This is a genomic window from Streptomyces sp. NPDC097107 (assembly GCF_044762405.1).
Lineage (GTDB): Bacteria > Actinomycetota > Actinomycetes > Streptomycetales > Streptomycetaceae > Streptomyces > Streptomyces thinghirensis.
The window spans coordinates 349,558-404,938 of the sequence record NZ_JBIWEF010000007.1 but is presented as its reverse complement, the minus strand read 5'-3'; the positions used below and the strand labels follow the sequence as shown (position 1 = coordinate 404,938).

General features: G+C 72.5%; 53 protein-coding genes and 1 riboswitch (2 of these 54 running past the window's edge). Of the genes, 20 read left to right on the top strand and 33 right to left on the bottom strand.

Translation table 11 applies throughout. The features are described from left to right. From ACIQ1J_RS19635 to ACIQ1J_RS19620, 4 genes are all read right to left on the bottom strand, one after another. Positions 1-315, bottom strand: the 5' end (the start) of a protein-coding gene (locus tag ACIQ1J_RS19635; protein ID WP_403558153.1) for a glycosyltransferase. The gene continues 846 nt to the left of window position 1, outside the view; 315 of the gene's 1,161 nt are visible here — the first part of the coding sequence; the start codon lies at positions 313-315; the stop codon falls past the left edge of the window. Beyond that, entirely contained in the window at positions 312-1,439 is a 1,128-nt protein-coding gene (locus ACIQ1J_RS19630) for a glycosyltransferase family 1 protein (protein ID WP_210961397.1), read from the bottom strand. Before ACIQ1J_RS19630 ends, ACIQ1J_RS19635 begins: the two co-directional genes overlap by 4 nt. Positions 1,440-1,831: 392 nt before the next feature. Beyond that, entirely contained in the window at positions 1,832-3,250 is a 1,419-nt protein-coding gene (locus ACIQ1J_RS19625) for a HEAT repeat domain-containing protein (protein WP_210961398.1), read from the bottom strand. A gap of 334 nt (positions 3,251-3,584) precedes the next feature. Then, entirely contained in the window at positions 3,585-3,977 is a 393-nt protein-coding gene (locus tag ACIQ1J_RS19620) for an ankyrin repeat domain-containing protein (RefSeq protein WP_210961399.1), read from the bottom strand. Positions 3,978-4,278: 301 nt separating this feature from the next. On the opposite strand from ACIQ1J_RS19620, the gene ACIQ1J_RS19615 reads away from it, so the two are divergent. Next, a complete protein-coding gene (locus ACIQ1J_RS19615; RefSeq protein ID WP_003977410.1) occupies positions 4,279-4,473 on the top strand; it encodes a hypothetical protein in 195 nt (64 codons plus the stop codon). A gap of 52 nt (positions 4,474-4,525) precedes the next feature. After that, positions 4,526-6,298: a hypothetical protein gene (locus ACIQ1J_RS19610; RefSeq protein ID WP_403558150.1), complete on the top strand. Its 1,773-nt coding sequence runs from the start codon at positions 4,526-4,528 to the stop codon at positions 6,296-6,298. 178 nt (positions 6,299-6,476) lie between these two features. Here the strand turns inward: ACIQ1J_RS19610 and ACIQ1J_RS19605 are convergent, their stop codons facing one another. Then, positions 6,477-7,976 (bottom strand): PLP-dependent aminotransferase family protein, encoded by a 1,500-nt coding sequence (locus tag ACIQ1J_RS19605; RefSeq protein ID WP_403558148.1) that lies wholly within the window; start codon positions 7,974-7,976, stop codon positions 6,477-6,479. A gap of 64 nt (positions 7,977-8,040) precedes the next feature. Between ACIQ1J_RS19605 and ACIQ1J_RS19600 the strand changes: the two genes are divergently transcribed. From ACIQ1J_RS19600 to ACIQ1J_RS19585, 4 genes are all read left to right on the top strand, one after another. Then, entirely contained in the window at positions 8,041-8,742 is a 702-nt protein-coding gene (locus ACIQ1J_RS19600) for a YitT family protein (RefSeq protein ID WP_374196424.1), read from the top strand. Beyond that, positions 8,739-9,515, top strand: a complete 777-nt coding sequence (locus tag ACIQ1J_RS19595) for a glycerophosphodiester phosphodiesterase (protein ID WP_403558146.1) — start codon at positions 8,739-8,741, stop codon at positions 9,513-9,515. Before ACIQ1J_RS19600 ends, ACIQ1J_RS19595 begins: the two co-directional genes overlap by 4 nt. A 75-nt stretch (positions 9,516-9,590) precedes the next feature. Continuing rightward, positions 9,591-10,955: an MFS transporter gene (locus ACIQ1J_RS19590; protein ID WP_403558144.1), complete on the top strand. Its 1,365-nt coding sequence runs from the start codon at positions 9,591-9,593 to the stop codon at positions 10,953-10,955. A 278-nt stretch (positions 10,956-11,233) separates the two neighbouring features. Beyond that, on the top strand, positions 11,234-11,608 hold the full coding sequence (locus ACIQ1J_RS19585) for an RNA polymerase-binding protein RbpA (protein ID WP_003977404.1): 375 nt from the start codon (positions 11,234-11,236) through the stop codon (positions 11,606-11,608). Positions 11,609-11,728: 120 nt separating this feature from the next. Here ACIQ1J_RS19585 and fxsA read toward each other — a convergent pair whose 3' ends face one another. The 4 genes from fxsA to ACIQ1J_RS19565 form a co-directional block, all read right to left on the bottom strand. Further along, entirely contained in the window at positions 11,729-12,301 is a 573-nt protein-coding gene (fxsA, locus tag ACIQ1J_RS19580; protein WP_210961405.1) for an FxsA family membrane protein, read from the bottom strand. Positions 12,302-12,347: 46 nt separating this feature from the next. Next, entirely contained in the window at positions 12,348-13,295 is a 948-nt protein-coding gene (locus ACIQ1J_RS19575) for a polyprenol monophosphomannose synthase (protein WP_210961406.1), read from the bottom strand. 525 nt (positions 13,296-13,820) lie between these two features. After that, complete coding sequence (locus ACIQ1J_RS19570) at positions 13,821-15,425, bottom strand: amidohydrolase (protein ID WP_403558141.1); 1,605 nt, start codon at positions 15,423-15,425, stop codon at positions 13,821-13,823. Between the two features lie 112 nt (positions 15,426-15,537). Beyond that, complete coding sequence (locus ACIQ1J_RS19565; protein ID WP_121745856.1) at positions 15,538-15,978, bottom strand: Lrp/AsnC family transcriptional regulator; 441 nt, start codon at positions 15,976-15,978, stop codon at positions 15,538-15,540. Positions 15,979-16,246: 268 nt separating this feature from the next. Between ACIQ1J_RS19565 and ACIQ1J_RS19560 the strand changes: the two genes are divergently transcribed. Together ACIQ1J_RS19560 and ACIQ1J_RS19555 are read left to right on the top strand one after the other, a co-directional pair. Further along, complete coding sequence (locus tag ACIQ1J_RS19560; protein ID WP_210961408.1) at positions 16,247-16,684, top strand: hypothetical protein; 438 nt, start codon at positions 16,247-16,249, stop codon at positions 16,682-16,684. Positions 16,685-16,907: 223 nt separating this feature from the next. Then, positions 16,908-17,207: a hypothetical protein gene (locus ACIQ1J_RS19555; RefSeq protein WP_403558138.1), complete on the top strand. Its 300-nt coding sequence runs from the start codon at positions 16,908-16,910 to the stop codon at positions 17,205-17,207. Here ACIQ1J_RS19555 and ACIQ1J_RS19550 read toward each other — a convergent pair. Further along, entirely contained in the window at positions 17,170-18,342 is a 1,173-nt protein-coding gene (locus ACIQ1J_RS19550) for an acyl-CoA dehydrogenase family protein (RefSeq protein WP_403558136.1), read from the bottom strand. The genes ACIQ1J_RS19555 and ACIQ1J_RS19550 overlap by 38 nt on opposite strands. Positions 18,343-18,664: 322 nt before the next feature. On the opposite strand from ACIQ1J_RS19550, the gene ACIQ1J_RS19545 reads away from it, so the two are divergent. Continuing rightward, entirely contained in the window at positions 18,665-19,912 is a 1,248-nt protein-coding gene (locus ACIQ1J_RS19545) for a glycoside hydrolase family 18 protein (protein ID WP_403558134.1), read from the top strand. A gap of 62 nt (positions 19,913-19,974) precedes the next feature. Here ACIQ1J_RS19545 and ACIQ1J_RS19540 read toward each other — a convergent pair whose 3' ends face one another. The 3 genes from ACIQ1J_RS19540 to ACIQ1J_RS19530 all read right to left on the bottom strand — a co-directional run bounded on the left by ACIQ1J_RS19540 (position 19,975) and on the right by ACIQ1J_RS19530 (position 22,400). Next, on the bottom strand, positions 19,975-20,634 hold the full coding sequence (locus ACIQ1J_RS19540; RefSeq protein WP_403558132.1) for a TetR/AcrR family transcriptional regulator: 660 nt from the start codon (positions 20,632-20,634) through the stop codon (positions 19,975-19,977). A gap of 82 nt (positions 20,635-20,716) precedes the next feature. After that, positions 20,717-20,857 carry an SCO1431 family membrane protein gene (locus tag ACIQ1J_RS19535; RefSeq protein ID WP_210961413.1) on the bottom strand — a complete coding sequence of 47 codons (141 nt, stop codon included), beginning with the start codon at positions 20,855-20,857 and terminating at the stop codon, positions 20,717-20,719. A 163-nt stretch (positions 20,858-21,020) separates the two neighbouring features. Continuing rightward, on the bottom strand, positions 21,021-22,400 hold the full coding sequence (locus tag ACIQ1J_RS19530) for a peptidase C39 family protein (RefSeq protein ID WP_403558130.1): 1,380 nt from the start codon (positions 22,398-22,400) through the stop codon (positions 21,021-21,023). Between the two features lie 302 nt (positions 22,401-22,702). Here ACIQ1J_RS19530 and ACIQ1J_RS19525 point away from each other — a divergent pair, with 302 nt between their 5' ends. Next, positions 22,703-23,323, top strand: coding sequence for a uridine kinase (locus tag ACIQ1J_RS19525; RefSeq protein WP_403558247.1), 621 nt, complete (start codon positions 22,703-22,705; stop codon positions 23,321-23,323). A 431-nt stretch (positions 23,324-23,754) separates the two neighbouring features. Next, positions 23,755-25,614 carry an AAA family ATPase gene (locus ACIQ1J_RS19520; RefSeq protein WP_403558128.1) on the top strand — a complete coding sequence of 620 codons (1,860 nt, stop codon included), beginning with the start codon at positions 23,755-23,757 and terminating at the stop codon, positions 25,612-25,614. Positions 25,615-25,731: 117 nt separating this feature from the next. Here ACIQ1J_RS19520 and ACIQ1J_RS19515 read toward each other — a convergent pair whose 3' ends face one another. The 9 genes from ACIQ1J_RS19515 to ACIQ1J_RS19475 form a co-directional block, all read right to left on the bottom strand. Then, the gene (locus tag ACIQ1J_RS19515; protein ID WP_403558126.1) at positions 25,732-26,781 is read right to left on the bottom strand and encodes a hemolysin family protein; all 1,050 of its coding nucleotides are present in this window, start codon (positions 26,779-26,781) and stop codon (positions 25,732-25,734) included. Further along, a complete protein-coding gene (locus ACIQ1J_RS19510) occupies positions 26,778-28,112 on the bottom strand; it encodes a hemolysin family protein (RefSeq protein ID WP_403558124.1) in 1,335 nt (444 codons plus the stop codon). The genes ACIQ1J_RS19515 and ACIQ1J_RS19510 overlap by 4 nt, the downstream gene beginning before the upstream one ends. A gap of 204 nt (positions 28,113-28,316) precedes the next feature. Continuing rightward, positions 28,317-28,784 (bottom strand): PH domain-containing protein, encoded by a 468-nt coding sequence (locus ACIQ1J_RS19505; RefSeq protein WP_403558122.1) that lies wholly within the window; start codon positions 28,782-28,784, stop codon positions 28,317-28,319. Positions 28,785-28,804: 20 nt separating this feature from the next. Then, complete coding sequence (gene hisG, locus ACIQ1J_RS19500; protein WP_310874352.1) at positions 28,805-29,662, bottom strand: ATP phosphoribosyltransferase; 858 nt, start codon at positions 29,660-29,662, stop codon at positions 28,805-28,807. A gap of 45 nt (positions 29,663-29,707) precedes the next feature. Further along, complete coding sequence (locus tag ACIQ1J_RS19495; RefSeq protein ID WP_030951748.1) at positions 29,708-29,980, bottom strand: phosphoribosyl-ATP diphosphatase; 273 nt, start codon at positions 29,978-29,980, stop codon at positions 29,708-29,710. A gap of 13 nt (positions 29,981-29,993) precedes the next feature. Next, the gene (ribH, locus tag ACIQ1J_RS19490) at positions 29,994-30,500 is read right to left on the bottom strand and encodes a 6,7-dimethyl-8-ribityllumazine synthase (RefSeq protein ID WP_210961420.1); all 507 of its coding nucleotides are present in this window, start codon (positions 30,498-30,500) and stop codon (positions 29,994-29,996) included. Positions 30,501-30,521: 21 nt separating this feature from the next. Then, entirely contained in the window at positions 30,522-31,811 is a 1,290-nt protein-coding gene (locus ACIQ1J_RS19485; RefSeq protein WP_403558119.1) for a bifunctional 3,4-dihydroxy-2-butanone-4-phosphate synthase/GTP cyclohydrolase II, read from the bottom strand. After that, on the bottom strand, positions 31,808-32,452 hold the full coding sequence (locus ACIQ1J_RS19480) for a nicotinamide riboside transporter PnuC (protein WP_403558117.1): 645 nt from the start codon (positions 32,450-32,452) through the stop codon (positions 31,808-31,810). Before ACIQ1J_RS19480 ends, ACIQ1J_RS19485 begins: the two co-directional genes overlap by 4 nt. Further along, positions 32,449-33,060, bottom strand: coding sequence for a riboflavin synthase (locus ACIQ1J_RS19475; RefSeq protein ID WP_210961423.1), 612 nt, complete (start codon positions 33,058-33,060; stop codon positions 32,449-32,451). Before ACIQ1J_RS19475 ends, ACIQ1J_RS19480 begins: the two co-directional genes overlap by 4 nt. A 151-nt stretch (positions 33,061-33,211) precedes the next feature. Then, positions 33,212-33,342, bottom strand: a riboswitch (FMN riboswitch). A gap of 215 nt (positions 33,343-33,557) precedes the next feature. On the opposite strand from ACIQ1J_RS19475, the gene ACIQ1J_RS19470 reads away from it, so the two are divergent. From ACIQ1J_RS19470 to ACIQ1J_RS19455, 4 genes are all read left to right on the top strand, one after another. Next, positions 33,558-35,939 carry a chitinase C-terminal domain-containing protein gene (locus ACIQ1J_RS19470; RefSeq protein ID WP_403558115.1) on the top strand — a complete coding sequence of 794 codons (2,382 nt, stop codon included), beginning with the start codon at positions 33,558-33,560 and terminating at the stop codon, positions 35,937-35,939. Positions 35,940-36,051: 112 nt separating this feature from the next. Beyond that, positions 36,052-36,939: an RNA polymerase sigma-70 factor gene (locus ACIQ1J_RS19465; RefSeq protein ID WP_403558113.1), complete on the top strand. Its 888-nt coding sequence runs from the start codon at positions 36,052-36,054 to the stop codon at positions 36,937-36,939. Positions 36,940-37,044: 105 nt separating this feature from the next. Next, positions 37,045-37,809, top strand: coding sequence for an SDR family oxidoreductase (locus ACIQ1J_RS19460; protein ID WP_403558245.1), 765 nt, complete (start codon positions 37,045-37,047; stop codon positions 37,807-37,809). A gap of 13 nt (positions 37,810-37,822) precedes the next feature. After that, on the top strand, positions 37,823-38,257 hold the full coding sequence (locus ACIQ1J_RS19455; protein ID WP_403558111.1) for a hypothetical protein: 435 nt from the start codon (positions 37,823-37,825) through the stop codon (positions 38,255-38,257). Positions 38,258-38,343: 86 nt separating this feature from the next. On the opposite strand, the gene ACIQ1J_RS19450 is transcribed toward ACIQ1J_RS19455, so the two are convergent. Beyond that, on the bottom strand, positions 38,344-39,558 hold the full coding sequence (locus ACIQ1J_RS19450; protein ID WP_210961425.1) for an ROK family transcriptional regulator: 1,215 nt from the start codon (positions 39,556-39,558) through the stop codon (positions 38,344-38,346). 143 nt (positions 39,559-39,701) lie between these two features. On the opposite strand from ACIQ1J_RS19450, the gene ACIQ1J_RS19445 reads away from it, so the two are divergent. Then, the gene (locus tag ACIQ1J_RS19445; RefSeq protein ID WP_210961426.1) at positions 39,702-40,913 is read left to right on the top strand and encodes an MFS transporter; all 1,212 of its coding nucleotides are present in this window, start codon (positions 39,702-39,704) and stop codon (positions 40,911-40,913) included. On the opposite strand, the gene ACIQ1J_RS19440 is transcribed toward ACIQ1J_RS19445, so the two are convergent. Further along, positions 40,873-41,331, bottom strand: coding sequence for an acyl-CoA thioesterase (locus ACIQ1J_RS19440; RefSeq protein WP_403558109.1), 459 nt, complete (start codon positions 41,329-41,331; stop codon positions 40,873-40,875). The genes ACIQ1J_RS19445 and ACIQ1J_RS19440 overlap by 41 nt on opposite strands. Before the next feature lie 207 nt (positions 41,332-41,538). Here ACIQ1J_RS19440 and ACIQ1J_RS19435 point away from each other — a divergent pair, with 207 nt between their 5' ends. Next, positions 41,539-42,972 carry a uracil-xanthine permease family protein gene (locus ACIQ1J_RS19435; protein ID WP_403558107.1) on the top strand — a complete coding sequence of 478 codons (1,434 nt, stop codon included), beginning with the start codon at positions 41,539-41,541 and terminating at the stop codon, positions 42,970-42,972. On the opposite strand, the gene ACIQ1J_RS19430 is transcribed toward ACIQ1J_RS19435, so the two are convergent. Next, entirely contained in the window at positions 42,954-44,093 is a 1,140-nt protein-coding gene (locus tag ACIQ1J_RS19430) for a glycoside hydrolase family 6 protein (protein WP_403558243.1), read from the bottom strand. The two genes, ACIQ1J_RS19435 and ACIQ1J_RS19430, sit on opposite strands and share 19 nt — an antisense overlap. A 174-nt stretch (positions 44,094-44,267) precedes the next feature. Between ACIQ1J_RS19430 and ACIQ1J_RS19425 the strand changes: the two genes are divergently transcribed. Then, entirely contained in the window at positions 44,268-44,963 is a 696-nt protein-coding gene (locus tag ACIQ1J_RS19425) for a DUF5995 family protein (protein WP_403558105.1), read from the top strand. Between the two features lie 111 nt (positions 44,964-45,074). Next, a complete protein-coding gene (locus ACIQ1J_RS19420; RefSeq protein WP_403558103.1) occupies positions 45,075-46,004 on the top strand; it encodes an LLM class F420-dependent oxidoreductase in 930 nt (309 codons plus the stop codon). On the opposite strand, the gene ACIQ1J_RS19415 is transcribed toward ACIQ1J_RS19420, so the two are convergent. Further along, on the bottom strand, positions 46,001-47,698 hold the full coding sequence (locus tag ACIQ1J_RS19415; protein ID WP_403558101.1) for a flavin monoamine oxidase family protein: 1,698 nt from the start codon (positions 47,696-47,698) through the stop codon (positions 46,001-46,003). The genes ACIQ1J_RS19420 and ACIQ1J_RS19415 overlap by 4 nt on opposite strands. A 55-nt stretch (positions 47,699-47,753) precedes the next feature. Further along, positions 47,754-48,542, bottom strand: coding sequence for a carbon-nitrogen hydrolase family protein (locus tag ACIQ1J_RS19410; protein WP_403558099.1), 789 nt, complete (start codon positions 48,540-48,542; stop codon positions 47,754-47,756). 604 nt (positions 48,543-49,146) lie between these two features. Between ACIQ1J_RS19410 and ACIQ1J_RS19405 the strand changes: the two genes are divergently transcribed. Then, complete coding sequence (locus ACIQ1J_RS19405) at positions 49,147-49,443, top strand: hypothetical protein (RefSeq protein ID WP_403558097.1); 297 nt, start codon at positions 49,147-49,149, stop codon at positions 49,441-49,443. Here the strand turns inward: ACIQ1J_RS19405 and ACIQ1J_RS19400 are convergent. From ACIQ1J_RS19400 to ACIQ1J_RS19375, 6 genes are all read right to left on the bottom strand, one after another. After that, on the bottom strand, positions 49,391-50,623 hold the full coding sequence (locus ACIQ1J_RS19400) for an MFS transporter (protein WP_403558095.1): 1,233 nt from the start codon (positions 50,621-50,623) through the stop codon (positions 49,391-49,393). The two genes, ACIQ1J_RS19405 and ACIQ1J_RS19400, sit on opposite strands and share 53 nt — an antisense overlap. A 188-nt stretch (positions 50,624-50,811) precedes the next feature. Further along, entirely contained in the window at positions 50,812-51,264 is a 453-nt protein-coding gene (locus ACIQ1J_RS19395; RefSeq protein ID WP_055415902.1) for an Lrp/AsnC family transcriptional regulator, read from the bottom strand. A 36-nt stretch (positions 51,265-51,300) separates the two neighbouring features. Beyond that, positions 51,301-52,788, bottom strand: a complete 1,488-nt coding sequence (locus tag ACIQ1J_RS19390) for an amino acid permease (protein WP_403558092.1) — start codon at positions 52,786-52,788, stop codon at positions 51,301-51,303. A gap of 299 nt (positions 52,789-53,087) precedes the next feature. After that, the gene (locus tag ACIQ1J_RS19385; RefSeq protein ID WP_403558090.1) at positions 53,088-53,483 is read right to left on the bottom strand and encodes a hypothetical protein; all 396 of its coding nucleotides are present in this window, start codon (positions 53,481-53,483) and stop codon (positions 53,088-53,090) included. A 67-nt stretch (positions 53,484-53,550) separates the two neighbouring features. Then, positions 53,551-54,993: a GuaB1 family IMP dehydrogenase-related protein gene (locus ACIQ1J_RS19380; protein ID WP_403558088.1), complete on the bottom strand. Its 1,443-nt coding sequence runs from the start codon at positions 54,991-54,993 to the stop codon at positions 53,551-53,553. A gap of 108 nt (positions 54,994-55,101) precedes the next feature. After that, positions 55,102-55,381, bottom strand: the 3' portion of a protein-coding gene (locus tag ACIQ1J_RS19375; RefSeq protein ID WP_210961437.1) for a barstar family protein. Its footprint extends 74 nt past the window's final position; the window shows 280 of its 354 coding nt (coding positions 75-354); its start codon lies off the right edge, out of view; the stop codon is at positions 55,102-55,104.

The following is a 55,381-nucleotide window of genomic DNA, read 5'->3' as shown; positions in this document are numbered from 1 at the left end:
GCCGGTCCAGCGCAGCGTGGTCCGGTCGGAGACCTCCAGCCGGTCGGGCGCCAGCTCCTCCAGCAGCGCCGCCACACGCCGCCTGCCGGTCAGGACGCGGTAGCCGCCGGTGCCCGGCAGCCGCGGTCCCGGGAGGGTGATCACCCGTCCCTGTTCGGTCTCCCGGTCGTCGGCGTGCTCGCCGGGGACGACGAGGACGGGGTCGTGTCCGGCCGCGCGGAAGCCCTTGCCCAACTCGCGCAGCGCGGTGCGCAGGCCGCCGGACGCGGGCGCGACGAAGTTGGCGAGCCGGACGATTCGCAGTGCGCCGCTCATGCCGCCAGCACCGCCTTCCGGGTGGCGAGTACGTCCGTGTAGTGGCCGATCAGCCGGTCGCCGACGGCTGCCCAGGTGCGCCCCTCGACGGCAGCCCGCCCGGCCGCGCCGTACGCGGCCCGCAGCGCGGGGTCGGCGGTCAGCGACCACACCGCGTCCCGTACGGCTGCCGCGTCGCGCGGCGGCACGAGCAGCCCGGTGCGCCCATGGGTGACGAGGTCCAGCGGTCCGCCCGCGGCGGGCGCGACCACGGGCACGCCGCTCGCCATGGCCTCCTGCACGGTCTGGCAGAACGTCTCGAAGGGGCCGGTGTGCGCGAAGACGTCCAGCGAGGCGAAGAGCCGGGCGAGATCGTCGCCGGTACGGCGGCCGAGGAAGAGCGCGCCCGGCAGCGCCTGTTCCAGGCCGGGCCGGCTGGGCCCGTCGCCGACGACCACGACGCGCACGCCGTCCAGGCCGCAGACGCCGGCGAGCAGCTCCACCTGCTTCTCGGGGGCGAGCCGGCCGACGTAGCCGACGATCAGTTCACCGTTGGGGGCCAGTTCGCGGCGCAGCGCCTCGTCGCGCCGGTCGGGCCGGAAGCGGACGGTGTCCACCCCGCGTGGCCAGAGCGAGACCCGGGGCACACCGTGCGCCTGGAGGTCGCGCAGCGCCGCGCCGGACGGGGCGAGAGTGAGGTCGGCGGCGGAGTGCACGGAGCGGATGCGCCGCCAGGCGGCCGCCTCGCCCGCCCCCATGTACGTACGGGCGTATCCGGCGAGGTCGGTCTGGTAGACGGCCACGGCGGGGACGCCGAGCCGGGCGGCGGCGGCCATGCCCCGGACGCCGAGGACGAAGGGGCTGGCCAGGTGGACGAGGTCGGCGCGGTGCTCGGCGATCGCGGCGGCCACGCGCCGGCTGGGGAGAGCGACGCGTACCTGGGGGTAGCCGGGGAGCGGGAGGGAGGGAATCCGGACGAGGGGGCACGCGGCGGAGGTGTCCGCCTCAGTGCCCGGAGCGGTGGCCGGGGCGACGACGACGCAGTCGTGACCGCGGTCGACGAGGTGCCGGGCGGTCTGGAGCGCGCAGTGGGCGACGCCGTTCACATCGGGGGGAAAGGATTCGGTCACGATGACGACACGCATACCGGTGTTGTCGCCGGACTGGGCGTGCTCGCGTCAACGTCGATCTTTCCGGCCGAGGAACGTCCCATGAGCGTTGCCCTGCTCACCCGGGCAGGCCGGCCCGCGGCCACACCCGACGTACCCGCGGGCCATCCGTCGTTCACACGAAGGGGCTGCCGCCCGGCGGCACGTGGGGGCGACGCCTGGCGGCACGTGACAGCGACGCCCGACCGCACGTGACAGCGACGCCCGACCGCACTTTCCGCGAAGACCGGGTCCCGCGTGCACCAAGCGGTCCCGGAACCCGCTGGGCGGCGCCCGGGGCGGGCGGCGTCAGTGCGGAAGGGCGGCCGCAGGCCCGCGCAGGCTTCTCCGGCCGCTCGCGCCGAACCGCCCCGGGCCGGCCCGCCCGCTCACACGGCCGACGCGTCCGGTCCGAAGCGGCTGCGTACGGCCGTCTGGACCTCGTCCTCCTCGGCTGGATCGGCGGCGAGCCTGCGCAGCCGTTCGACGACGCGGTTGTCTCCGGTCTCGGCGTGGCGGGCGGCGAGTTCGCGGGTGGTCTCCTCGCAGTCCCACAGGCACTCGATGGCGAACCCGGCGGCGAAGGACGGGTCGGTGGCGGCCAGCGCTCGGGCGGCCCGACCGCGCAGGTGGGAGGAGGCGGTCTCGCGGTAGATGTGGCGCAGCACGGGCGCGGCGCAGGCGATGCCGAGCCGTCCGGTGCCGTCGACGAGGGTCCACAGGGTCGGCGCGTCGGGGCCTTCGCCGCGTACCGCCTCACGCAGTGCGGCGAGGACGAGGTCACGGTCCCGGGCTCCGCCCCGGCAGGCGAGTACCCGCCCGGCGGCGGCGCCCAGGGCGTCGGGCCGGTGCACCCAGCGGCGCGCCAGGTCGACGGCGGCGAGGCTGCGCATGCGCTCGAAGGCGGCGACGGCGGCCTCCACGACCGGCGTCGAGCCGGTGGTCACGGCGGTCTCGATCAGGCCGAGGGCGTCCGGATCGTTGCCGTCGGCGAGATAGCGCAGGGCGGTGCAGCGGGCGCCCTCGTCGCCGGACCGCGCGGCCTCGACGATCTCGGGCCGGTCCTCGGGACCGGCGACGGCCGTGAGACACCGGGCGGCCGGCACATGGAGCGCGGCGCCGCGCTCGACGCCCTGCTGGGCCCACTCGAAGACGGCCCGCACGCTCCAGCCCGGGCGCGGTCCGGTGGGGCTCATCTGCCGCTGCCAGCGGTCGAAGCAGCCCGTCTCATGGGCGGCACGCACACGCGCGGCGATCGATTCGCGCGGATCGTCGGCCCACAGCCGCCAGGGCCGGGGCTCGAAGGCGTCCCGCACGGCGACGGCCAGCTCGGCATCGCCCTCGGTATCGTGCGGGAAGCGTGCCAGCACGGGCGCGGCGAGCGAGCGCAGACCGGCGTCGTCGTCGCGCAGCGCCAGCTCGTCCAGGGCCCATGCCCAGTTGACGCCGTGGGCGGCGTACCTGCGCAGCAGCTGGAGCGCGTCCAGCCTGCCGTAGGAGGCCAGGTGCCCGAGGACCGCGAGGGACAGCCCGGTGCGTGACTCGTCGGCCTCGAGGATGTCCTCGGGATCGAAGAGGTGGGCCTCGATCGCGTCCAGCTCGCCGCCCAGGTCGAGGTAGAGGCGGGCGTAGTAGAGGGAGCGGTTCTCGACCTGCCAGTCGTGGCGGGGGTCGTGCAGCACGCAGTGGTTCAGTGCCGCGAGCGCTTCGGCGCGCGGAGCGGTGAGCGCATGCAGCGTGCCGTCGCCGCGACCCCGCTGAAGCAGGCCGAGCAGCGTACCGCTGGGCGCTATGACCGGATCGAACATGGGAAACAGCCTCACATCAAGCGTCGACGCAACCGGGGAGCACGCGTTACCTGGCCGTGCGCCAACACGTCGGAGCGCCCGCCGTCTCTTGCTTGCCGAAGACCATGTTCCTCTGCCTCTCGTCGGTGGCCCTTGCGGGCCGTGTCACGGCCCGCGCGGTGCGGCAACATCTGCCCAGCCATCACGTCCGTGAACCACGTCGTCATGATGACCCGGCGGTCACATCTGCCGCGACCGAAATTTCGGCGGCCCGGTACCGCCTCCCCCGTTATTCGCATTTTCCCTGGTCGGAAAGAGTGGAGCAGACCCGGAGCAGCACCGGATCAACTTCCGGTCACTGAGCGCCGAACAGCTCCAGCAGCTCCGTCCGGGCGAACATGCGCGCCGTGTCGACGGCCGACGGAGTCCCCGCGGACGGATCCGCGCCGGCCTCCAGAAGGGCCCTGGTCACTTCCGTCTCACCCTTGAAGGCGGCACCGGCGAGCGGGGTCTGACCCCGGTCGTTGACGCGGTCGGCCTCGGCGCCACGGGCGAGCAGCGCGCGCACCGCGTCGGCGTGGCCGTGATAAGCGGCGAGCATGACGAGGGAGTCGCCGCGGTCGTTGGTGAGATTGGCGGGAACGCCGGCGTCCACATAGGCCACCAGTTCCTCGGTCCGGCCCTGCCGGGCCAGATCGAAGATCTTCGTCGCCAGCTCCACGACCTCCGGGTCGGGGGCTTCACTCATCGGCCGGACCACCTCTCGCTGCGCATGCCGGGGACTGAGCGCACGGCCGCGAGCGGTTGCGTCCGTGCGAGTGAATCGCCAGGGTACTGGCTCGCGCCGCACATGAGCCGAAGTGCCCGAGGTAAAGATCAGCACGGACCCGGCAGTGCGCAACAGCCCTGCTCAACCGGCCCAAGGACTACTCCGCCACCTGGGGCAATTTCGGAGAATTTCCCCCGTTTGCACCTTTTATCGTATGGATACATGCTGTGAGCCTGGAAGTACTCATGGTGACTGTCCCCCGCGAACCAGGAGAACTCACATGATCCTCTCGATCTCAGGCGTGGTCCTGCTCGGCATCGTCGTCTTCATCTTCTTCCGCAAGGACGGCCTCAAGGCCTCGCACGCGCTGGTCGCGGTCCTGTTCGGGTTCTACCTGGCGAGTACGGCCATCGCCCCGAGCATCAAGGCAGGCGGCGAGAGCCTGGCGGGCCTCCTGGGCGGAATCAAGTTCTGACGCCTCTCTCCCCCGCCCGACATCCACACGTACGCACTTCCAGGAGGCAGCAGTGGCCCGGCGGCCCCTCCCCCGCATTCTGAGCAACGGCGGCGCACAGCTCGCCCGGAGCCGGGAGCTGGCCCGGACGGCGGCCGACAGCGCCACCGACGTCCTCCAGCCGCTGATCACGATCACCCGCGGTCTGCGCCGCCTGGCCGCGGCCGCGCGGCGCAGATGGACCGAGACCCCCAAGGACCGGCGCGGCGCGCTGCTGTTCCTGGTGGCCTCGGTGGTCCTGGTCGTGGCACTGGTCCCGTACGGCCCGCTACTGGCCGTCATCGCCCTGATGGCGGCGGCGGCCTGGCAGGGCAGGGACCGCACCCCGACGGAGCCGGACGGCCCCGACGACTCCCAGACCAAGCGCCTCCAGTCGCTCTACGAGGCGCTCGTCCCGTACTTCTCCCTCGCCGAGGACCCCGATCCCCTGTATGCCCACGGGGGCGCGTGGGAGAAGGCGTTCCCCGCGTACGAGTTCGACGACACCGGCCGCTTCGCCCACCTGGTGATCCGCTACCCCGCGTACTTCACCGACGGGGAGGCCGAGTCCCGCGCCCGGATCGAGCACCTGCTCACCGCCAAGTCCGGGCGGGGCCGGGAGTACCGCTTCACCTGGGACGAGGAGGCCAACCACCTCTCCGTCGACGTACTCGCGGCACTGCCCACCGACATCACCGCCCAGCGCTTTGTGACGGCGCCCGGCGAGACCGTCCTCGGCTTCACCGACCCGACCGGGGTCCAGCGCACCCTCCCGCTCACCCACGGCGAGGAGCGGCGCGATGTGCCCCCGGTCGTCTGGCGTACCGGCATCCGCTCGACCGAGCCCCACCTGCTGGTCCTGGGACAGCCCGGTACCGGCACGTCCACCCTGCTGCGGTCGGTCGCGCTGCAGGCCCTGCACCACGGCGACCTGCTGATCGTCGACGGCGGCGGCACCGGCGAGTACGCCTGCCTGGTCGGCCGGGACGGCGTCCTGGCCGTCGAGTGCGGCCTCACCGGAGCGCTGACCAGCCTGGAGTGGGCCGCCTCCGAGACGGAACGCCGGCTGATCTCCCTCAACCGGGCCCGCCAGGAGGGCCGGCCCGCACCCGACGACACCAAGCGGCCGCTGTGGGTCTTCATGGACCGGCCCAGCGCGTTCCCGCACCTGGCCGCCGCGGACGGCCGCAAGGACCCGCAGTCCCTGCTCCAGGTCCCCCTGCGGCACGGCCGCGCTGCGAACGTGACGGTGGTCGTCGCCGACCAGCTGGACTCCCTGGACAGCCTCAGCGACGCCGTACGGCAGCACACGCGCGCGCGTGTCGTCCTCGGCCCGGCCACGCCGGACGAGCTGGCGGCGGTGCTCGGCGCTCCCCCGCACACCACGCCCGTGGACCAGGTTCCGCCCGGCCGGGGATACGCCCGCCTGGGCGCCGGACCGGTACACCGCCTCCAGGTCCCGGCCACGCCGGACCCCTACGACGAAGCGACGAGCGACGCCCACCGGCAGGCGGTGCTCGACCTGCTGCCCCCGCGCACGACCCCGGCGGACGGTGAGCAGGTGCCCGTGGACGAGGACGCGGCCGAGAAGAAGATCTCCATCGAGAAGAAGACCGTCACGCGGCAGGCCGTCCCGGACGAGCCCGAACCGGAGAGGCCGGAGAGGCCCGAGGCCGACGCCGAGCGGGCGCCGGCCGCCGAGCCGGCGCCCGTCGCGGCGGAGGCGGTGGCCCGGGAGGTCACCGCGGTGGAGCCGGCCACGCCGGAGACGGTTCCCGCCAAGGCGGTGGCGGCCGAGACCTCCTGACGGACGCCGGGCCGACCACGGCCCCGGCGCGCATCCCCTGCCCGCCGACGCCGAGACGGTCCGGGCCCGGCCACGATCCGGTGCCCGGGCCGCCTTCCGTGCCGGAAGGCGGCCCGGGCACCGGGACGTCGGCCTTCAGGACGCCGCCCCTTGGGAACGGAAGGGGCCCCTCCCCCGTCTACGCCACGAACGTCCGCGGCGCCTCACCGCCCCCGACGCCTCCGTTCTCCACCAGCCGGGCAGCCGCGGCCAGTCGCACCGCCGCCTCCTCGGCCACCGCGCCGCCGACGGTGAACGGCAGCCGGACGTAGCCCTCGAAGGCCCCGTCGACCCCGAAGCGCGGGCCGGACGGTACTCGGACGCCCACGCGCTCCCCCGCCTCGGCGAGCCGGGAGCCCGAGAGGCCCCCGGTCCGCACCCACAGCGTCAGCCCGCCCCGCGGCACCTCGAACTCCCAGTCGGGCAGTTCCCGGCGCACCGCGGCCACCAGCTCGTCCCGGTTCCGGCGGGCCTGATCGCGCCGCACCTGGACGGCCTGCTCCCAGCCGCCGGTGCTGAACAGCCAGTGCACGGCCAACTGCTCGAGTACCGGCGTGCCCAGGTCGGCGTACGCGCGCGCGGCGACCAGGCTGCGGATCACGTCGGGCGCGGCGCGGACCCAGCCGATGCGCATCCCGGCCCAGAAGGCCTTGCTCGCGGAGCCGACGGTGACGACCGTGGACCCGGCCGGGTCGAAGGCGCACACGGGGCGCGGCATCTCGACCCCGTCGTCCAGCCACAGCTCGCTCATCGTCTCGTCGGCCACGAGCACCGTCCCCGCCGACCGGGCGGCCTCCACCAGCCGCCGCCGCTGGTCGTCGTCGGCGAGCGCGCCGGTGGGGTTGTGGAAGTCGGCGACGACGTAGGCGATGCGGGGGGCGGCCTCGCGCAGCACCTGGCGCCATCGGTCCACGTCCCAGCCGGTGAGCCCCTCGGCCATCGCGACCGGGACCAGCCGGGCCCCGGCCTCGCGCATCAGCTGGAGGATGTTGGCGTACGAGGGCGACTCCACCGCGATGCGCTCGCCGCGCCCCCCGAAGAGGTGGCAGATGGCGTCGATGGCGCCCATCGCCCCCGTGGTCACCATGATCTGCTCGGGCATGGTGGGGATCCCGCGCGCGGTGTAGCGCTCGGCGATCATCGCGCGCAGCGCGGGCAGCCCGGCCGGATAGTCGCCATGGGTGTGCGCGTAGGGGGGGAGCTCCTCCAGGGCACCCTGTACGGCCCGGGTGAGCCAGGGCTCGGGCGCGGGGAGCGCCGCGCAGCCCAGGTCGATCAGCGAGCCGAGGGCCTCGGGGGGCAGCGGCTCCAGACCGCGCGCCGGCAAGGGGTTCCCGGCCGGTACGGCGGTCCAGCTGCCCGCACCGCGACGGGACTCCAGGAAGCCCTCGGCGCGCAGCGCCTCGTAGGCGGCGGCGACGGTGGTGCGGCTCACGGTCAGGGCCAGGGCCAGCTCTCGTTCGGCGGGCAGCCGGGCGGCGACCGGGACGCGCCCCTCGAGGACCAGCAGCCGGATGCCGTCGGCGAGCGCGCGGTAGGCGGGCGGGCGGCGGGTGCCGGGTCCGGCCGGGCGGTCCTGCTGGGAGCCGAGCAGGCGGGCGAGCTGCCCCGCCCCCACGGCCGAGGTCCACTGCGCCATGGAAATCAGTCCACCTTCCCCGAATTGGCCATGGATGGCTGTGCTTCTCAAGCCACAGGGTGTCATGCAGCAGGCCACTACCACCACACAGGGGGACCTCTTGTCCAGGCAGCGATCCGGGCAGCGGCATCTCGCACGGCGACTGACACAGCTCTACGGCGGTCTCGTGCTGTACGGCGCCAGTTCGGCACTCCTGGTCAGGTCGGGGCTCGGCCTGGAACCCTGGAACGTGCTGCACCAGGGCCTCGCGGAGCGCACCGGCCTGTCGATGGGCGTGGTGCTGACGCTCCTGGGCGCGGCGGTGCTGCTGCTGTGGATCCCGCTGCGCCAGCGTCCGGGCCTCGGCACGATCTCCAACGTGCTGGTGATCGGCGCCGCGATGGACGCCACGCTGGCCGTCGTGCCCGACGCCCACGGCTGGACGCCGCGCATCGCCATGATGGTGGCGGGGATCGTCCTGAACGGCGCGGCGACCGGGCTGTACATCGCCGCGCGGTTCGGTCCCGGCCCCCGGGACGGCCTGATGACCGGGTTGAACCAGCGCACGGGACTCTCGGTGCGCCTGGTGCGCACGGCCGTCGAGATCACCGTCGTGGTGACGGGTTTCGCCCTCGGTGGCACGGTCGGTGCCGGCACCCTGCTGTACGCCGTGACGATCGGCCCGCTCGCCCAGGTGTTCCTGCGCGTGTTCGCCGTCCCGTCGGCATCCGACGGCAGCGCGGTGGTTGCCACCGGTCAATCCCGGCGCGCGATACTGCGTCGGTGACCACCCCGATACGCCGCCCCCGCCACCCCTACCTGGACCACCCCGGCCCGATCGCCTTCGCCCACCGGGGCGGTACGGCGGACGGCCTGGAGAACACGCTGCGGCAGTTCCGGCGCGCGGTCGAGGCGGGCTACCGGTACATCGAGACCGACGTCCACGCCACGCGGGACGGGAAGCTCGTCGCCTTCCACGACGCGACACTGGACCGGGTGACGGACGGGGCCGGCCGGATCGCCGGCCTCTCGTGGGAGAAGGTGCGCCGCGCGCGCGTGGCGGGCGAGGAACCGGTGCCGCTCTTCGAGCAGCTCCTGGAGACCTTCCCCGAGGTGCGCTGGAACGTCGACGTGAAGGCGGAGCCCGCGCTGCTGCCGCTCCTGGAGCTGATCGGGCGGACGAACACCTGGGACCGTGTCTGCGTCGGCTCGTTCTCCGAGGCACGGATGGTCCGCGCCCAGCGCCTGGCCGGCCCGCGCCTGGCCACCTCGTACGGCACCCGGGGCGTCCTCAACCTGCGGCTGCGCTCCTGGGGCGTACCGGCCGCGCTGCGCCGCTCGGCGGTGGCCGCGCAGGTGCCCGAGGTCCAGTCGGGCATCCAGGTGGTCGACCACCGCTTCGTGCACGCCGCCCACGCGCGCGGGCTGCAGGTGCACGTCTGGACGGTGAACGACGCCGACCGCATGCACCGGCTCCTGGACCTGGGAGTGGATGGCATCATGACCGATCACATCGACACACTGCGCAAGGTCATGGAGGACCGCGGCGTCTGGGTCTGAGACGGTCCGGGGCCGTCCGAGGTCCGCGGCCGAACCCTCGGGACGTCGCGCGTTCACGGGGAAGCGAGGGCACGGGTGGGCACCGGCACCCTGCGGACGGACGCGGCCGACGGGGCCGCGGACCGGCGGCGCGAGCAGCGCGGCTGGTACTTCTACGACTGGGCGTGCTCGGTCTACTCGACGAGCGTACTCACCGTGTTCCTGGGCCCCTATCTGACGTCGGTCGCCGAGTCGGCGGCCGACGCGGACGGATACGTCCATCCGCTCGGCATACCCGTGCGGGCCGGGTCGTTCTTCGCGTACTCGGTGTCACTGTCAGTGATCGTGGCGGTGCTCGTGATGCCCCTGGTGGGCGCCGCCGCCGACCGCTCGGGCCGCAGGAAGCCGCTGCTCGCCGCCGCCGCGTACACCGGGGCCGCGGCCACGACCTGCATGTTCCTCCTCGACGGCGACCGCTACCTGCTGGGCGGTCTGCTCCTGGTCGTCGCCAATGCCGCGCAGTCCGTGGCGATGATGCTCTACAACTCCTACCTGCCCGAGATCGCCCCGCCCGAGGAACGCGACGCGGTCTCCTCGCGCGGCTGGGCGTTCGGCTACGCGGCCGGAGCCCTGGTCCTGGTCGCGAACCTGATCCTCTACACGGCCCACGACTCCTTCGGGCTGAGCGAGAGCGCGGCGGTCCGCGTCTGCCTGGCGTCGGCCGGCCTGTGGTGGGGTGCCTTCGCGCTCATCCCGCTGAGGCGGCTGCGCGACCGCCGCACACCCGCGCGGGGGCCCGAGAGCGCGCGCAAGACTGCCCTGCCCGGGTTCCGGCAGCTCGCGGCGACCGTCCGCGACCTGCGGCGCCGCCCGCTGACCCTGGCCTTCCTGCTGGCGTACCTCGTCTACAACGACGGCATCCAGACGGTGATCTCCCAGGCCTCGGTCTACGGCTCCGAGGAACTGGATCTCGGACAGTCCACGCTCATCGCGGCCGTCCTGCTGGTCCAGCTGCTGGCGGTGGCGGGCGCGCTGGCGCTGGGCCGGCTGGCCCGGACGTACGGGGCGAAGCGCACGATCCTCGGGTCGCTGGTCGCGTGGACGGTCACGCTCGCGGCCGGGTACTTCCTGCCGGCCGGGGAGCCGGTGTGGTTCTTCGTACTGGCCGCCGGGATCGGACTCGTCCTGGGCGGCAGCCAGGCGCTGTCCCGCTCCCTGTTCTCCCACCTGGTCCCGCCCGGCAAGGAGGCCGAGTACTTCTCCGCGTACGAGCTGAGCGACCGCGGGACGAGCTGGCTCGGGCCGCTGCTGTTCGGGCTCACCTACCAGCTGACCGGGAGCTACCGGGACGCGATCATCTCGCTGGTGGCGTTCTTCGTCCTCGGTTTCGTGCTGCTCGCGCGGGTCCCGGTGCGGCGGGCGATCGGCGACGCGGGCAACCCCGTACCCGAAAGGATTTAGCACTCGGCGCGAAAGGGCTGTAGTGTACGCGTTTGGCCTGCCAGGCGTACCGTTACTGCGCGTCAAAGGTGCCGAAACGCTATGTCACATCTGCCAGCAGAGGTGACAAACCGGATGTCGGCGGGTACTGCACTGGTTGCAAGGCTGCGACTGCGACGGCGACGCAGACGCCCGGAACGGGAGTCGGGACGGGAATCTTTACCGCCGCCCGGACGTTGACCGGATGACGACGACAGCGACACCTGTCCTGTGGGCGACAAGCCCGGGAGGCACGATTCATGAGTGAGCGAGCTCTTCGCGGCACGCGCCTCGTGGTGACCAGCTACGAGACGGACCGCGGCATCGACCTGGCCCCGCGCCAGGCCGTGGAGTACGCATGCGAGAAGGGGCATCGATTCGAGATGCCCTTCTCGGTCGAGGCGGAGATCCCGCCGGAGTGGGAGTGCAAGGTCTGCGGGGCCCAGGCACTCCTTGTGGACGGCGACGGTCCGGAGGAAAAGAAGGCCAAGCCCGCGCGTACGCACTGGGACATGCTGATGGAGCGACGCACCCGCGAGGAACTCGAAGAGGTCCTCGAGGAGCGGCTGGCGGTTCTGCGCTCCGGCGCGATGAACATCGCGGTGCATCCGCGAGACAGCCGCAAGAGTGCGTAGCGGGAAACCGTAAGCAGCAAACCGAACACCACGGGTGCCGTACGTGAGCTTCACGTACGGCACCCGCGGTTTTGCCGTGCCCCCCCCCCGCTGTGTCCCCCTTGTCCGGGGCCGGGCCGCTCAGTGCGTCAGCGGCGGACGCGGGCCCTGCGGCGCGTCGTCGGGGTCGTCCCGTATGACCTCGCCCTGCACGACCTTGCCGTCCGGCTGGTGCATGCGGGCCTGCCGGAAGGCGTCGCCCAGGGTGCCCGGTCCGGCCTCCCGGAGCTTGCGCTCCACCGTCCTCTCCGCGTAGCGGCTCACGGCCTTCTGGACCGGGGGCAGCAGCATGAGCAGGCCCAGCGCGTCCGAGATCAGGCCGGGGACGATCAGGAGCAGGCCGCCCAGCATCATCAGGCCGTTGCCCTCGCTGTTCGGGCGGGCCTCGGGCACGACGCCGGCCTGCTGCTGTTGCAGCGTCTCCGTGAGGTTGCGGAAGGCCCGGCGGCCCGCACTCTTGATCACCACGGATCCGAGGACGATGCCGGCCACCAGCAGCAGGAAGACCACGAAACCGCTGGAGGCTCCCGCGACCACGGTCAGCAGCCAGATCTCCAGCACGAGCCACGCGGCGATGCCCAGCGGCAGGAACGTCCGCAGCCTGGAGCGCGGCGGCCGGGCGGGGGAACCGGGGGTCTGAGCGCCAGTCGTCATACCCCCAGTGTGCCTGGCCCCGTCTCAGCGCGACGTAAGGGGACGATCAGGCGTTCTTGTCGGTCGCCCGCGTCGACTTGTCGCCCGACTCGGTCGGCTTCCTGTCACCCGACTCCGGCGGCTGCCTGTCACCGGACTCGGCCGGCTTCGCGATCGGCTCGGCGTCCGCCCGCTTCACGACCGGCCCGTCCGTCGCTCTGTCGGGCTGCCTGTCGCGGCCCAGGACCTTGCCGACCCGCTCCCCCACGCCCCACGTGGTGACCCGCCACAGCGCCTCCACGAGGATGTCGCGGCTCATCTTGGAGTCGCCGAGTTCACGCTCGACGAACGTGATCGGCACCTCGACGACGTGATATCCGGCCTTGATCGCGCGGCGGGCGAGGTCGACCTGGAAGCAGTAGCCCTGGGAGGAGACCTCTTCCAGGCCGAGCCCTTCCAGGGTCTCGCGGCGGAAAGCGCGGTAGCCGCCCGTGATGTCGCGCAGCGGCAGGTCCAGCGCGAGGCGCGAGTACATGCTGCCCCCGCGGGAGATGAACTCGCGGGACCTGGGCCAGTTCACCACCCTGCCGCCGGGCACCCAGCGGGAGCCGAGCACCAGGTCGGCGCCCTTGAGGGCGGTCAGCAGGCGGGGCAGCTCCTCGGGCTGGTGGGAGCCGTCGGCGTCCATCTCGATCAGCACGCCGTAGCCGTGCTCCAGGCCCCAGCGGAAGCCCGCGAGGTAGGCGGCGCCCAGGCCCTCCTTGCCCTTGCGGTGCAGGATCCGGACGTGGTCGTCCTCGGCGGCCAGCTCGTCGGCGAGCTTGCCGGTGCCGTCGGGGCTGTTGTCGTCGGCGACCAGAACGTGCGCCTCGGGGACCGCCTCGCGCACGCGCGCGACGATCGCCTTGATGTTCTCCACCTCGTTGTAGGTCGGAATGATCACCAAGGCCGTGCCCAGGGGGCCGAACCGCCTCCCCTGCCCCGCTACCGCGGGCGTCCCGTCGCCGTCGTTCACCGCTGCCCCTTCATGTCCGTACGCAGAGGACCACCATAATGGCCGCGGCCTGCGGCGACGTGACAGGACGCCCGTACGGTGGTGTCGTTTCCCCGGGACCGGGGTAGGGATGGCCGATTAGGGCCGTTTGCACGGCGGATGGGGGCCCGGCGCCCTTCGGGCCGACTCGGAACCCGCCGGCTGCGGGTCGACCTAAGCCGTTGTCTACTGAGCGCCCGGGCCCCACCCGGGTCACACCTCCCGACCGGCCGGAACGTTCCCTCGTCGCGGCGCGAGCGCTGAGCCTGGCTCCCAGTGGCGGTGCCCCGGTGCGGCACACCGTCCCTGACCCAGCGGCGCCGCGACGCGTGCGCGGAAGATTCCCCGGTCGGACGTCCGGTGGTGGACTCGGCCGAACCTACCGGCCCCCCGCCGTCGCCTGTCAACAGTCGTTCGACCTGCGGCTTCCGTGTCAAAGCCCAGGTCAGCGCGGAGGACGCGCAGGTCGTACGCGGGAGAAGATCATCGCCCCGTCGGCCGTGTGGATCACTCGCCCGGCCGTACGAAGACCGTGCGGCCGCCCACCACGGTGCGCAGGCAGACGGGCAGGTCCAGGCCCGGAGTCAGATCGGGCAGGCCGGGGGTACCGGAACGCGGGTCGGTCGACCAGCGCGCCACCCGGTCGTCGGGGGCCTGGACCACGAGCCGGCCGGTACGCCACACGGCGTAGTCGGCGGGAGCGCCCGGCACCAGGACGCCCGCGTCGTCGCGGCCGATCGCCCGCCAGCCGCCGCGCGTGTGCGCCGTGAACGCCGCGCGGACGGAGACGCGGTGCTCCGCCGTCCGGTGGAAGGCGGCGGCCCGGACGGCGCCCCACGGGCCGAGGGGTGTGACCGGGCTGTCGGATCCGAAGGCGAGGGGCACGCCGGCCCGCAGCAGGGCGGCGAAGGGGTTGAGGGTGCGGGCCCGCTCCGCGCCCAGGCGCTGGGCGTACATCCCTTCCCCGCCGCCCCACAACGCGTCGAAGGCGGGCTGGACGGAGGCGGTCAGCCCCAGTTCGGCGAAGGCCGCGACGGTCTCGGGGGTGAGCATCTCGGCGTGCTCGACGCGGTGCCGGGCGGCGCGGATCCGGGCGAGGCCGGCCTTCTCGGCAGCGGCGCGCACGCCCTCCACGACTGCGGTCACGGCGGCGTCGCCGATGGCGTGGAAGCCCGCCTGGAGGCCGGCCTCGGTGCAGGCGACGACGTGGGCGGCGACCGCGGCGGCGTCCAGGTAGGCGGTGCCGGTGTGGCCCGCGTCGGCGTACGGCTGGTGCAGGCAGGCGGTGTGGGAGCCGAGGGCGCCGTCCACGAAGAGGTCGCCGGCGGCGCCGACCGCGCCCAGCGCGCGCGCCTTGTCGACGTCCTGTTCGGCCCAGTAGCCGATCACCCGCGGCCCGGTCTCCTCCGCCGCGAGGCGCAGCAGGCCGGTGAGGTCGTCCTCGGAGGAGATCTCCGGCCCTGCGCACTCGTGAACGGTTCCGATGCCGAGGGAGACGGCGTGCGCGAGGGCGGCACGCTGGGCCTCGGTGCGCTGGGCGGGGGCGACGGCCCCGAGGGCGGCGGCGCGTACGGCGTGGTGGGCGCCGGCGGTGAGCGGGCCGTCCGCGCGGGCCACGTCACCGGGGACGAGGTCGAGCAGGGCGGTGGTGACGACGGCCGAGTGGACGTCGATACGGCTGAGGTAGAGGGGCCGCCCGCCGGTGGCCGCGTCCAGCTCGGCGCGCGTCGGCGGCAGTCCGTCGGGCCAGCGGGAGGCGTCCCAGCCGTGACCGAGGAGGACCCGGTCGTCCGGGCGGGCCGCGGCGAAGTCCCGTACGAGGGCGAGGGCCGCCTCTCGGGTGGGGGCGCCGGAGAGGTCGAGGCCGGTGAGGGCGAGGCCGGTGGACGTGGTGTGCACGTGTGCGTCGGTGAACGCCGGGGTGACCAGGGCGCCGTCCAGGTCGACCACCTCGTCCACGCCGTCCGCGAAGGCGTCCGCGGCGCCCTCGGAGCCGACCCAGGCGACCTGGCCGCGTTCGACGACCATCGCCGTCGCGAAGGGGTCGGCGGGACTGTGGACCTCGCCGCGGCGCAGCAGGACGGTCGTGGACGGGGTGGTGGACTCACTCATGAGCACCAGTCTCGCCCCTCGCGCGTACGGCTTCGCACGCAGGTCGCCGCCGCGCGGGGCGCGGGCGCCCCGGACGGCCGGAACCTCGAGGACAGGGCCCCGCGGCCGCCGGTCAGATTCGCGGCGGCCGGGCCTCGTACGGCGTCGACAGCACCACGGTGGTCCGGGTCGACACGCCTGCCAGGGAACGCACCCGGGCGAGCAGTTCCTCCAGTCCGTGCGGGGTCGACACGCGCACCTTGAGGATGTAGTTCTCGTCGCCCGCCACGCTGTGGCAGGCCTCGAGTTCGGGGACGCCGGCCAGGCGGTCCGCGATGTCGTCGGGGGCGCTGGGGTCGAACGGTTTCACCGAGATGAAGGCGGTGATCGGCAGCCCGACGGCCTCCGGGTCGACGACCGCGGCGTAACCGCGGATGACACCACGCTGTTCCAGCCGCCGCACCCGCTGGTGCACGGCCGACGTGGACAGGCCCGTGGCCTTGCCCAGGTCTGTGTAGCTCATCCGCCCGTCCTTGACGAGCAGCTGCACGATCTGTCGGTCCAGCTCCTCCATGGCGCAAGAACCTACAGTGCGGTTGATCTCCTCGGATACCCGAGTAACCCAGGTCATGCCCGGTTCGTGATGTGACGGGGAGCCGGCCGGCGGGCCGAGTGGGGACAAACCCGCCGCCCGGGGCACCTGTGAGCGACATGTGACGAAGGCCACACCCTCCGGACAGTCTCCGTGATGTTCTCGTGATTACCCCGGTCAGGGGACGGGAAGTGCTTGCTGTGGTCGAGGCCGCAGTGCCGTCACGGCCCAGCCCGAGGGGGAGAATCCCATGCAGAGTCTTAAGCGCCCTGGTCGTACCGCGCCCAAGCGGCAGCAGCCGGTCGTCGAGCCCGTATCGGAGGGCGTCGAACCCGACGCCTTCGACGACGAGGAACTCGACACCTACGACACCTTCGAGATGTACCGGGTGATCTGCCCGGACTGCGCCCAGCCCATCGCCCTGCTGGCGGACGAGGAGGTGCTGCCGGAGCACGCCCTGTGCGCCTCGCCGTGGAACCCGTTCGGGCTCTCGGTCTGCGCCGGCACCGGCCGCCGGGCCACCGAGGCCCGGCCCGCCGACGAGTCGACCCAGCCCCACGAGCAGGACACCGCCCTGCTGTTGACGCTCCCTCAGGGCCTCGACTGGCGGACCCAGCCCTTCTCCCACGTCGGCGGCCCGGGCTCGCGCCCGATGCGGGTGCCGACGATGCGGCGCGAGGCGGCCTGAGCGCCCACCGTCCGGGGGGACACGATGTCGCCGACCCACCCGCGCCACGGCTCACAGCAGGCCGCCGTGGTGCGGGCCGGTGCGCTCTCGGCCGGTCGGGCCGGTGCGGGGCGACGGTACGTCAGGACCGTTTTGGCAACGGCGACCCGACGGCGGACACCTGCGAACTCACGCTCGATTCAGCGGGCCGGTGACCTGTCCGCCCTTGCCGCGTTGCCCGGGTATGACCCCCACGTACTCGGCGACCGGACATCGGCGCCGTGTGTTCGTCCCGGTGCCCGCGGGACCGGTCCCGCCCGCTCCGCAACTCCCGGACCCGCCGATCTACCGTGAGCTGATGCGGACCTGGGCCGACCGTGGCCGCACCCTGCCGGGGCGCCACGACCCGGAGTGGGTCCGGCTCGCGGCGCCTCCGCGCGGCCTCGGGGACTTCTTCACCACCGCGGACCTGTTCACCACCGGCGACTTCCGCGTCGCCGGCACCTTCAGCGTCCCTCTGGACCCGCGAGGTGACGGGCGATGACCATCCGCTGGATCTGGTTGGTGCCCTCGACGATCTGCAGCACCTTGGCCTCGCGCATGTACCGCTCGGCCGGGAAGTCCGCGGTGTAGCCGTACCCGCCGAGGATCTGCACGGCGTCGGTGGTGGCCCGCATCGCCGTGTCGGTGCAGTGCAGCTTGGCCATAGCCGCCTGCTTGGCGAACGGCAGGCCGGCATCGCGCAGCCGTGCCGCCGTCAGGTACAGCGCGCGGCCGGCCTCGATCTGGGTCGCCATGTCGGCGAGCATGAAGCGCAGCCCCTGGAAGTCGGCGATCGGCTTGCCGAACTGCCGCCGGTCGGCCGCGTACGACACCGCCTCGTCCAGCGCCGCCTGGGCCACACCGATGGCGCAGGCGGCGATGCCCAGCCGCCCGGAGTCGAGTGCGGACAGGGCGATCGCGAAGCCCTGGCCCTCGTCGCCGAGGCGCCGGGCGTCGGGGACCCGTACGCCGTCGAGGTGAACCTGCGCGGTGGGCGAGCCCTTCAGCCCCATCTTCTTCTCGGGCACCGCGGCGCTCAGCCCCTCGGCGTCGCCGGGGACGAGGAAGGCTGTGATCCCGCGCGGCCCCTCCTCCCCCGTGCGCGCCATGACGGTGCAGAAGTCGGCGATGCCGCCGTGCGTGGTCCACGCCTTGGTACCGGTGAGCACCCAGTCGTCACCGTCGCGTACGGCCTTGGTGCGCAGTGAGGCGGCGTCCGAGCCGGAGGCGGGTTCGGAGAGGCAGTAGGCGCCGAGCAGGCCGCCACCGAGCATCGCGGGCAGGTGCTCGATCTGCTGTTCCTTGGTGCCGTGGGCGGCGAGCGCGTAGCAGGCGAGCGTGTGCACGCTGACGCCGAGACCGACGGTGAGGCGGGCCGCGGCGAGCTCTTCGAGGACCTGGAGGTACACCTCGTACGGCTGCTCGCCGCCGCCGTACTCGGCGTCGTAGGGCAGGCCGAGCAGGCCGGAGTCGGAGAGCAGGGTGAAGACCTCGCGCGGGAAGCGTCCGGCGTCCTCCTCCTCGGCCGCGCTCGGGGCGATCTCACGCTGCGCGATGTCGCGGACGAGCGAGATCAGATCCCGTGCCTCGTCCGTGGGCAGTTGCCGGTCCACCGGCTGCGGGGCGCGGTCGGGCATGGCGACGCTCTCCTCCCTGTCGGGCACATCGGCGGATGCGCGCCTTGGGTGGAGGCGGCCGCCGGGTCGTACGGGCCTGGCCGATGCTCGCACTCCCGGGTCGCGGAAGCGGCTGACCAGCGGCTGTGCGCTGTGAGTATGCCCGATCGGAGGCATGGAGTCACCAGTTAACGACCGCTTACTTCAAGAAATGTGCACGCCGGGAAATTGGTCCGCACCATTGACCACACTGGTCTAGTCCTCCTACGGTGACGGCCCGAACGCCTTACCGCGTTCATGCCAATCGGCGCGCGTTCCCTCTTCCCCCACGAGGAGACACCCGATGCACGTCCCGCACCTCCCCCGCGTCCGCCCCGTCCGGGCGCTCCTCTCCGCGCTGTGTTCCGTCGCCCTCGGCGCCGGGCTGCTGGCCGGCGCCGGCCCGGCCACCGCCACGGCCGCCCCGGCACCCGCCGCCGGAGCCGCGGCCGGTTCCAAGGTCGTCGGCTACTTCACCGAATGGGGCACCTACGACCGCGAGTACCACGCCAAGAACATCGAGACGTCCGGTTCGGGCGCCGAACTGACCCACGTCAACTACGCCTTCGGCAACGTCACCGGCGGCAAGTGCGCCATGGGCGACGCCTACGCGGCGACCGACCGGGCGTACACCGCGGCCGAGTCCGCCGACGGGGTCGCCGACACCTGGGACCAGCCGCTGCGCGGCAACTTCAACCAGCTGCTCAAGCTGAAGAAGAAGCACCCGGACCTCAAGATCCTCTGGTCCTTCGGGGGCTGGACCTGGTCCGGCGGCTTCGCGGAGGCCGCGAGGAACCCGGCCGCCTTCGCCCGGTCCTGCCACGACCTGGTCGAGAACTCCAAGTGGGCCGACGTCTTCGACGGCATCGACATCGACTGGGAGTACCCGAACGCCTGCGGTCTGAGCTGCGACACCAGCGGCCGGGACGCGTTCCCCGAACTGATGAGCGCGCTGCGTGCAGAGTTCGGCCCGGACTACCTGGTGACCGCGGCGATCACGGCCGACGCGACACCAGGCGGCAAGATCGACGCGGCCGACTACGCGGGCGCGGCCCAGTACGTCGACTGGTACAACCCCATGACGTACGACTTCTTCGGCGCCTGGGACGCCACCGGCCCGACCGCTCCGCACTCGCCGCTGAACTCGTACTCCGGCATTCCGAAGGCGGGCTACCACACCTCGGCGACGATCGCGAAGCTCAAGGGCCTCGGCATTCCGTCGTCGAAGCTGCTGCTCGGCATCGGCTTCTACGGCCGCGGCTGGACCGGCGTCACCCGGTCCGCCCCCGGCGGCACCGCGGCCGGCCCGGCGAAGGGGACGTACGAGAACGGCATCGAGGACTACAAGGTGCTCAAGTCCGCCTGCCCGGCGACCGGCACGGTGGCCGGTACCGGGTATGCCAAGTGCGGGAGCGACTGGTGGAGTTACGACACCCCGCAGACCATCGCGACGAAGATGACGTACAAGGACCAGCAGGGCCTGGGCGGCACGTTCTTCTGGGAGCTGAGTGGTGACACGGCCGACGGTGAGCTGATCAAGGCGATCGACTGACTGACCCACGGGGGGCGGAGGGGCGGAGGCCGGTTCGGGTCTCCGCCCCTCCGCTGTGCCTGTCAGGGGCCCCGGCGGGCGGGGGCCGGTGCCGGGTAGGCGGGGTCCAGTTCCTCGACGGCCCGCAGGGTGCCGCCGAGCGACTTCACCAGCAGGTCGCGCATGGTCTCGCGGGGCAGTCCGGGACGGCCGATCCAGTCCAGGGTGGCGCCCTCGACGCTGCACACCCAGGAGAGCAGTCCCATGCGGGCCAGCGGTCCGATGTCGGAGCGGCCGTACGCCCCTTCGGCGATGGTGGCGACGATCGCCTCGCGGACACCGTCCCGGATGGCGTGCACCTCGGCGTCGAAGCCGACTCCGCCGCTGACGATCGTGCGGTAGGCGGCCTGGTTGTGCTCGGCGTAGCGCAGATAGCCGTCGATGGTGCGGTGGACGCGGTCCACCTGGGGCAGTTCGGTGCCGCGCGCGGCGGTGGTGACCAGGCCGGTGACGGAGTCCTGGATGATCGCCAGGTAGTAGCCGCGCTTGGACTGGAAGTAGTAGTAGATCAGCCCCTTGGCGACATGCGCCTGGCGGGCGATGTCGTCCATCGAGAGCGCGTCGTACGACGTGTCGGCGAACAACTTCCGCCCGATGGCGATGAGTTCGGCGCGGCGTAACGCCGAGCGCTCCGTGCCGCGCGCCCGGGGACGGGCGTCGGCGCGCTGTTGACTAATATTCAATTTCGACCCTGGTCTCCTACGGGCGGCGGGACCTCCGCAGTATGGCAGGCCGGATCGTGGGGCAGGTCACACGAGGATCACGTCACAGCAGTCCCAGCTGCACCACGAGCATCGCGAACACCACGACGAGGGTCCAGCCCACGACGTGCTCGAGGATCTCCGGACCGTCGTCCTTGGGGCCGCCGGTGCGGACACGGGCGGCGGTGGCGGTGTGTGCGGTCATGGCTTCTCGCTGATCTCGACGTTCGGCGGGCTCCCCCGGCCCCCAGCGGTTGACCCTGCCCACCTTGCCACCGTGAGCGGCTTTTGCGGCGGAGACCTTGGTCACAGCGGACGGCCCCCCGGCGGTGCCGCTGGTGGGCCGGGGGCCGTCGTCGCGGTGCCGGTCAGCGCACACCGACCGCCGCGAGGGCCTTGCGCTGGCGCGGGGTCGGATGGGCCGGGAAGTACAGGTAGCAGACGCCGCCGGTACCTGAGGCGACCTTGCCGCCGGCGTTGTACCGCTTGGTCCTGAGCCAGATGTTCTCCCACTCGCGCCGCTTGTAGACGCGGCGCACGGACTCGTTGTCGTCCGAGGCCGGGTCGTTGGCGATCACGTCGCCGTCGGCGGTGAAGCCGATCACGGTCATCAGGTGTCCCGAGGTGCCGTACCCGGCCCCCGTCAGCTCCTTCTCCAGGAAGGACTGGGACGTTATGGCCGGGATGCCGGCCGCGATCAGCGTCTCCAGGTCGGTGAGGGAGCCGAGGCGGGTGACCACGCCCTGGAGGTCCTTGAAGGTGGCCGCGTAGGCGGCGTTGAAGGGCCAGTTGCCGCAGCCGGCGTACTGGTAGTCGTACGTGTACCTGGCCGCGTGGCAGACCTGCGGGTCGGCGTAGGAGGGGTCGACCCAGGCGAGCTGCTCCTCGGTGAGGCGGCCGCCCCAGTACTCGATGATCATCTGCGAGGAGGTGGGGCTGCACCAGGCCTCGCCGCCGTTGTCGTACTCGGGGTACTGACCCTTGTGGATCTCCTGCGAGTAGCGCGGTACCCGCAGTTCCTGGGCGAGGCCGGGGGTGGAGGCGGGGACGGTGAAGCGGTCGGGGACGTCGGAGCCCATCGCGCCGAGCCGCCAAACGGTGGGCGTCCTCCTCGTGCCGGGGCGGCGGTGGAGGGTGAGTCTGAGCCGGTAGGAGGCCAGGCGCAGTCCCGTCGAGGCGTCGTCGACGGCGAACGTGTCCGTCCAGACGCTGCTCCTGCCGTCGCCCTGGTCGTCGACCGAGGTGCGCCGGATGTCCTGGTCGCCGTCACCGGCCGCCCAGCGGCCCATCACGTACCAGGGGGTGTCCGTGCCGTCGGAGTAGGTGCCCTTGAGCTCGACCTGGAGCCAGGTGCCGCTCGGGGTGTGCGCGTTCCAGGAGGCGATGACCTCGGTCGAGGGCACGGCGAGCCGGTGGACGGGCGAGGTCCAGGTCGCGTACTCCCAGGCTGTGGTCCTGCCGGTGTGCGGGTCGGTGTAGTCGGCGGTGCCGGCCGGGGCACCGATCACGACACCGGGCCGGGCGCCCGCGACGGGGCGGATGCCCTGCGCGGTTCCGCACCGCCATTCGCGGAACGTGGTCCAGGCGCGGTAGTCGGCCTGTCGGCCGGTGGCGCGGCCGGAGTCCCCGCCGCCGGCACCCGTGCCGGGCGTGGCTTCGGCGGTGGCCGGGATCGCGCTGCCCGCCACGGCGGTGGCGACGGCTGCGGCCAGGACGGTTCTGCGGGACGGCTGTTCGGCTCTGCTCATGGGCGGAAGACCCCCAGGTGTCCGAGTCGGGCGGGTCCGTTGCACGGATGTGCGCCAACTATGGCCGCAGGCGTCCACTCCTGCCAGCACTTCTGCGCACGCCACGCCACGAATATTGGTGTCGACCAGTGGCGTGCAGGGTGGGGAGGCGGAGGAGTGGCGGGACGGAAGGGTGGGATGGAGGTAGGGGCGGAGGCGGCGCCGCGCGATGGGTGGGGGCTGCACGGTGGGAGGGCCGGGGGCGCACGGATAAAGTGCGGGGCGAACGATGTCCGCCCCGACGTGCAGCCCAGGACCCCGCCATCCACGACCTCGCAGCCCGGCTCCGCCGGCTCCCCCCGTCCTGCGGGCCCGTGCGCCTGATCGGCGTCGACGGGTACGCCGGCTCCGGAAAGTCCACGTTCGCCGGGCGGTTGGCCGGCGAACTGGGCGGCGTGCCGGTGCTGCACCTCGACGACATCGCCAGCCACGACGAACTCTTCGAATGGACCGGACGCCTGCTGAGCCAGGTGATCGAGCCCCTGCGGCACGGCCACACCGCGCACTACGCCCCCTACGACTGGCGGGCCCGGTCCTTCGGTGCGCGGCGCCCCCTGCCGCCGGCCCCGGTGGTCATGGTGGAGGGCGTCGGCGCCGGCCGCGAGGCGCTTCGTCCGCACCTGGCCCACCTGCTGTGGATGGAGCTGCCGCGCGAGGAGGCGTGGGCCCGCGGACGGGCGCGCGACGGAGCGGAGCAGCGGGCGTTCTGGGAGGGGTGGATCCCGGCGGAGCGCCGGCACTTCGCCGACGACCCCTCGCGCCCCTTCGCGCATCTTCTGGTGCGGCAGATCCAGAAGGGGTACGAGGTGCTTGCGGGTCCCGCGGGAACCGCCACCGCACCCTACTTCCTCACTCAGAGTGACGGGCCTTCCGCAGTGTGCTGAACTCGTGAAGATCGCTGCCCGGCAACTCGCCGGAGCGCCCCAACTTCGCTTGACCCGGGGGCCGTACTGGTCTTACGTTCTGAATGTGCGGCCATTCGGTGCCGCCGACAGACACGAAGCCCCCGATTGTTCCCCCGTGATCGGGGGCTTCGTTCTGTCCTGAGCGCGTTTTCCGGCTGCTCCGTGACGCGATCCGATCACCCACCGTCACCGCCCCGCGCACTCCCCCATCCGCTCCCACCTCGCGCAACGGCCTGCCCCGGCACCCTTCGGAGGAAAGACCGCCGCGGGTACGATGCCATCGGTGCGACCTACGGGCGGTTGCCGCGCGCACCTTGCAACTCCGGTCCGCGGCGCAGCCGTTGACCGAGGCGGTCGGCGGGCGACGGCTCGGCGGCATACCGACGGGGGCACGGTACGTGGGGGACGGGATGGACTTCGGCACGCAGGGCTCACAGGCCCCGGCCGACCTCGCCTGGCTGCGCGGCGTGGACGCCTACACCATGGGGGCCTATCCGCAGGCGGAAGAGGAGTTCCGGGCCGCGGTGCGCATCGATCCCACGATGGCCGACGGCTGGCTGGGACTGCACGCGCTGCGCGTCGACACCACCAACGCGCTGCTGAGGATGTACCGGCACAGGGAGCGTTTCGGCGAACAGCGCGCCCGCCACCGCCGCACGCTCAACTCCTGGTACTGGCTGGGCTGGTGGGTGCAACCCGTGCTGGAGAACCCCCGCGATCTGCTGCTGGCGCACGCCTCCCACTGGCTCGACGGCCGCCACGTCCCGGAACTGGACCGGGCCCTCGCCGGGCTGCCGCCCGTGGACGCCGACCCCCAGGTCCGCTTCCTGCACGCCTGCCGCGCCTACCTCGTCAAGGACTGGGAACAACTCGTCCGGCACACCGACCCACTGCTCGGCGATCCCCTGCTGGGTATCGAGGCCGGCCTGTTCAGCGGCATGGCCCGGGTGCGCCTGGAGATGTACGGGCAGGCCGAACCGCTGCTGTCGGCGGCCCTCATGCGGTGCCGCAGCGAGCAGCCGCAGCGCAAGGAGCTGCGCTACTGGCTGGCGCGGGCCCACGAGGGCACGGGCCGCAGCGCCGCGGCGCTGCCGCTGTACCGGGCCGTGCACCGCGTCGACCCGGCCTTCATGGACACCTCGGCCCGGCTGGCGGCGATCGCCGAAGGCGACGGCTACGACGACTCCACCGACCTCGCGGGGCTCGCCCAGGCCGGTCTGGGACCGGAGTGCCTGGACGGTCTCGGCCCCCTCTTCGGCACCGAGGAACGCGACCTCAAGGTCTCCGCGCCCGACCCCTCGCCGGCCGCCGCGCCGCTGCCCCCGCTGAGCGGTCCGTCGGTGCGCGAGAAACCCGACGGACCGGACCCCTCCCTGCCCACCGGGCCCACCGACCCCGCGTTACTGGAGGAGGCGCTCGCCGAGCTGGAGCGCATGGTGGGGCTGGAACCGGTGAAGCGTCAGGTGAAGGCCCTGTCCGCGCAGCTGAACATGGCGCGGCTGCGGGCCGGGCAGGGTCTGCCGGTCCAGCCACCCAAACGGCACTTCGTCTTCTCCGGTCCCTCCGGCACCGGCAAGACCACCGTGGCCCGCATCCTGGGCCGCGTCTTCTACGCCCTCGGCCTGCTCGGCGGCGACCACCTGGTGGAGGCGCAGCGGGCCGACCTCGTCGGCGAGTACCTCGGCCAGACCGCTGTGAAGGCCAACGAACTGATCGACTCCGCGCTCGGCGGCGTCCTCTTCGTCGACGAGGCGTACTCCCTGTCCAACTCCGGTTACGGCAAGGGCGACGCGTACGGCGACGAGGCGTTGCAGGTGCTGCTGAAGCGGGCCGAGGACAACCGGGACCACCTGGTGGTGATCCTGGCCGGCTATCCCGAGGGCATGGACCGGCTGCTGACGGCCAACCCTGGGCTGTCCTCCCGCTTCACGACGCGGGTCGACTTCCCGTCGTACCGGCCGCTGGAGCTGACCTCGATCGGTGAGGTGCTCGCGGCCGAGAACGGGGACGGCTGGGACGAGGAGGCGCTCGACGAGCTGCGCTCGATCGCCGGGCACGTGGTGGACCAGGGATGGATCGACGAGTTGGGGAACGGACGGTTCCTTCGGACGCTGTACGAGAAGAGTTGTGCGTACCGGGATCTGCGGTTGTCGGTGTATCCGGGGGTGCTGAGCCGGGACGACCTGGCGACGTTGCGGTTGCCGGATTTGATGCAGGCGTACGGGGAGGTGCTGTCGGGGCGGGGGCCGCAGGACCCTCCGGGGTTGTGAGGCGACCGGTGACGGTGTGGGCCGGGGGTGGGTGGCGCAGCCCGGCGTGGCGGGGTACCGCTGCGCCCACCCGTGCCGCCCCAACGGCACGACCGCCCGCAGCTGCGGCTGGGGCGACTAGGTCGCCAGGGTCACCTCTCTGTGGGCCGGGTCGCGTACCTCTCCCACCAGTAGCTCCAGTACGTCCTCCAGGGCGACCAGGCCCAGGGCCCTGCCCGACGCGTCCGTCACCTGGGCCAGATGGGTCGCCGCCCGGCGCATCACGGTGAGGGCGTCGTCGAGGGGCAGTTCGGGGCGGAGGGTGGTCATCGGGCGCCAGAGCTGCTGCGGGACGGCCCGGTCGCAGTCCTCGGCGTCCAGGACCAGGTCGAGGACGTCCTTGACGTGGAGGTACCCCATGAAGGCGCCCTTCTCCGCCGCGACCGGGAAGCGCGAGTACCCGGTGCGGGCGGTGAGCGCGACGATCTCGCCCGGCGTGACCGAGGGGCGGACCGTGATCAGGGACTCGCGCCCGAGCAGCACGTCGGTGACCGGGCGGGAGCCGAGTCCCAGGGCGTCCTCCAGGCGTTCCTGCTCCTCCGGGTCGAGCAGGCCCGCCTGGCCGGCGTCCTCCACCAGCCGGTTGAGCTGCTCGCTGGTGAAGACCGCCTCGACCTCGTCCTTGGGCTCGACGTGGAAGAGCCGCAGGATGCCCTGGGCGCAGGCACCGAGCGCGGCGGTGATCGGCCTGCAGAGCCGGGCGAAGGCGACGAGGCCGGGGCTGAGCCACAGCGCGGCCTTCTCGGGAGCGGCCATCGCGAGGTTCTTGGGCACCATCTCGCCGATGACGAGGTGGCAGAAGACCACCGCGGCCAGCGCGAGCACGTAGCCGAGCGGGTGGATCACGCCGTGCGGCAGGTGGATCCACTCGAAGACCGGCTCCAGGAGATGGGCGACCGTCGGTTCGGCGACCGCGCCGAGGGTCAGCGAGCAGACCGTGATGCCGAACTGGGCGGCGGCCATCATCTGCGGCAGCCGCTCCAGGCCGTACAGCACCTGGCGGGCGCGGGCGGTGCCGAGCGGTTCGATCTGGCTGCGGCGTACCGAGACGAGCGCGAACTCGGCGCCGACGAAGAAGCCGTTGGCGAGCACGAGCAGCGCCGCGAAGAGGAGTTGCAGGACGCTCATCGGGCGGCCTCCAGCACGGACACCGGCGCCGTTCGCACCAGCCGTATCCGCTCGGCGCGGTAGTGGCCGACCTGCCGGACGGCGAGCCGCCAGCCGGGCAGTTCCGCCCGGTCACCGACGGCCGGGATGCGGCCGAGCAGGTCGGCGACGAGCCCGGCCACGGTCTCGTACGGTCCCTCGGGGGCGTCGAGGCCGATGCGCCGCAGGGCGTCGACGCGGCAGCTGCCGTCGACGTCCCAGGCGGGTCGGCCGTCCTCGGGCGGGGCGGGCGCGAGTTCGGGTACGTCGAGACCGTCGTGCTCGTCGCGGACCTCTCCGACGATCTCCTCCACGATGTCCTCGAGGGTGACGACGCCGGCGGTGCCGCCGTACTCGTCGATGACGACCGCGATGGGCTGCTCGCTGCGCAGGCGGGTGAGCAGCGGTCGTACCGGCAGGGTCTCGGGGACGAGCAGCGCCGGGCGGGCGATCCGGCCGGTGGGGGTGCGGAGCCGGTCGTGCGCGGGTACCGCGAGGGCGTCCTTGAGGTGGACCATGCCGACGATCTCGTCGATCTTCTCCCGGTAGACGGGAAAACGCGACAGGCCGGTGGCGCGGGTCAGGTTGACCACGTCCTCGGCGGTGGCGGAGGACTGCAGGGCGCTGACCTTCACGCGCGGGGTCATGACGTGCTGCGCGGTCAGTTCGCCCAGCGACAGGGTCCGCACGAAGAGGTCGGCCGTGTCCTGTTCCAGCGCGCCGGCCCGCGCGGAGTGCCGGGCCAGGGAGACCAGTTCGCCGGGGGTGCGGGCGGAGGCCAGCTCTTCGGCGGGTTCGAAGCCGAGCGCGCGGACCAGGCGGTTGGCCACGGCGTTCAGCGCGGCGATCACCGGGTGGAACAGCCGGGCGAAGGCGTGCTGCGGGCCCGCGACGAAGCGCGCGACCTGCAAGGGCTTGGACACCGCCCAGTTCTTGGGCACCAGCTCGCCGATCACCATCTGGACGGCCGAGGCCAGCAGCATGCCGACGATGACGGAGACGCCGGGCACGGCGCCTTCGGGGAGGCCGGTCGCGGTGAACGGGCCGTCCAGGAGTTGGGCGAGCGCCGGTTCGGCGAGCATGCCGACGACGAGCGAGGTGATGGTGATGCCGAGTTGGGTGCCGGAGAGCTGGAAGGACAGCTCCTTGAGGGACTCGACGACCCGGCGGGCACGCCGGTCGCCGTCGGCGGCGGCCTGCTCGGCGTCGGGGCGTTCGACGGTCACCAGGCCGAACTCCGCGGCGACGAAGAAGCCGTTGGCGAGGATCAGCAGGAAGGCGGCTGCCAGGAGCAGCAGGGGGGTGGTGGTCATGATGCCGCCGCCCGTGGGGAGTCACAGCAGGGGGCGGCACAGGTACTGCAGGACGATCCGTCCATCGCCGGAGGGAGTCACTCCTCGGGTAGCGGGAACCCCCGCGCTCCGGGCGGAACGACAGGGGCGAGGACGCGACGGCCGCGTCCTCGTTCCCAGATTAATCACGAAAAGGGTGCCCGCGGCAGGGTCGCCGCGTCCGCGTCAGCCGCGTGGGGCCTCGGGCGCGGCGGTGGAGCGGGCCTCGACGAGGGCGCGCAGGGCGCGGGCGTCCTGGATGGCCCGCTCCCTGGCGATGCCCGGCTGGATGCCGAGCGCGGGCAGGCTGGTCCCGTCGCTGAGGTCGAGGAAGGCCCAGGGGTCGCCCTGCCGGAGGTTGACCCGGAGGATCTCGGCCCAGGCCAGGCGCCGTTTGGTGGTGAGGTTGACGACGGTGACGCCCGTCTCGTCGGCCGTGACGTGGGGCCGGGCGAGCAGGAACAGGACCCCGGCGAGGAGGAGGGCGGTCAGCATGAAGCTGAGCCGCTCTCCAATGCCGAGGCCGTCCAGCAGCATGCCGACCGCTGTGATGGCCGCGAAGGTGAGGACGGCGAGAACGGTGAGGACGGCGCGGGTGCGGCCCGGCCGGAAGGTGACGGGCAGGGCCGGCAGGTCCGGCGTGGTGTCGGGCATGAGTTGGCTCCGGGTCACGCTCAGAGACGGCAGGCGTGGATGGCCGTGGTCAGGATGGCCCGGGCACCGATCTCGTACAGGTCGTCCATGATCCGCTGGGCCTCCTTGGCGGGGACCATCGCGCGGACGGCGACCCAGCCCTCGTTGTGCAGGGGGGAGACGGTCGGGGACTCCAGGCCGGGAGTGAGCGCGACGGCCTTCTCCAGCTGCTCCACACGGCAGTCGTAGTCCATCATCACGTACGTCCGGGCCACCAGGACGCCCTGGAGGCGGCGCAGGAACTGCTGCACCTTGGGCTCGGTCGTCTCGTCGGGCTCCGCGCCGGAACGGCGGATCACGATGGCCTCGGACTTCATGATGGGCTCGCCGAAGACCTCCAGGCCCGCGTTGCGCAGGGAGGTCCCGGTCTCGACGACGTCCGCGATGACCCCGGCGACACCGAGTTCGATGGCGGTCTCGACGGCGCCGTCGAGGTGGACGACGGAGGCGTCGACGCCCCGGTCGGCCAGGTGGGCCGCGACGATGCCCTCGTAGGAGGTGGCGACGGTGCGGCCCTTGAGGTCCTCGACGCCGTTCGCGGTGCCCGGCTTGCCGGCGAAGCGGAAGGTGGAGCGGGCGAAGCCGAGCGGGAGGATCTCCTCGGCGTCGGCGCCGGAGTCGATCAGCAGGTCACGGCCGGTGATGCCGATGTCGAGCTTGCCGGACGAGACGTAGATCGCGATGTCGCGGGGGCGGAGGTAGAAGAACTCGACCTCGTTCGTCGGGTCGACGATCCGCAGTTCCTTGGACTCGCGGCGCTGCTGGTAGCCGGCCTCATGCAGCATCTCCCCCGCGGGGCCTGACAGGGAACCCTTGTTGGGGACGGCGATGCGCAGCATGAGGTCGGCTTCCTTTGCGTGAAGGGGTGAAAAAGGGGGCTGGGCTTACAGGTGGGCGTAGACGTCGTCCAGGGAGATCCCGCGGGCGACCATCATCACCTGGACGTGGTACAGCAGCTGGGAGATCTCCTCGGCCGCCGCCTCCTTGCCCTCGTACTCGGCGGCCATCCAGACCTCGGCGGCCTCCTCGACGACCTTCTTGCCGATGGCATGGACCCCCTTGTCCACCAGCTCGGCGGTGCGGGAGGTGGCGGGGTCGCCGTTCGCGGCCTTGTGCTGGAGCTCGGTGAAGAGCTCCTCGAAAGTCTTCTTGGACATGGTGGCGCCCACTTTACGCGTAGTGCCGACCGGCCTGACGCCACGGTTCTGATACTGAGCGGAGGGTGGCCGCCGTGGCCACCGCCGCGGTCACCGCCTCGTGGCCCTTGTCCTCGCGGGAGCCCTCGATGCCGGCCCGGTCCAGAGCCTGCTCCTCGGTGTCGCAGGTGAGGACTCCGAAGCCGATGGGGACGCCGGTCTCCACGGAGACCTGGACGAGGCCCTGGGTCACGCCCTGGCACACGTAGTCGAAGTGGGGGGTGCCGCCGCGGATGACGACGCCGAGGGCGACGATCGCGTCGTAGCCGCGGCCCGCGAGGACCTTGGCGACCACCGGCAGTTCGAAGCTGCCGGGGACCCTGAGCAGGGTCGGCTCGTCGATGCCCAGCTCGTGCAGGGCGCGCAGGGCGCCGTCCACCAGTCCGTCCATCACCTTGTCGTGCCACTGTGCCGCGACGACGGCGACCCGCAGGTCCCCCACGTTGCGTACGGACAGCTCCGGTGCACCCTTGCCGCTCACGTGTCTCCTCGTGTTCCTTGCTTACTGGTTGCCGCAGGTGGACACGGGGGTCGTGTCCAGCCAGGGCAGGTCGTGCCCCATCCGGTCCCGCTTGGTGCGCAGGTAGCGGAGGTTGTGCTCGCCGGCCTGGACGGGCATCGGCTCACGGCCGGTGACCTCGATCCCGTGCCGGACGAGGGCGTCGCTCTTGTCCGGGTTGTTGGTCATCAGACGCACGGCGCGCACGCCGAGGTCGTCGAGGATCTGGGCGCCGGCGCCGTAGTCGCGGGCGTCGGCGGGCAGGCCGAGTTCCAGGTTGGCGTCGAGCGTGTCCCGGCCCCGCTCCTGGAGCTCGTAGGCGCGCAGCTTGGACATCAGGCCGATGCCGCGTCCCTCGTGGCCGCGCAGGTAGACGACCACTCCCCGGCCCTCGGCCTGGATGCGGTCCAGGGAGGCGTCCAGCTGGGGGCCGCAGTCGCAGCGCTGGGAGCCGAAGACGTCGCCGGTGAGGCACTCGGAGTGGATGCGGACCAGGACGTCCAGCCCGTCGCCGATGTCGCCGTGGACGAGCGCGACGTGCTCGACGCCGTCGACGGTGGAGCGGTAGCCGTACGCCGTGAACTCGCCGTGCCGGGTCGGCAGCCGGACCTCGGCCTCGCGGCGGACGGTGGGCTCCTCGCCGCGGCGGTAGGAGATGAGGTCCTCGATGGAGATGATCGTCAGCCCGTGCTTGCGGGCGAACGGGATCAGCTCGGGCAGCCGCAGCATGCGCCCGTCCTCGCCGGCGATCTCGACGATGGCGCCGGCCGGGCGCAGGCCCGCGAGACGGGCGAGGTCGACGGCGGCCTCGGTGTGGCCGTTGCGGACGAGTACACCGCCGGAGCGGGCGCGCAGCGGGAAGATGTGGCCTGGGCGGACCAGGTCGGTGGGTTCGGCGCTGCCACCGGCCAGGAGCTGGAGAGTGGTGGCGCGGTCCGAGGCGGAGATGCCGGTGCTCACGCCGTGCGCGGCGGTGGCGTCCACGGAGACGGTGAAGGCGGTCTTCATCGACTCGGTGTTGTCGTCGACCATCTGCGGGAGGCGGAGCCGGTCCAGTTCCTCGCCCTCCATGGGGGCGCAGATGAGGCCGCGGCACTCGCTCATCATGAAGGCGACGATCTCCTCGGTCGCCTTCTCCGCGGCGATGACGAGGTCGCCCTCGTTCTCGCGGTTCTCGTCGTCGACGACCACGACCGGGCGGCCGGCGGCGATGTCGGCGACAGCCTGTTCGACGGGGTCGAGAGCGAGGTCCTCGTAGCCGTCCGTGCTGTAGAGGATGGGTGCCGTGCTCATGCGGGCGCTCCTTCCGGGACGGGCCGCGCCGCGGAACGGGAGCGCAGCCACCAGTCGCGCAGGCCCCACAGGACGAGCGCGCCGTAGATGACGTAGACGAAGCCGGAGAAGGCGAAGCCGTTGGCGAAGTTCAGCGGGACGCCGACCAGGTCGACCAGCAGCCAGGCGAACCAGAACTCGACCATGCCGCGTGCCTGGGCGTACATGGCGACGACGGTGCCGACGAAGATGTAGGCGTCCGGCCAGGGATCCCAGGACAGGGTCGGGTAGGCGGTGAACAGGCCGCCCACCGCGAGGGTGCCGACGGCGGCCGCGGCGAGCAGGGCACCGCGCTCGCGCCAGGTGGCGAACCGGACGGCGATGGAGCCGTCCTGCGTCTGCTGCCGGCCGCGGTTCCACTGCCAGAAGCCCCAGGCGGCGACGACCATGACGACGATCTGCTTGCCGGCGCTGCCGGAGAGGTGGGCGGTGGCGAAGGCCGTGAAGAGGATGAGCCCGGAGAGGAACTGCACCGGCCAGGTCCAGATGGAGCGCCGCCAGCCGAGCGCGAGGCCGAGCAGACCGATCACGTTGCCGATCATGTCCGACCACTTGATGTGCTGGTCGAAGAGCGTGAACGCCTCGGAGTTGAGCCAGTTCACTTGGTGTCTCCCTGGGCGGCCCGGGCGCCGAGCAGGCGCTCGACGTACTTCGCGATGACGTCCACCTCGAGGTTGACCGGGTCGCCGGGCTGCTTCAGGCCCAGCGTGGTCAGGGCGAGGGTGGTGGGGATGAGGCTGACGGTGAAGAAGTCGGGGCCGGCGTCGACGACGGTGAGGCTGATGCCGTCGACGGTGATGGAGCCCTTCTCCACGACGTAGCGGGCGAGGTCCGCGGGCAGGGAGATCTTCACGAGCTCCCAGTGCTCGGACGGCTTGCGTTCCAGGATCTCGCCGGTGCCGTCGACATGGCCCTGCACGATGTGCCCGCCGAGGCGGGCGCCGACGGCGGTGGGGCGCTCCAGATTGACGCGGGAGCCGGTGGTGAGGACGCCCAGGCTGGAGCGGTTGAGGGTCTCGGCCATCACGTCGGCGGTGAATTCGTCGCCCTCGTGCTCGACGACGGTGAGGCAGACGCCGTTGACGGCGATGGAGTCGCCGTGCTGCGCCCCTTCGGTGACCAAGGGGCCGCGCAGGCGGAAGCGACAGGCGTCGTCGAGCGTCTCGACGGCGGTGATCTCGCCCAGCTCTTCGACGATTCCGGTGAACACTTCCCGGGTCCTCCTGCCTCTTCGGGCACGGACTCCGGGGCTGTCGGGAACGACAGAGACCACGAGCGAGGACACCGGGAACGACGCCGGACGGGACCCGCCCGGCAACGGGCGAGCCCAGAGGTCGGCGGCGCGCACGTATGCTCGCCCGCCGCGCACTGCCTCCCATCCGGACTTTAACCGTCGGTCCAGGAATTTCACCTGGTCAACCGGTCGCTGGAGGCGACCGGGTCGCGGACTGTAACCGCCGGTTCGGACTTTCACCGACCCCGGAGTGCGCTGCTTCTGGTACAGGGCCAGTGTGCCACGCCTGATCGCCGTCCATGCGGACGGAGTGTGTGGGGTGGCTCACAGAACGCTCCTCCGCGAGGTCCGGCCGCGCCACGGCCGCCCCCGACCGAGCCTCCTCCGCCCCGCCTTGAGATTGGTCCATACCTATTGACTCACTGGTCTAGTCCTCCTAGGGTCTGCGCAACTTCCGTGGAGAGGAACCGACTGTGCCTTCCCCGTCACGCTCCAGATCCCGCCACAGAGCGGGGCCCGCCCTGTTCGCGGCGGTCGCCGCCGTCGCCGGCCTGCTGCTCGCCGGCCTGCCCGCGACCGCCTCGCAGGCCGCCGGCCAGGAGACCTGTCGCCCCGACGGCCTCTACCGGACCCCCGGCGTCGACGTCCCCTACTGCTCGGTCTACGACTCCGCGGGCCGGGAGAAGATGGGCGCCGACCACCAGCGCCGCGTGATCGGCTACTTCACGAGCTGGCGCACCGGCAAGGACGGCAAGCCCGCCTATCTCGCCTCCGACATCCCGTGGGACAAGATCACCCACATCAACTACGCCTTCGCGCACGTGGACGGCGGCAACAGGCTCTCCGTCGGCTCCGACAGCGCGAAGAACCCGGCGACCGGCATGACGTGGCCCGGGGTCGAGGGCGCCGGGATGGACCCGGACCTCCCCTACAAGGGCCACTTCAATCAGCTGACCAAGTTCAAGAAGCAGCACCCGGACGTCAAGACGATGATCTCGGTGGGCGGCTGGGCGGAGACGGGCGGCTACTTCGCCGACGACGGCAGCCGCGTGGACTCGGGCGGCTTCTACTCGATGGCCACCAACGCCGACGGCTCGGTCAACCAGGCCGGCATCGACACCTTCGCGGACTCCGCGGTCGACTTCGTGCGGAAGTACGGCTTCAACGGCGTGGACATCGACTACGAGTACCCGACGACGATGAAGGACGCGGGCAACCCGCTCGACTGGACCTTCGCCAACGGCCGCCGGGCCGGGCTGGTCAAGGGGTACGCGGCGCTGATGAAGACGCTGCGCGAGAAGCTCGACCGCGCGGGCGCCGCGGACGGCAGGCACTACCTCCTCTCCGTCGCCGCGCCGTCCTCCGGGTACCTGCTGCGCGGCATGGAGACCTTCCAGGTCCAGAAGTACCTGGACTACGTCAACATCATGTCGTACGACCTGCACGGTGCCTGGAACGAGCACGTGGGTCCGAACGCCTCCCTCTTCGACGACGGCAGGGACTCCGAGCTCGCCGCCGCGGGCGTGTACACCACCTCCCAGTACGGCGGCATCGGCTACCTCAACACCGACTGGGCCTACCACTACTTCCGCGGCTCGATGCCGGCCGGCCGCATCAACATCGGCTTGCCGTACTACACGCGCGGCTTCAAGAACGTCACCGGCGGCACCGACGGACTCTGGGGCAAGGCACCCTCCACGGACTGCCCGGCGGGTTCCGGCCTGACCAAGTGCGGTGACGGCGCGGTGGGCATCGACAACCTGTGGCACGACCTGGACACGGGCGGCGAGGAGTCGCCCGCGGGTTCCAATCCGATGTGGCACGCGAAGAACCTGGAGAAGGGAGTCGTCGGCGACTACGTCACCGACTACGGCTTCCCGGCCGACACCGAGCTGACCGGGACGTACGCCCGCAAGTACGACTCCACCCTGGTCGCGCCCTGGCTGTGGAACGCCGAGAAGAAGGTCTTCCTGTCCACCGAGGACGAGCAGTCGGTCCAGGCCAAGGCGGACTACGTGGTCGACCGCGGCATCGGCGGCACGATGGTGTGGGAGCTCGCGGGCGACTACGCCTGGGACGCGGGCAAGGGGCAGTACGTGCCGGGCTCGACGCTGACCGACACGATGTACGACACGTTCAAGAACGCCTCCCCCTACGGTGCCGAGCGCTCCACGATCGGCCTGCCGGCCGAGGCGCTGGACATCGACGTGGAGTTCGGGCAGTTCCCGCTCGGCGACTCCAACTACCCGATCAGCCCCAAGCTGAAGATCACCAACAACACGAAGACGGCCCTGCCCGGCGGTACGGAGTTCCGGTTCGACTACGCCACCTCGGCGCCCGGCAACGCCAAGGACCAGTCCGGCTGGGGCACTTCGGTGATACGCAGCGACCACACGGGCGGCAACGTGGGCGGCCTGAAGGGCGACTACCACCGGGTGTCGCTGAAGCTGCCGGCCTGGCAGTCGCTGGCGCCGGGGGCCTCCACCGAGGTGGACTTCGTGTACTACCTGCCGGTGTCGACGCCGTCGAACTGGACGGTCTCCTTCGGTGGGAAGACGTACGCCCTGGCGGGTGATCTGTCCCGGGGAACGACCGTGGTGGAGCCCGGCACGCAGACGCCGGGCCCGACGCCCACGCCCACCCCCACGGGGACCGGGTCGCCGAGCCCGAGTCCGAGCCCGACGGACGGCACCGGGCAGTGCACGGCCCCGGCCTGGGACGCGGCCACGCCCTACGGCGGCGGCACCACGGTGTCCCACGAGGGGCACGCGTGGAAGTCCAAGTGGTGGACGAAGGGCGAGGAGCCCGGCACCACCGGTGAGTGGGGCGTCTGGCAGGACCTCGGCGCCTGCTGACCCGGCGAGACCGGCCCGGCGGCGGTGACGAAGGCCCTTGCCCGCCGCCGGGTCTTCCAACGCCCGCCGGGTCGCCCGAAGCGCCCGCCGGGCCACTGGCAGAGTGAGACGCATGACGACCGCGACCGCCGAGGAGTTCGAGCGCCACCGGCCCCGTCTGTTCGGCCTGGCCTACCGCATGCTGGGCTCGGCCGACGAGGCGGAGGACACGGTCCAGGACGCCTACCTGCGCTTCAGCGGGACCGACCGGGCGGGCATCGGGCAGCCGGCTGCCTGGCTGGCCAAGGTCGTCACCAACCTGTGCCTCGACCGTCTCACCTCGGCCCGCGCCCGGCGCGAGACCTACGTCGGCGCCTGGTTGCCGGAGCCGGTCCTGACCTCCGACGGCACCCTCGGCCCGCTGGAGTCGGCGGAGCGGCGCGACGCCGTGTCGACGGCGATGCTCGTCCTGCTGGAGCGGCTGACACCGGCCGAGAGGGCTGTGTACGTGCTGCGCGAGGCGTTCGCGTACGGGCACCGCGAGATCGCCGAGGCGCTGGATCTGACCGACGCGAACTGCCGTCAGCTCTACCGGCGGGCCGTGGCACGGATCGGTGAGCCGGGGACGCGGTTCCCGCCCTCGCCCGAGCGGCAGGAGGAGCTGGTCACATCGTTCCTCACGGCGGCCCGTGACGGCGACCTGGCCGGACTGGAGAAGCTGCTCGCCGAGGACGTGGTCTGGTGGAGCGACGGCGGTGGCAAGGTCACCGCGGCGCGGCGCCCCATCGAGGGCCGCACGAAGGTCGTCCGCTTCGTGCTGGGCGGACTCCCGAAGTTCACGGCCGGCCGGGACGTCTCCGTCACCGAGGTCAACGGCGCCGGCGCGCTGGTCGCACGGGTCGGCGACACGGTCGTGGCCGTCCTGTCGTTCGAAGTGCGCGACGGGTCCATCACGCAGGTGCAGGCCATGGTGAACCCGGACAAGCTGGACTTCGTACGTCGTCAGCTCGGGCAGCCCTGACATCCGCTCGCCGGAAGTGTCACATCCGGCACCGGCCACGCCGTCCCAGCTGACGACAGGGCGCTCCGTCCGGGAGCGTCCGCCGTGGCGAAGGGGCTCAGCACGATGACCACGATCCTGGTGACCGGCGGCACCGGCACGCTCGGACGGCTCGTCACCGAGCGGCTGCGCGCGGACGGGCACGAGGTGCGGGTACTCAGCCGGCACGCCCAGCCGTACGCCGTCGACCTGCGGGCCGGCGGCAGTGCTCTGGACGTGGCGCTCGGCGGTGCGGACACGGTCGTGCACTGCGCGACCAGCCCGCGCGGCGGCGACGAACAGGCGGCCACGAACCTGATCGCGGCGGCACGGCGGGCCGGGGTGGGGCACCTGGTCCACATCTCGATCGTCGGCGTGGACCGGGTGCCGCTCGGCTACTACCGGTCCAAGCTCGCCGTCGAGCGGCTGGTGGAGGAATCGGGACTCGGCTGGACCATGCTGCGGGCGACCCAGTTCCACGACTTGGTGGTGCGGGTGCTCCAGGCGCTGGCCAAGTCGCCGGTCGTGCTGCTGCCGGCCCGAGTCTCCGACCAGCCGGTGGAGGTCGCGGAGGTCGCGGAGCGGCTCGCCGAGCTGGCCGGTGGCGCGCCCGCCGGGCGGGTGGCGGACCTGGGCGGGCCCGAGGTGCGCACGTTCGAGTCGCTGGCCCGCGCCTATCTGGGCGCGACGGGGCGCCGGCGGGCCGTGGTGAAGGTGCCGCTCGCGGGGAAGGCTTACCGGGGTTTCCGCACGGGCGGGCACCTCGCGCCCGAGCGGGCGGTGGGCAAAGGGACGTTCGAGGAGTACCTGGCGGGGCGGTTCGGCGGCGGGACGGGCGGGCGGCGCGGATGAGTGGACGGCGCGGATGAGCAGACGGGCGTGGCTGCGGACGGGGCTGGGGCTGCTCGCCGGTGCGCAGGTGGTGCTGGGGCTGTGGATCCTGCTGCTGCCCGAGCTGTTCTGGAAGTGGCCCTGGGTGTCGCACCTGCCGCCGTACAACGAACACCTGCTGCGGGACTTCGGCGGGGCGAGCGCCGCGCTCGCGGTGGTGCTGTGCTCGGCGGTGGCGGCGATGGAGCGGCGGCTCGTGATCACGGCGCTGGTGGCCTACCTGGTGTCCTCCGTGGCCCACCTCCTCTTCCACACCCAGCATCTGGGGCCCCTGTCCGCGGCGAGCGGTGCGGGCTTCATGGCGCTGCTGGGAGCGGCGGTCCTGCTGCCGACGGCCCTGCTGTGGCCGGCGGCGGACGGGGCGGCCTTCCGGGAGCCCGAACCGGCGGGGCGCCGGCCCGCGCTCTGAGCGCGTCCCGGGCGGAACGCGGACGGGAGCGAACACCCCCGGCGGCAAGTGGCATGCGCGCTGTTCCACCGGGGCGTCCGCTTGGATCAGGGCCGTCCGGGCGGCGCGAACAGCTCGTCCTGGGCGCGGTCGCGGGCGGTCAGCAGGGCTCCACGCAGTACGGCGCCGCCGCCCAGCGTGCTGGACCGTACCTCGGTGGCGAGCGGCGACATCCGGGTGAGGCGGTGCTGGACGCGCGCGGCGAGGACGTCCGCGCCGGCCCGGCCGACCTCACCGGCCAGCACCAGACAGCCGGGGTCGAGGACGGAGACGACGGCGGCGGCGCCGAGGGCGACCCGGTCGGCGAGCGCGTCGAGGAACCGCTCGGCGGCCGGGTCCGGGTGATGGTCCCGGCCCGTTCCCGACCGGCGCACCGCCTCCCGTACCAGCGCGGCGGCGTACGGCTCGGGTCCGACGGGCGTCGCCGTCACGCCGTGCCGCGCCGCCAGGGCGGTCACCGCCGCCGCCCCGGCCACGGAGTGGAAGCCGCCGTCGCAGTCGGTGGCCGACGGCAGGCCCGAGGTGCCGGGCACCGGCATGAAGCCGACCTCGCCCGCACCGCCGGAGACGCCCCGCCGCAGCGTACCGTCGAGGACGACCGCGGCGCCGACACCCAGGCCGAGCCAGAGCAGGACGAACGTGTCCCGGTCCCGGGCGGCCCCGTCGCGCTGCTCGGCCAGGGCGGCGAGGTTGGTCTCGTTCTCGACGCCGACCCGCGCCTCGGGGAACTTCTCCTGCAACGCGGCCATCAGCCGCCGGTGCCACTCGGGCAGACCGGTGGAGTCGCGCAGCTCCCCGCTCGCCGGGTCGATCAGGCCGGGCGCGCCGATGCCGACGGTGTGCAGCCGGTAGGCCCCTGCCTCCTTCGCCGCCCGCTCGACCAGGCTCACCGCCTGCTCCACCGCGGGGCCGGTGCCGGTGTCGTCGCCGATCGGCACGGACCCCTCGGCCAGCACCCGGCCGAGCAGGTCGGAGACCAGCACGGCGACGCCCTCGGTGCGTACGTCGAGGGCGGCGAGGTGGGCGCGCCCGGCGACGATGCCGTACAGCTTGGCGTTCGGCCCCCGGCGCTGCTCGCCCGACTCCCCCGCCACCTCGATGAGGCCGGAGGCGGTGAGGCGTTCGACGAGGTCGGCCACGGTGGGGCGGGACAGGCCGGTCAGGTGCTTCAACTGCCCTGCCGTCAGCGGGCCCTCCTGCTGGAGCAGGCGCAGGGCGAGGCGGTCGTTGATGGCCCGGGCGGTGCTCGGGGATGCGGGCATGCCGGGATCCTTCCAGATCGGCGGCGCGGAGGCCCACACCGGTAATCCCCTATCTATCAGGCAGGGTCCCTGATAGTTTACGCGGCGCGCGGTGACGCCAGGCGGCCGAGCCGGCGGCGCAGACCCGAGGGAGGGGCCCGAGAATGAGCGCAGTGGTCTACGAGCAGCGCACGGTGCGGCGCGCCCGGTATGCCGTGGCGGCCGTGTTCGCCGTACACGGTGCCGTCACCGGCTCGTTCGCCACCCGCGTGCCGTGGATCCAGGACCACGCCGGGGTGAGCGCGGGCCAGTTGGGTCTGGCGCTCGCGTTCCCGGCGCTCGGCGCGTCGGTCGCCATGCCGCTGGCCGGCAGCGTCAGCCACCGCTTCGGCGCCCGCACCGCCCTGCGCGGCCTGCTCGCCCTGTGGACGCTGGCGCTGGTCCTGCCCGCCCTCGCCCCGAACCTGCTCACCCTGTGCCTCGCCCTGTTCGTCTACGGCGCCACGGCCGGCATGTCGGACGTGGCGATGAACGCGCTCGGCGTCGAGATCGAGAACCGTCTCGACAAGTCGATCATGTCGGGTCTGCACGGCATGTGGAGCGCGGGTGCCCTGATCGGTTCGGCGGCCGGCACGCTCGCCGCCCACCTGGGCTCCGACGCCCGGCTGCATCACGTACTGGCCGCCTCCGTGCTGACCGTCGCGGGCCTGGTCGCCTGCACCTGGGTGCTCGACCTCCAGCCCGCCGAGGACGAGGACCCGCCCCCGAGGTTCGCGCTGCCGCCCAGGTCGGCGCTGCTGATCGGCGCGGTCGGGTTCTGCGCGGTGTTCGCGGAGGGCGCGAGCCTGGACTGGTCGGCGGTCTATCTGCGGGACCAGTTGGAGGCCTCGGCCGGTCTGGCGGCGGCGTGCACGACGGGCTTCACACTCACCATGGCCCTGGCCCGGTTCGCCGGCGACAAGGTGGTGGACCGGTTCGGCGCGGTGCGCACGGTCCGGGTGAGCGGTGTGCTGGCCACCGCCGGCGGTCTGCTCATCGTCGTCGGGGGCCATCCCGCGGTGGCGATGGCCGGCTTCGCGCTGATGGGTCTCGGGATCGCCGTGGTCGTTCCGCTGTGCTTCGCCGCGGCCGGCCGCGCCGGCTCCAGTCCCAGCCTGGCCATCGCGGGCGTCGCCACCATCACGTACACCTCCGGCCTGGTCGCCCCGAGCGCGATCGGCGGCCTGGCCCAGGCGACCAGCCTGGTGGTGTCGTTCGGTCTGGTGACCGCGCTGGCCTGCTGTCTGGTGGTGTTCGCGAAGGTGCTGCGCGCCGGGGACCGGGACCGCCCGAAGATCAGTCCGTCGAACGCAGGAGTGCCCGACCGGCAGCCCTGAAGGTGTCGCTCCACGGCGCCGGGCGCAGCGTCCCGGAGTCCAGCCGGACCAGCACCCGGGCGCCGTGGGCGTACGTGGTGGCGCCGTCCGCCGAGCAGAACCGGAAGCCGTAGGTCAGCCCGGTCGTGCCGAGCCGGTCCAGCCAGAGGTGGACGGCGTACGCGCCCGGCCGGGTGACCGGCGCCTCGTAGGTGATCGTCAGTTCCTTGACCGCGTTGCAGGCGTCGCCGGCCGCCGCCCAGTCGCCCTCGAAGCGGAAGCCGTGCTCGGTCCACAGCTCGGCCCAGGCCCGCTCGACCATCACCGGGTAGCGGGCGTTGTGCAGCAGGCCGAGCGCGTCCAGGTCGTCGAAGTGGACGGTGACGGGAACGAGCCGGCCGTGGGAGAGGACGGGGGCGGCGGGGGCTTCGGCGGTCACGGGTGGGGCTCCTGGTCCTGCTCGGCTGTGCTCACGTACGGCCGGCCGTACGTGCTCATGTACAGCGGCTCCTTCCATCCTGAGCGGACGCTCAGCGGCGGTCGCCGGGAAGGTGCTGGTCAGCGGGGGGCGCGGGACGTGGGACCGCCCGGTACCCCCGACAATGGTGCGGACAGTCCTCACGTACAGAGAAAGCGAAACCTCACCATGGACCTCGGCGTGCGCTGGAAGCTGCACGGTGACGGGCGCACGCCCGCACCCGGAGCGGTGGTCCGCCCCGACGAACGGCTCTCGTGGCCCCGCACGGCCGGGCTCGGTGCCCAGCACGTGGTGGCCATGTTCGGGGCGTCCTTCGTGGCTCCGGTCCTGATGGGCCTGGACCCCAATCTCGCGATCATGATGTCGGGCGTGGCGACCGTCATCTTCCTGCTCGCCACCCGCGGCCGGGTGCCCAGCTACCTCGGCTGCTCGCTCTCCTTCGTCGGCGTCGCCGCGGTGATCCGCGCCCAGGGCGGCACCAGCGCCACGGTGACCGGCGCGGTGCTGGTGGTCGGCGCCGCGCTGTTCCTGGTGGGGCTCGCCGTGCAGCGGTTCGGTGCGCGGATCATCCACGCCGCGATGCCGCCCGTCGTCACCGGCGCGGTGGTCATGCTGATCGGCTTCAACCTGGCCCCGGTCACCGCGTCCACCTACTGGCCGCAGGACCAGTGGACGGCGCTGCTGGTGATGCTGTTCACCGGTCTGGCCGTGGTCTGCCTGCGGGGTTTCTGGTCCCGGATCGCGATCTTCCTGGGGCTGGTCTTCGGTTACGTGCTCTCCTGGGTCCTCGACCGGATCCTCGGCAGGATCCACTCGGTGGACGGCAGCGGCAAGCTCACCGACCACTGGCGGCTGGACTTCTCCGCCGTGGGCCAGGCCGACTGGATCGGCCTGCCGTCCTTCCACGGGCCGAGCTTCGAGTGGTCGGCGATCCTGGTGGCCCTGCCGGTCGTCATCGCGCTGGTCGCGGAGAACGCCGGACACGTCAAGGCGGTCGGTGAGATGACGGGCGACAACCTCGACGACAAGCTCGGCACGGCGATCTCCGCGGACGGCGTCGGCTCGATGCTCTCCACGGCGGTCGGCGGCCCGCCCAACACGACGTACTCCGAGAACATCGGCGTGATGGCGGCGACCCGCGTCTACTCGACGGCGGCGTACTGGGCCGCCGCGGGCTTCGCCCTCCTCTTCGGCATCTGCCCGAAGTTCGGCGCGGTCGTGGCCGCGATCCCCGGCGGTGTCCTCGGCGGCATCACGGTCATCCTCTACGGCATGATCGGCCTGCTCGGCGCCCAGATCTGGATCAACGCCAAGGTTGACCTGCGCAACCCGCTGAACCTGGTGCCGGCCGCCGCGGGCATCATCATCGGCGTCGGCAACGTCAGCATGGAGTTCACCGACACCTTCTCCCTCAGCGGCATCGCGCTCGGCACCGTGGTCGTCATCACCGGCTACCACGCGCTGCGGGTCTTCGCCCCGGCCCACCTCAAGACGCAGCAGCCGCTGCTGGACGAGGGCACGTCGTCGTACGACGAGAAGACCGGGGACAGCGGTGGCGGCGGCGACGGGTCGGGCGGCGGGTCTCAGCGCGCCAAGTCGTAGGCGTAGGACGGCGTGAACGTGCCCGGGTCGCCCTTGCAGCCGTCCGACTCCCCGGGCAGCTTGACCCACAGGTAGGCATCGACGCGCCCCATGCCGGTGCTCAGGGTCGGTGCGCGGCCGAGCTCGCGGCCGTCCGGGTCGCACCACTCGCCGTCGGAGGGGGCGCCGTTGCCGTTGCGGCTGGTGTCGATGACGGCGCCCAGGCTCGCGGGGCCGCCGAGGGCGTCGAGGACCGCGCGGTCGTGGGCGACCTCGTCGGCGGTGGCGTGGAAGTTGGAGACGTTGCTGAAGATGCCGTCGGAGGAGGCGGCCGAGGCGGCGCCCGCCTGCTTGAGCCAGCCCGCCTGCTTGGCGGGGGCGTGCCAGCCGGAGTGCCCGGCGTCGTAGTAGACCCGGGCGTTCGGGTTGGCGTCCTTCAGCACGCGCCCCGCTCGGGCCAGCGAGGCGAAGCGGTCTCCACGCTCACCGGCGGACATGCACTCCGCCTGGGCGACCGAGTCGGGCTCCAGGACGACGATGACATCGCCGGAGCCGAGACCGGCGGCGAAGCGGTCGATCCAGTCGTCGTAGGCGCCGAGGTCGGGCGCGCCGCCCTGGGAGTGGCCGCCGCAGTCGCGGTCGGGGATCGCGTACGGCACGACGACCGGCACCCGGCCCGCCTCGGCACCGCCCGAGGTGACGGCGCGGACCCGGGAGGTGATGGTCGCGGGCGTGTGGTCGGCGAACCACACGGCGGCCGGATGGTCGGCTATCCGGGACCGGATGACGTCCTGGCGCGGGTCGCCGGGGTGGGTCCGGACCCAGTCGAGGACCTGGGACTCGGGGTGCCGGTAGAGCCGGGTGGAGGCCGCGGCGGCCCGGGGCTTCTCCTTCCCGGCCTTCTCGGTCTCCTCCCTCGGCGAGGGACCGGGACTCGCCTTCCGCGCCGACGGGGAGGGCGAGGCCGAGGCCGACGGCAGCACCGACGGGGACGGGGACGGCACGACGGGCAGGGACTGCAGCCGCGGTGACCGCGTCACCTCCGGCCGGGCCTTGTCCGCCCCGCCGTCGTCGTCGCCGAGCGCGGACAGCATGCCGGTCGCGGCGCCCACCGCGACCACGACGGACGCCGCCGCGGCCATCGCGCTCCGGCGGGCGGCACGTCCGCGCTCGGCCCTGCGAGCGGCCAGGCGCCGGGCACGAAGGCCTGACACGTATGGTTCCCCCTCCCCCGCACGGCGGGCGCGTTCCCCCGTTCTGGGGAAGCGTCGGGCCCGCCGACACTCCCGCCAGCCTAAAGCTGCGAACCTGCCGCCATGGCGCACTGCGAACAAGTCCCGGCGGCCGTCCGGACGGTGGACACGGTCCTCTCCCGGATGCGCGCCCTCGACACGACGCTGCCCGCCCGGGACGGGGTGGCCGTCTTCAACCGCGTCTACCTGACCGTCACGGAGGCGGTCGACCGGCACATCGACACCGGTCGCTTCCCGGACCCCCGGGCCGCGACCGCGCTGGACGTGCGGTTCGCGGAGCGCTACCTGGCCGCCCTCGACGCGCTGGAGGACGGGCATCGGCCGCCCGCTTGCTGGCGGCCCCTGTTCGAGTTCCGCCGCCATCCCGGCGTACGGCCGCTGCAGTTCGCGCTGGCGGGCATCAATGCGCACATCGGCCACGACCTCGCGCTGGCCGTGGTGGACACCTGTCATACGCTCGGCTGCGAACCCGTCGATCTGGAGGACGAGTTCGACCGGGTGGGTGATCTCCTCGTGTCGCTGGAGGAGCGCATCCGCGACGAGCTGATGCCGGGTCCCGACCTCCTGCGGATCGCCGACCCGCTGACCCATCTGCTCGGCTCCTGGTGCCTGGAGCGAGCCCGCGACGCCGCCTGGGCGGCGGCCCGCGCGCTGTGGGCGCTGCGTCGGCTGCCCGACATCGCCGGGGAGTTCACCGAACGGCTCGACGCGGCGGTGGGCTTCGCGGGCCGCATGCTGCTCACGCCGCTGCCGGACTGATCCGTCCGGCGCTCCCGATGCGCGCTCGGCGGAACTCCCGTGCGATCGCTGTACGTTGAACCTTTGAGCACCATGCAGCATCGCACCCCGACTGCGAAGGAGCGCCCAGGCATGACGACCCGGCTCGGACTCGGCCTCCCCCAGATGCGGCAGTACGACCTCGGCAAGGACGTCCCCGACGTGGCCCGCGCGGCGGAACGACTGGGCTACGAAAGCCTGTGGGTCTTCGAGCGGGCCCTGTTCCCCGAGCCGGCCACCCAGGGGCTGTACGGCATCGAGGGCCTCCCCTGGCCGGACGAGTACCGGAACGTGGCGGAGCCGCTGGTGACCCTGACCCTCGCCGCCGCCGCCACCGAACGGGCGGAGCTGGGCTCCAGCGTCCTGGTCGCCCCGCTGCACGTCCCGTTCCAGCTGGCGAGGGCGCTGGCCTCGCTGGACGCGGCGAGCGGCGGCCGGGTCGTCGCCGGCTTCGGCACGGGCTGGTCCCACGACGAGTACGCGGCGGCGTCCGTGCGGCCCTTCGCCGAGCGCGGGCGGGTTCTGGACGAGCTGATCGAGGTGTGCCGCGCGGTCTGGGGGCCGGACCCCGTGGTGTACGACGGCGAGTTCACGAAGATCGCGTCCTCCGTGGTCGGCCCCAAGCCCGCCCGGCGGATCCCGGTCCTGCTGGCGGCGGGCAGCGGCAGGGCCCGGCGCCGGCTGGTCGACCACGCCGACGGCTGGCTGCCGAACGCCCTCGGCGCCGGGGCCGTCGCCGAGCAGTGGCGGCAGCTGCGGGACCTGGCCGCCGAGCGCGGCCGTACGGAACCCATCCGGACGGTGCTGCGGGTCAACGCCCGCTACCGCAAGGCGCCCCAGGATCCCTCCGGCCGACGCCTCTTCCACGGCGACGTCGACCAGATCGTCGAGGACCTCGCCGCGCACGCCGAGATCGGCCTGGACGAGATCCTCCTCGACTTCCAGAGCACGGCACGGGACGCCGAGGAGCTGAAGGACATCGCCGCCGAGGTGTACGAGAGGGCGCGGGCGAACGGGATCTAGTCCTCGGGAAGCTCGACCGGCGCGATCTCGTCGTAGACGTCACCGGGGCCCGGGTTGGTCGAGTCGGTCTCCCCGCCGAAGTGGTGCATGACGCCCCAGACCGCGTTCAGTGCGGTCTGGACGGCGCCCTCGGCCCAGCCGGCCGTCCAGGAGATGTCGTCGCCGGCGAGGAAGATGCCCCGCTTGTCCTCGGGCAGCTCCTCCTGCATGAAGTGCGTGAACAGGCGCCGCTGGTAGCGGTAGTGACCGGGCAGGTTGGCCTTGAACGCGCCCATGAAGTAAGGCTCGTTCTCCCAGGAGACCGTCACCGGGTTGCCGATGATGTGCTTCCTGATGTCGACCTTCGGGTAGATCTCGCCGAGCGACTTCAGCATGACCTCCATCCGCTCGTTCGCGGACAGCGGGAGCCACTTCAGACTGTCGTCGCACCACGTGTAGGAGAGGCAGATGACGGCGGGCTTGCCGGGTCCGTCGTCGAGGAGGTAGGTGCCGCGGGTCATGCGGTCGGTGAGCGTCATCGACATGACGTCCCGGCCCGTGACCTCGTCCTTGTCCAGCCAGAAGGGCCGGTCGACCGGCACGAAGAGCTTGCTGGACTCCATGTAGTGGGTGCGCTCGATCGCCGTCCAGTGGTCGATCGGGAACAGCGAGTCGTCGCAGGCGATCTTCGACAGCAGCATCCAGGACTGGGCGGTGAAGATCGCCGCCTGGTAAGTGCGGATGTCGCCGTCGGCGTCGGTCACGGTGATGCGGTTGCCGGCGGTGCGGGTGAGCCGGGTCACCGCCGGGCGCGGGTCGCCGTCCAGGTGCAGGGACTTCAGCGAGGTGCCGTGGGGCCAGTGGACGATCTTCTCCGGCTCGCGCTCCCAGAGCCGCAGCGGCAGTTGCTGGGAGCCGCCGACGATGCCGCGGTGGTGGTCGTCGGCCTCGGTGTAGACGACGCGGAGGATCTCCAGGATGGAGTTGGGGAAATCGGTGTCCCAGCCGCCGGTGCCGAAGCCGACCTGGCCGAAGATCTCGCGGTGGCGGAAGGACTTGAAGGCCTCCGAGTCGCAGAGGAAGCCGTAGAAGGTCTGGTTGTCGAGCCTCTCGACCAGCTTCGCCCAGATCTCGCGGATGCGCGGGACGTCGCGCTCGCGCAGGGCGCGGTTCATGTCGGAGAAGTCGGCGCCCTCTTCGAGGCACTTCGCCCAGGCGTCGGCGACGTCACGGTAGACCTGGGGCAGGTCGTCCAGCGTCTCGGCGTAGTGCGACTCGCCCTTGAGGTCGACGACGGTCGAGGGCGTCGCCTCGGCGAGGGGGTTGGGGAACGGCCGGGTCTCCAGTCCCACCAGGTCGATGTAGTGCTGCAGGGCGGTGGAGGACGGCGGGAAGCGCATCGCGCCCATCTCGGCGGTCAGGGCGGGGTCGCACCCGTCGAACCCCACGGTCCGCAGTCGCCCGCCGATCTCGTCGGCCTCGTACACGACGGGCTTGAGGCCCATCTTCATCAGCTCGTAGGCGGCCACGACGCCGGACAGGCCGCCGCCGATGACCGCGACCTCGGTACCGTGCTCCGTCGCGGGTATCTGGCCGAGACCCGCCGGGTGGGCGAGGAAGTCGTCGTACGCGTACGGGAAGTCCGGCCCGAACATGGTGATCGGCGGCTGCTGCTCGTCTGCGTGCTCGATCGCGTTGGGCACGGTGGACGTCATGGGGTACGGGCTCCTTGCACAGGTGGAACGGGGGTGGGGGCTCGGGGCCCGGGACTCAGACGAGGGGCCCGTAGAGGCCGGGGCGGCGGTCCTTCAGGTACGGGTTGGCCTCGCGGGAGGCGGCGAGGAGGACCGGGTCGACGTCGCCGAGGACCAGCTCCTCGGCGCGCCCGGCCCGGGCACGGGCGGTCCCGTCGGGTCCGGCGAGCACGGACAGCCCGACGAACTCGAACTCGCCCTCCCGGCCGACGCGGTTGACGTACGCCACGTACATCTGGTTCTCGAAGGCCCGCACCGGCACGACGGACTCGGCGACGAACTGGAACGGGTGCATCTGCGCGGTCGGGACGAGCAGCAGGTCGGTGCCGGCCAGGGCGTGGGCGCGGACGTTCTCCGGGAACTCCACGTCATAGCAGATCATCAGGCCGACGGTCACCCCGTCCAGCTCGGCCTGGACGACGGGCTGCTCGCCGGGCGTGAAGTGGTCGCGCTCGAAGCAGCCGAAGAGGTGGGTCTTGCGGTAGTTCGCCACTCGGGTGCCGTCGGCGGAGATCAGCTGGACGGAGTTGAAGACGCTCTCACCCGCGCGCTCCGGGTAGCCGTACACGACGGCGAGGCCGTAGCGCCCGGCGATCTCCGCCACGGCGTCGGCGGAGTCGCCGTCGGCCGGCTCGGCGAGGACGGCGACGTCGTCACCGATCGCGTACCCGGTCAGGAACAGTTCGGCGGTGACCAGCAACCCCGCCCCCGCGGCGGCGGCCCGGCCCGCGGCCTCGTCGAGGACCTTGAGGTTCTCGGCGGTCGAGCCGGGCCGGCCGGAGCTCTGGAGCAGGGCGGTGCGCATGCGTGATCCTCACCGGTGGGAGGGGGTCGGGGGGCCAGATAGACGGTACGGTCGGCGGGCTCCGCCGGACAAGAAGGACCCGTTGCGCGCCGGTGAGCGGATCGTTGCGTTCGCGGGGCACCCCACGGCGATTCGTTGTGCGCCCCGCACAGCCGAGCGGCCCTGGACCACCGCCGCGCGCTCACGCCCGCCGGCTGCCAGACCCCGGGGCTCCTTCCGGAGAGGCAGATCGGGCCCCTCCTCCCCCGCCGCGCGGCGGAGTGCGTTCCCGCCCTGAGCGCGATGTGGCGGGAGCGCGGCGCCGGAACAGTGGTGGGCATCCGGTTCGCCATGTTCCGCCGGTGGAGGGGACCGCCGTGAAACGCCGTACGATGACCGCCGCACTCTGTGCCGCACTGCTGCCCACCGCCGTCACGACCGGCGCCGCGGTCGCCTCCGGCCCCCACGAGGAGCGGCGTCGGGGGAGGCCGCCGCGCTCACCGGCACCGCCAAGCCGTACCGGTCGGCCGGGGACGACATCACCTTCACCTTCGACGCGCATCTGGCGGCCGAGGACAACGACGACCCGCTCGAGGCCACCGGGACGTTCGAGTTCAGCCACTACGTGAACGGCGAGGGCGCCCGGGCCGAGGTCTCCGTCGACTGCCTGCTCACCGGCGGTGACGTGGCCGTCGTCTCCGGTGTCGTCACCGACTCCGACCTGCCCGGCGCCGAGGGCAAGCGGGTCGGCGTCACGGTCCACGACCTCGGCCGTCACGACCGCCTCGGCTACAGCTGGGCCGCGACGGGCAGCCCCGCGGAGGGCGCGGAGCTGCCCCGGTGCGTGTCCTCGGCACCCTTCGAGAAGGTCAGGAAGGGGACCGGCGACTTCGAGGTCGTGCCCTGGCAGCCGCGGCTGTAGTGCGGGCGGCGGTGGCCAGCAGCAGCGCCGTCAGCAGATACGGCACCGCGGACAGGGCGAACGCGGTGCCGTGCCCCGCCGCCGTGGCGGCCACCGCGTACGCCCCGTAGGTCGCGAGGGTGCCCAGCTCGGTGCCGAGGCCGGCGACGGAGGTCAGGGTGGCCCGGCCGGTGTCCTCGATGCGCTCCTGGAGGCGGGCGTCGGCCAGCACGGTCGCCAGCTGGAAGCCGCCGAAGGCCAGTGCGATCAGGACCAGGGCCACCGGGGTGCCCGCCGCGGCGCCCACGGCCAGGGCCAGCGCCGAGCCGGTCAGCAGGGCGGCGAACCCGGTCGTGGTCAGGCGTGCGGCGGCACCGGCCAGCAGGCTGCCGACCGTGGCACCGGCCCAGATCACCAGCAGCAGCCAGGGGACGGTCTGCTGCGCCACGCCGGTGTCGCGTGCCAGCAGTGGCGTGTACTCATCGAGCGCGCCCCACACCGCGGTCACGGCCGGGACGAGGAGCAGCGCGCCGCGCACGGACCGGTCGGTGCGGGCCTCCGCGAGTCCGGCGCGCAGGGTCGCGGACCATCGGTCGCCGTCGGCGGAGGGCTTGCGATGCTCGGGAAAGCGTGTCGCCACGACCGCCCCGGCCAGGCAGACCAGCACGCTCGCCGCGCCCACCGCCTCGTAGCCGCCCCAGGCGAAGACCGGTCCGGCCAGACCCATGGCGGCCATCGTCGCGGTGATGCCGAGCGCCCGGGCCCGGCCCATGACACGGGCGTACCGGTCGGCGGCGCCGGCCCGGTCCAGTTCGTCGTAGACCAGCGCCTCCAGCGCTCCCGAGCCGAGCGCTCCTCCGGCGCCCCACAGCACGAAGCCGAGCGCGAAGGTGCCGTAGGAGGGCACGAGCACCCACAGGGCGAACCCGGCGGCGGTGAGCAGCGGGGCCAGCACCAGCAGCAGCCGCCGGGAGACGGCGTCGGCCCAGGCGCCGGAGGGCACCTCCAGAACCACGCTGGTCAGCGACCATACGGCGAACAGGGAGGACATCTGCCAGACGGACAGACCGGTGTCGCTGAACAGCAGCGCGTACACCGGGTACAGCAGGACGAACTCGTCGCAGAACGCGGAGCCGTACAGCGTGCGCGTCAGCCGCCGGGTACCGGCGGTGGCGGGGGCACGCTCGGGTGAGAGAGTCATGAGGCCTTCCCGAGGGGGCGGATCGGACACCGGAGGTACGGCGTCCGAGGCGGCCCTCGGGAGGAGGCGCTGCTGGTGGATCAATGTCGCCAGGTCATGACACCGATGCTAGACGGCACCCGGCCCACTGCCCACCGATTACCCGCCCCACCGACTGCCCGTGCCCACCGACTGCCCGCGCCCACCGACTACGTGGGTGACCCCGACGAGAAGCGCCGCAGCAGCGGTGACAGCACCAGCACGGACCGGGTCCGCTCCACGAACGGCTCCCCGGCGATCCGCTCCAGGACCCGTTCGAAGTGCCGCATGTCGGAGGCGAACACCTGGGCGACCGCGTCCGCGTCCCCGGTGACGGTGGACGCGGCCACGACCTCCTGGTAGCGCTCCAGGCCCCGCTGGATGGTCTCCGGCGAGGTGTTGCGGCGGCAGAAGATCTCGACGAACCCCTCGGTCTCCCAGCCCAGCGCGGCGGGGTCGACCCGTACGGTGAATCCGGTGATGGCTCCGGTGGCGCGCAGCCGGTCCACGCGCCGTTTCACGGCGGGCGCGGACAGGCCGACCGACTGCCCGATGTCCGCGTAGGAGCGGCGGGCGTCCTCGGCGAGGGCGTGCACGATGCGTTCGTCGAGATCGTTCAGCACTGCGGGTGGTTCACTTCGTTTCTGGAGCTGCTGGAGCTACTGCTGCTTCTGGGCTTGCGAGGTGTCCGGCGTGGCGAGCCGGGAACGACGATGGCCGTACACGAAGTAGAACACGAGCCCGACGGCCATCCAGACACCGAAGACCACCCAGGTGACGGTGGACAGGCTGCCCATCATCCAGACGCAGAAGGCGAAGCCCAGCGCCGGCAGCACCGGTGCCAGCGGCACCCGGAAGGTGCGGTGCATGTCCGGACGGCTCCGGCGCAGCACCACGACGGCCACGTTGACCAGGGCGAAGGCGAAGAGGGTGCCGATGCTGGTGGCGTCGGCGAGCTGACCGAGCGGGATCGCGGCGGCCAGGACGCCGCAGAACAGGGAGACGATCAGGGTGTTGGCCCGGGGCGCGCCGCTCTTCGGGTGGACGCGGGAGAACACCTTGGGCACGAGCCCGTCGCGGGACATGGCGAACAGGACGCGGGTCTGGCCGTAGAGCACGGTCAGGACGACGCTGGCGATGGCGACGACCGCGCAGAACGCCAGCAGGGTGCCCCAGAACGCCTGTCCGGTGACGTCGGTCATGATCTGGGCGAGGGAGGCCTCGGAGTCGGTGAAGGTCCGCCAGGGCCTGGCGCCGACGGCGACGGCCGCGACCAGGACGTACAGCACCGTGACGATGATCAGGGACAGCATGATCGCCCGGGGCAGGTCGCGCTGGGCGTTCTTGGCCTCCTCACCGGCGGTGGAGGCGGCGTCGAAACCGATGTAGGAGAAGAAGAGCGTCGCGCCGGCCGCGCTGACGCCGGCCATGCCGAGCGGCATGAAGTTCTCGTAGTTGCCGGAGCGGAAGCCCTGCACGCCGATCGCGCAGAACAGCACCAGCGCGGCGATCTTGACGACGACCATGATCGTGTTGGCGCGGGCGGACTCGCGGGCACCGCCCAGCAGGAAGGTCATGGCGAGGAGCACGACGATCAGCGCGGGCAGGTTGAAGATGCCGCCGTCGCCGGGCGGGGCCGACAGCGCGGCCGGGATGGTGACGCCGATGGTGCCGTCGAGGAGTTCGTTGAGGTACTCGCCCCAGCCGACGGCGACGGCGGCGACCGACACGCCGTACTCCAGGACCAGGCACCAGCCGCAGATCCAGGCGACCAGCTCACCCATGGTGGCGTAGGCGTACGAGTACGAGGAGCCGGCGACCGGGATGGTGCCGGCCAGCTCGGCGTAGGACAGCGCCGAGAAGAGTGCCGTGAGGCCGGCGATGACGAAGGAGAGGGTGACGGCCGGGCCGGCCTTCGGGACGGCTTCGCCGAGGACGACGAAGATGCCGGTGCCGAGGGTGGCGCCGATGCTGATCATCGTGAGCTGCCACAGGCCGAGGGAGCGGCGGAGGGAGCCGCCCTCGCCCTGGCCGCCCTCGGCGACCAGCCGTTCCACGGGTTTGCGGCGCATGAGGCGCGCGGCCAGGCCCGGGGACGAGGGGGTGGCCGGTCCGTCGTGGTGCGGGGGTGCGCCTTGGTCGAGCACGCGTTGACTCCTTTGTCGCTGCCGGTCGCGCCCGTCGGTGTGAGCGGACGGGCTCGCGGCGGGCTCTGGAGCGGCGGGGACCGGCGGGCGCGCTCGTGAAGAGCGGGAACCCACCGAGCGGAGTCCCCGCCACGCCACGTACAGCGCAGAACACTACGAGGGGTGCGGGCCCCCGGTAATGCAGCAACCTTGCGCGTCTCCGCACGATCGTTGCGTTCACCGGGGCGGGGCGCGTGTTCGTTGCGCGGAGGCTGTGGAGCGTTGCGTACGGGGGACGGTGAGCAGGGGATCGGCCCTGGTCAGCGGCCGTCCGGCTCGCCCGCGGTCACCCGTGCCTCAGCCGCGTCCGCCGGGCTGGACCCGATCTCTCCGGGCCGGCCGCACGCGGCCTCCTGGGCGTCGATCCAGCGCAGGTGCGCCTCCCAGGCGGCCTGCTTGCTGGTGCCCAGCGCGGCCCCGATCTGCGCCCAGGAGGCGCCGGCCTCCCGGGCCGACCGGACGGTGAGTTGGCGCCCGTAGGCCGCCTTGCGGGCCACCACCTCGCTCAGCGCGAGCAGTTCGAGGAGCTGGGTGCGGTCGAGGGCCTCTTCGTCGCTGCCGTCGCCGGCCAGGGACTCACGGGTGCGCAGCTCGTCGAGGCGGGCCACGGCGGTCAGCAGGGTGTGCTGCGGCTCGATGCTCTGCGGTGTCGTCATGCGCCCAGCGTCGCGTCAGGGTGGCTTGACGTCAAGCCACCCTGACCGTATCCGGACTCGGGCGTGCTCAGCTCCAGCTGGCGTGCAGCGGCTTGCCCTCGGCGTAGCCGGCGGCGCTCTGGACGCCGACGACGGCCTTCTCGGCGAACTCCTCCAGGGAGGCGGCTCCGGCGTAGGTGCAGGAGGAGCGGACGCCCGCGATGATCGAGTCGATCAGGTCCTCGACGCCCGGGCGGGCCGGGTCGAGGAACATCCGGGAGGTGGAGATGCCCTCCTCGAACAGCGCCTTGCGGGCCCGGTCGTAGGCCGACTCCTCGGAGGTGCGGTTGCGCACCGCACGGGCGGAGGCCATGCCGAACGACTCCTTGTAGGGGCGGCCGCTGGCGTCGTGCTGGAGGTCGCCCGGGGACTCGTACGTGCCCGCGAACCAGGAGCCGACCATCACGTTGGACGCGCCGGCCGCGAGGGCCATCGCCACGTCGCGCGGGTGCCGGATACCGCCGTCGGCCCACACGTGCTTGCCGTACTTCCTGGCCTCGGCGGCGCACTCCAGGACGGCGGAGAACTGCGGCCTGCCGACGCCTGTCATCATGCGGGTGGTGCACATGGCACCGGGTCCGACGCCGACCTTGATGATGTCGGCGCCCGCCTCGACGAGGTCGCGCACGCCCTCGGCGGAGACGATGTTGCCCGCGACGATCGGGACCCGCGGGTCGAGGTCGCGCACCACCTTGACGGCGCCGATCATCGACTCCTGGTGGCCGTGCGCGGTGTCGATGACGAGGGTGTCCACACCCGCGTCGAGGAGCTGCTCTGCCTTGCCCGCCACGTCGCCGTTGATGCCGACGGCGGCGGCGACGCGGAGCCTGCCGTTCGCGTCGGTCGCCGGGGTGTACAGCGTGGCGCGCAGGGCGCCCTTGCGGGTCAGGATGCCGGCGAGGCGGCCGTCCTTGTCGACGGCGGGCGCGTAGCGGCGGTTGGCGGCGTCGAGGGTGTTGAAGGCCTCGCGCGGGTCCATGTCCGCGTCGATGAGGATCAGGTCCTTGGACATGACCTCTTCGAGCTGGGTGAAGCGGTCCACGCCGGTCAGGTCGGTGTCGGTGACCACGCCGACCGGCTTGTGCGCCGCGTCGACGACGACACCGGCGTTGTGCGCGCGCTTGGGCAGCAGGGACAGCGCGTCGGCGACGGTCTGATGCGGGGCCAGCACGATCGGGGTGTCCAGGACGTGGTGGCGGCTCTTCACCCAGGAGACGACGTCGGTGACGACCTCGATCGGGATGTCCTGCGGGATGACCACCAGGCCGCCGCGCCGGGCCACCGTCTCGGCCATGCGGCGTCCCGCGATGGCGGTCATGTTGGCGACGACGAGCGGGATGGTGGTGCCCGTGCCGTCCGGGGAGCCGAGGTCCACGCCCTGCCGGGAGCCCACGGCGGAGCGGCTCGGCACCATGAACACGTCGTCGTACGTCAGGTCGTACGAGGGCTGGATGTCATTCAGGAAACGCACGTGCTGCACATCCCAGTCGATCAGAGGTGGCCCCCGGACAGGTCAGCCAGGGGGAAAGAGCACGTACTTCATTCTCCCATGGCCGATGGCCGATAACCCCCGGGCAGATCATCCAGGCTGGTCAGCGACCTCTTTGGAGGATCCTCCAGGGCCGAGGGTCACGAAGAGCCCCGGACCGCGGTCCGTCGCCTCGGCGAAGACCTCCTCGGCGACGGACCACTCGTCCGGCCGCGCCTCGGCGTACTCCCGCCAGCCCCGCACGACGAGGACCAGCCCTCGCTCCGCCGCCTCCTCGGGCCAGACCGAGGGGTCGGCGAGGGAGTCGGCGAGCGCGTCCCAGTTCCGGCCGAACCAGTCGGGCAGCGCAAGGTCACGGGCGCAGCGGTCC

What these genes read in the sequence shown, in the direction of transcription:
- ACIQ1J_RS19420 (WP_403558103.1), top strand. Translation starts at nt 45,075, where the DNA reads ATGACGACCCGGCTCGGACTCGGCCTCCCCCAGATGCGGCAGTACGAC.
- ACIQ1J_RS19605 (WP_403558148.1), bottom strand. Translation starts at nt 7,976, where the DNA reads ATGGCGCAGTGGACCTCGGCCGTGGGGGCGGGGCAGCTCGCCCGCCTG.
- ACIQ1J_RS19445 (WP_210961426.1), top strand. Translation starts at nt 39,702, where the DNA reads ATGAGCGCAGTGGTCTACGAGCAGCGCACGGTGCGGCGCGCCCGGTAT.
- ACIQ1J_RS19465 (WP_403558113.1), top strand. Translation starts at nt 36,052, where the DNA reads ATGACGACCGCGACCGCCGAGGAGTTCGAGCGCCACCGGCCCCGTCTG.
- ACIQ1J_RS19460 (WP_403558245.1), top strand. Translation starts at nt 37,045, where the DNA reads ATGACCACGATCCTGGTGACCGGCGGCACCGGCACGCTCGGACGGCTC.
- ACIQ1J_RS19495 (WP_030951748.1), bottom strand. Translation starts at nt 29,980, where the DNA reads ATGTCCAAGAAGACTTTCGAGGAGCTCTTCACCGAGCTCCAGCACAAG.
- ACIQ1J_RS19400 (WP_403558095.1), bottom strand. Translation starts at nt 50,623, where the DNA reads ATGACTCTCTCACCCGAGCGTGCCCCCGCCACCGCCGGTACCCGGCGG.
- ACIQ1J_RS19615 (WP_003977410.1), top strand. Translation starts at nt 4,279, where the DNA reads ATGATCCTCTCGATCTCAGGCGTGGTCCTGCTCGGCATCGTCGTCTTC.
- ACIQ1J_RS19585 (WP_003977404.1), top strand. Translation starts at nt 11,234, where the DNA reads ATGAGTGAGCGAGCTCTTCGCGGCACGCGCCTCGTGGTGACCAGCTAC.
- ACIQ1J_RS19505 (WP_403558122.1), bottom strand. Translation starts at nt 28,784, where the DNA reads ATGCCCGACACCACGCCGGACCTGCCGGCCCTGCCCGTCACCTTCCGG.
- ACIQ1J_RS19385 (WP_403558090.1), bottom strand. Translation starts at nt 53,483, where the DNA reads ATGACGACACCGCAGAGCATCGAGCCGCAGCACACCCTGCTGACCGCC.
- ACIQ1J_RS19560 (WP_210961408.1), top strand. Translation starts at nt 16,247, where the DNA reads ATGCAGAGTCTTAAGCGCCCTGGTCGTACCGCGCCCAAGCGGCAGCAG.
- ACIQ1J_RS19625 (WP_210961398.1), bottom strand. Translation starts at nt 3,250, where the DNA reads ATGTTCGATCCGGTCATAGCGCCCAGCGGTACGCTGCTCGGCCTGCTT.
- ACIQ1J_RS19410 (WP_403558099.1), bottom strand. Translation starts at nt 48,542, where the DNA reads ATGCGCACCGCCCTGCTCCAGAGCTCCGGCCGGCCCGGCTCGACCGCC.
- ACIQ1J_RS19630 (WP_210961397.1), bottom strand. Translation starts at nt 1,439, where the DNA reads ATGCGTGTCGTCATCGTGACCGAATCCTTTCCCCCCGATGTGAACGGC.
- ACIQ1J_RS19620 (WP_210961399.1), bottom strand. Translation starts at nt 3,977, where the DNA reads ATGAGTGAAGCCCCCGACCCGGAGGTCGTGGAGCTGGCGACGAAGATC.
- ACIQ1J_RS19545 (WP_403558134.1), top strand. Translation starts at nt 18,665, where the DNA reads ATGCACGTCCCGCACCTCCCCCGCGTCCGCCCCGTCCGGGCGCTCCTC.
- ACIQ1J_RS19435 (WP_403558107.1), top strand. Translation starts at nt 41,539, where the DNA reads ATGGACCTCGGCGTGCGCTGGAAGCTGCACGGTGACGGGCGCACGCCC.
- ACIQ1J_RS19455 (WP_403558111.1), top strand. Translation starts at nt 37,823, where the DNA reads ATGAGCAGACGGGCGTGGCTGCGGACGGGGCTGGGGCTGCTCGCCGGT.
- ACIQ1J_RS19510 (WP_403558124.1), bottom strand. Translation starts at nt 28,112, where the DNA reads ATGACCACCACCCCCCTGCTGCTCCTGGCAGCCGCCTTCCTGCTGATC.
- ACIQ1J_RS19430 (WP_403558243.1), bottom strand. Translation starts at nt 44,093, where the DNA reads ATGGCCGCGGCGGCGTCCGTCGTGGTCGCGGTGGGCGCCGCGACCGGC.
- ACIQ1J_RS19485 (WP_403558119.1), bottom strand. Translation starts at nt 31,811, where the DNA reads ATGAGCACGGCACCCATCCTCTACAGCACGGACGGCTACGAGGACCTC.
- ACIQ1J_RS19515 (WP_403558126.1), bottom strand. Translation starts at nt 26,781, where the DNA reads ATGAGCGTCCTGCAACTCCTCTTCGCGGCGCTGCTCGTGCTCGCCAAC.
- ACIQ1J_RS19530 (WP_403558130.1), bottom strand. Translation starts at nt 22,400, where the DNA reads ATGAGCAGAGCCGAACAGCCGTCCCGCAGAACCGTCCTGGCCGCAGCC.
- ACIQ1J_RS19555 (WP_403558138.1), top strand. Translation starts at nt 16,908, where the DNA reads ATGACCCCCACGTACTCGGCGACCGGACATCGGCGCCGTGTGTTCGTC.
- ACIQ1J_RS19600 (WP_374196424.1), top strand. Translation starts at nt 8,041, where the DNA reads ATGCAGCAGGCCACTACCACCACACAGGGGGACCTCTTGTCCAGGCAG.
- fxsA (WP_210961405.1), bottom strand. Translation starts at nt 12,301, where the DNA reads ATGACGACTGGCGCTCAGACCCCCGGTTCCCCCGCCCGGCCGCCGCGC.
- ACIQ1J_RS19520 (WP_403558128.1), top strand. Translation starts at nt 23,755, where the DNA reads ATGGACTTCGGCACGCAGGGCTCACAGGCCCCGGCCGACCTCGCCTGG.
- ACIQ1J_RS19450 (WP_210961425.1), bottom strand. Translation starts at nt 39,558, where the DNA reads ATGCCCGCATCCCCGAGCACCGCCCGGGCCATCAACGACCGCCTCGCC.
- ACIQ1J_RS19570 (WP_403558141.1), bottom strand. Translation starts at nt 15,425, where the DNA reads ATGAGTGAGTCCACCACCCCGTCCACGACCGTCCTGCTGCGCCGCGGC.
- ACIQ1J_RS19565 (WP_121745856.1), bottom strand. Translation starts at nt 15,978, where the DNA reads ATGGAGGAGCTGGACCGACAGATCGTGCAGCTGCTCGTCAAGGACGGG.
- ACIQ1J_RS19550 (WP_403558136.1), bottom strand. Translation starts at nt 18,342, where the DNA reads ATGCCCGACCGCGCCCCGCAGCCGGTGGACCGGCAACTGCCCACGGAC.
- ACIQ1J_RS19535 (WP_210961413.1), bottom strand. Translation starts at nt 20,857, where the DNA reads ATGACCGCACACACCGCCACCGCCGCCCGTGTCCGCACCGGCGGCCCC.
- ACIQ1J_RS19425 (WP_403558105.1), top strand. Translation starts at nt 44,268, where the DNA reads ATGGCGCACTGCGAACAAGTCCCGGCGGCCGTCCGGACGGTGGACACG.
- hisG (WP_310874352.1), bottom strand. Translation starts at nt 29,662, where the DNA reads ATGCTGCGCATCGCCGTCCCCAACAAGGGTTCCCTGTCAGGCCCCGCG.
- ACIQ1J_RS19415 (WP_403558101.1), bottom strand. Translation starts at nt 47,698, where the DNA reads ATGACGTCCACCGTGCCCAACGCGATCGAGCACGCAGACGAGCAGCAG.